The sequence below is a fragment of the Gillisella vitis genome, from assembly GCF_001541345.2.
GTDB classification, from domain to species: domain Bacteria; phylum Pseudomonadota; class Alphaproteobacteria; order Rhizobiales; family Rhizobiaceae; genus Allorhizobium; species Allorhizobium vitis.
This window is the reverse complement of the sequence record NZ_LMVL02000006.1, coordinates 1-57,671: the sequence shown is the minus strand read 5'-3', so window position 1 is coordinate 57,671 and position 57,671 is coordinate 1. Positions and strand designations below refer to the sequence as shown.

At 56.8% G+C, this 57,671-nt stretch carries 44 protein-coding genes and 5 pseudogenes (1 of these 49 running past the window's edge); 35 read left to right on the top strand and 14 right to left on the bottom strand.

Annotated elements, in window-relative coordinates:
• Window positions 1-258, bottom strand: the start of a protein-coding gene (locus ASB66_RS19830; RefSeq protein ID WP_060719990.1) for a DUF1403 family protein. Its footprint begins 696 nt before the window's first position; 258 of the gene's 954 nt are visible here — the first part of the coding sequence; its start codon is at window positions 256-258; its stop codon lies beyond the left edge, outside the window.
• A 197-nt stretch (window positions 259-455) separates the two neighbouring features.
• Between ASB66_RS19830 and ASB66_RS19825 the strand changes: the two genes are divergently transcribed.
• Window positions 456-968 (top strand): hypothetical protein, encoded by a 513-nt coding sequence (locus ASB66_RS19825; protein ID WP_060719989.1) that lies wholly within the window; start codon window positions 456-458, stop codon window positions 966-968.
• Between the two features lie 110 nt (window positions 969-1,078).
• Here ASB66_RS19825 and ASB66_RS19820 read toward each other — a convergent pair whose 3' ends face one another.
• Window positions 1,079-3,841, bottom strand: coding sequence for an autotransporter outer membrane beta-barrel domain-containing protein (locus ASB66_RS19820; RefSeq protein ID WP_234613925.1), 2,763 nt, complete (start codon window positions 3,839-3,841; stop codon window positions 1,079-1,081).
• Between the two features lie 377 nt (window positions 3,842-4,218).
• A complete protein-coding gene (locus tag ASB66_RS19815) occupies window positions 4,219-5,289 on the bottom strand; it encodes a DNA topoisomerase IB (RefSeq protein WP_060720105.1) in 1,071 nt (356 codons plus the stop codon).
• A gap of 170 nt (window positions 5,290-5,459) precedes the next feature.
• Here ASB66_RS19815 and ASB66_RS26305 point away from each other — a divergent pair, with 170 nt between their 5' ends.
• From ASB66_RS26305 to repC, 14 genes are all read left to right on the top strand, one after another.
• A complete protein-coding gene (locus ASB66_RS26305; RefSeq protein WP_156545127.1) occupies window positions 5,460-5,609 on the top strand; it encodes a hypothetical protein in 150 nt (49 codons plus the stop codon).
• 24 nt (window positions 5,610-5,633) lie between these two features.
• The gene (locus ASB66_RS19810) at window positions 5,634-7,220 is read left to right on the top strand and encodes an ABC transporter substrate-binding protein (RefSeq protein ID WP_060719987.1); all 1,587 of its coding nucleotides are present in this window, start codon (window positions 5,634-5,636) and stop codon (window positions 7,218-7,220) included.
• 82 nt (window positions 7,221-7,302) lie between these two features.
• Window positions 7,303-8,283, top strand: coding sequence for an ABC transporter permease (locus ASB66_RS19805; protein ID WP_060720104.1), 981 nt, complete (start codon window positions 7,303-7,305; stop codon window positions 8,281-8,283).
• A complete protein-coding gene (locus tag ASB66_RS19800) occupies window positions 8,283-9,200 on the top strand; it encodes an ABC transporter permease (protein ID WP_060719986.1) in 918 nt (305 codons plus the stop codon). The genes ASB66_RS19805 and ASB66_RS19800 overlap by 1 nt, the downstream gene beginning before the upstream one ends.
• Entirely contained in the window at window positions 9,200-11,041 is a 1,842-nt protein-coding gene (locus ASB66_RS19795) for an ABC transporter ATP-binding protein (RefSeq protein WP_060719985.1), read from the top strand. Before ASB66_RS19800 ends, ASB66_RS19795 begins: the two co-directional genes overlap by 1 nt.
• A 55-nt stretch (window positions 11,042-11,096) precedes the next feature.
• Window positions 11,097-11,858, top strand: a complete 762-nt coding sequence (locus tag ASB66_RS19790; protein WP_060719984.1) for a DeoR/GlpR family DNA-binding transcription regulator — start codon at window positions 11,097-11,099, stop codon at window positions 11,856-11,858.
• Window positions 11,851-13,146, top strand: coding sequence for a Zn-dependent hydrolase (locus ASB66_RS19785; RefSeq protein WP_060719983.1), 1,296 nt, complete (start codon window positions 11,851-11,853; stop codon window positions 13,144-13,146). Before ASB66_RS19790 ends, ASB66_RS19785 begins: the two co-directional genes overlap by 8 nt.
• On the top strand, window positions 13,143-14,108 hold the full coding sequence (locus ASB66_RS19780) for a phosphotransferase (protein ID WP_060719982.1): 966 nt from the start codon (window positions 13,143-13,145) through the stop codon (window positions 14,106-14,108). Before ASB66_RS19785 ends, ASB66_RS19780 begins: the two co-directional genes overlap by 4 nt.
• Window positions 14,109-14,123: 15 nt before the next feature.
• Window positions 14,124-15,059 (top strand): choline/ethanolamine kinase family protein, encoded by a 936-nt coding sequence (locus ASB66_RS19775; protein ID WP_060719981.1) that lies wholly within the window; start codon window positions 14,124-14,126, stop codon window positions 15,057-15,059.
• Between the two features lie 303 nt (window positions 15,060-15,362).
• Entirely contained in the window at window positions 15,363-16,520 is a 1,158-nt protein-coding gene (locus ASB66_RS19770) for an efflux RND transporter periplasmic adaptor subunit (RefSeq protein ID WP_081089192.1), read from the top strand.
• The gene (locus tag ASB66_RS19765) at window positions 16,517-19,648 is read left to right on the top strand and encodes an efflux RND transporter permease subunit (protein ID WP_081089191.1); all 3,132 of its coding nucleotides are present in this window, start codon (window positions 16,517-16,519) and stop codon (window positions 19,646-19,648) included. The genes ASB66_RS19770 and ASB66_RS19765 overlap by 4 nt, the downstream gene beginning before the upstream one ends.
• An 802-nt stretch (window positions 19,649-20,450) precedes the next feature.
• On the top strand, window positions 20,451-21,665 hold the full coding sequence (repA, locus tag ASB66_RS19755) for a plasmid partitioning protein RepA (protein WP_060720102.1): 1,215 nt from the start codon (window positions 20,451-20,453) through the stop codon (window positions 21,663-21,665).
• Window positions 21,662-22,684, top strand: a complete 1,023-nt coding sequence (gene repB, locus ASB66_RS19750; protein ID WP_060719979.1) for a plasmid partitioning protein RepB — start codon at window positions 21,662-21,664, stop codon at window positions 22,682-22,684. Before repA ends, repB begins: the two co-directional genes overlap by 4 nt.
• A 153-nt stretch (window positions 22,685-22,837) precedes the next feature.
• Window positions 22,838-24,052 carry a plasmid replication protein RepC gene (gene repC / locus ASB66_RS19745; protein WP_060720101.1) on the top strand — a complete coding sequence of 405 codons (1,215 nt, stop codon included), beginning with the start codon at window positions 22,838-22,840 and terminating at the stop codon, window positions 24,050-24,052.
• A gap of 72 nt (window positions 24,053-24,124) precedes the next feature.
• Here repC and ASB66_RS19740 read toward each other — a convergent pair whose 3' ends face one another.
• On the bottom strand, window positions 24,125-24,310 hold the full coding sequence (locus ASB66_RS19740) for a hypothetical protein (RefSeq protein ID WP_060719978.1): 186 nt from the start codon (window positions 24,308-24,310) through the stop codon (window positions 24,125-24,127).
• A 58-nt stretch (window positions 24,311-24,368) separates the two neighbouring features.
• Complete coding sequence (locus ASB66_RS19735) at window positions 24,369-25,622, bottom strand: flavin-containing monooxygenase (protein ID WP_060720100.1); 1,254 nt, start codon at window positions 25,620-25,622, stop codon at window positions 24,369-24,371.
• A gap of 558 nt (window positions 25,623-26,180) precedes the next feature.
• Here ASB66_RS19735 and ASB66_RS19730 point away from each other — a divergent pair.
• Complete coding sequence (locus ASB66_RS19730) at window positions 26,181-27,887, top strand: tetratricopeptide repeat-containing diguanylate cyclase (protein ID WP_060719977.1); 1,707 nt, start codon at window positions 26,181-26,183, stop codon at window positions 27,885-27,887.
• A gap of 440 nt (window positions 27,888-28,327) precedes the next feature.
• Here ASB66_RS19730 and ASB66_RS19725 read toward each other — a convergent pair whose 3' ends face one another.
• Complete coding sequence (locus ASB66_RS19725) at window positions 28,328-29,497, bottom strand: site-specific integrase (protein ID WP_081089189.1); 1,170 nt, start codon at window positions 29,495-29,497, stop codon at window positions 28,328-28,330.
• 393 nt (window positions 29,498-29,890) lie between these two features.
• On the opposite strand from ASB66_RS19725, the gene ASB66_RS19720 reads away from it, so the two are divergent.
• From ASB66_RS19720 to ASB66_RS19705, 4 genes are all read left to right on the top strand, one after another.
• On the top strand, window positions 29,891-31,270 hold the full coding sequence (locus ASB66_RS19720; protein ID WP_234613932.1) for a Mu transposase C-terminal domain-containing protein: 1,380 nt from the start codon (window positions 29,891-29,893) through the stop codon (window positions 31,268-31,270).
• On the top strand, window positions 31,267-32,202 hold the full coding sequence (locus tag ASB66_RS19715) for a TniB family NTP-binding protein (protein ID WP_197714915.1): 936 nt from the start codon (window positions 31,267-31,269) through the stop codon (window positions 32,200-32,202). The genes ASB66_RS19720 and ASB66_RS19715 overlap by 4 nt, the downstream gene beginning before the upstream one ends.
• Window positions 32,202-33,425 (top strand): TniQ family protein, encoded by a 1,224-nt coding sequence (locus tag ASB66_RS19710; RefSeq protein WP_060719974.1) that lies wholly within the window; start codon window positions 32,202-32,204, stop codon window positions 33,423-33,425. Before ASB66_RS19715 ends, ASB66_RS19710 begins: the two co-directional genes overlap by 1 nt.
• A 434-nt stretch (window positions 33,426-33,859) precedes the next feature.
• On the top strand, window positions 33,860-34,813 hold the full coding sequence (locus tag ASB66_RS19705; protein ID WP_070167282.1) for a DUF1403 family protein: 954 nt from the start codon (window positions 33,860-33,862) through the stop codon (window positions 34,811-34,813).
• A 56-nt stretch (window positions 34,814-34,869) separates the two neighbouring features.
• Here ASB66_RS19705 and ASB66_RS27160 read toward each other — a convergent pair.
• Window positions 34,870-35,037: pseudogene (locus ASB66_RS27160) on the bottom strand (TetR/AcrR family transcriptional regulator); the annotation flags it as partial.
• A gap of 82 nt (window positions 35,038-35,119) precedes the next feature.
• Between ASB66_RS27160 and ASB66_RS19695 the strand changes: the two are divergent.
• Window positions 35,120-35,608, top strand: coding sequence for a redoxin domain-containing protein (locus ASB66_RS19695; protein WP_060720098.1), 489 nt, complete (start codon window positions 35,120-35,122; stop codon window positions 35,606-35,608).
• A 77-nt stretch (window positions 35,609-35,685) separates the two neighbouring features.
• On the opposite strand, the gene ASB66_RS19690 is transcribed toward ASB66_RS19695, so the two are convergent.
• Complete coding sequence (locus ASB66_RS19690; RefSeq protein ID WP_060719972.1) at window positions 35,686-36,612, bottom strand: LysR family transcriptional regulator; 927 nt, start codon at window positions 36,610-36,612, stop codon at window positions 35,686-35,688.
• Window positions 36,613-36,782: 170 nt separating this feature from the next.
• On the opposite strand from ASB66_RS19690, the gene ASB66_RS19685 reads away from it, so the two are divergent.
• The 5 genes from ASB66_RS19685 to ASB66_RS19665 all read left to right on the top strand — a co-directional run bounded on the left by ASB66_RS19685 (window position 36,783) and on the right by ASB66_RS19665 (window position 41,115).
• Window positions 36,783-37,475, top strand: a complete 693-nt coding sequence (locus tag ASB66_RS19685; RefSeq protein WP_060720097.1) for a type 1 glutamine amidotransferase domain-containing protein — start codon at window positions 36,783-36,785, stop codon at window positions 37,473-37,475.
• A gap of 130 nt (window positions 37,476-37,605) precedes the next feature.
• A complete protein-coding gene (locus tag ASB66_RS19680) occupies window positions 37,606-38,889 on the top strand; it encodes an MFS transporter (protein ID WP_234613934.1) in 1,284 nt (427 codons plus the stop codon).
• 102 nt (window positions 38,890-38,991) lie between these two features.
• Window positions 38,992-39,732: an SDR family oxidoreductase gene (locus ASB66_RS19675; RefSeq protein ID WP_060719971.1), complete on the top strand. Its 741-nt coding sequence runs from the start codon at window positions 38,992-38,994 to the stop codon at window positions 39,730-39,732.
• An 80-nt stretch (window positions 39,733-39,812) separates the two neighbouring features.
• Complete coding sequence (locus ASB66_RS19670) at window positions 39,813-40,565, top strand: alpha/beta fold hydrolase (protein ID WP_234613936.1); 753 nt, start codon at window positions 39,813-39,815, stop codon at window positions 40,563-40,565.
• 118 nt (window positions 40,566-40,683) lie between these two features.
• Window positions 40,684-41,115: a GlcG/HbpS family heme-binding protein gene (locus ASB66_RS19665; RefSeq protein ID WP_060720095.1), complete on the top strand. Its 432-nt coding sequence runs from the start codon at window positions 40,684-40,686 to the stop codon at window positions 41,113-41,115.
• 123 nt (window positions 41,116-41,238) lie between these two features.
• On the opposite strand, the gene ASB66_RS19660 is transcribed toward ASB66_RS19665, so the two are convergent.
• The gene (locus tag ASB66_RS19660) at window positions 41,239-42,153 is read right to left on the bottom strand and encodes a LysR family transcriptional regulator (RefSeq protein ID WP_071206088.1); all 915 of its coding nucleotides are present in this window, start codon (window positions 42,151-42,153) and stop codon (window positions 41,239-41,241) included.
• 123 nt (window positions 42,154-42,276) lie between these two features.
• Here ASB66_RS19660 and ASB66_RS19655 point away from each other — a divergent pair, with 123 nt between their 5' ends.
• From ASB66_RS19655 to pyk, 4 genes are read left to right on the top strand one after another with little or no spacing between them, the layout of a single operon-like run.
• Window positions 42,277-43,578 carry an MFS transporter gene (locus ASB66_RS19655; RefSeq protein WP_060719968.1) on the top strand — a complete coding sequence of 434 codons (1,302 nt, stop codon included), beginning with the start codon at window positions 42,277-42,279 and terminating at the stop codon, window positions 43,576-43,578.
• 21 nt (window positions 43,579-43,599) lie between these two features.
• Window positions 43,600-44,694, top strand: a complete 1,095-nt coding sequence (locus ASB66_RS19650; RefSeq protein ID WP_032489007.1) for a tartrate dehydrogenase — start codon at window positions 43,600-43,602, stop codon at window positions 44,692-44,694.
• Window positions 44,691-45,959, top strand: coding sequence for a glycerate kinase type-2 family protein (locus ASB66_RS19645; protein ID WP_060719967.1), 1,269 nt, complete (start codon window positions 44,691-44,693; stop codon window positions 45,957-45,959). Before ASB66_RS19650 ends, ASB66_RS19645 begins: the two co-directional genes overlap by 4 nt.
• A gap of 8 nt (window positions 45,960-45,967) precedes the next feature.
• Complete coding sequence (gene pyk / locus ASB66_RS19640) at window positions 45,968-47,416, top strand: pyruvate kinase (protein ID WP_060720094.1); 1,449 nt, start codon at window positions 45,968-45,970, stop codon at window positions 47,414-47,416.
• Here pyk and ASB66_RS19635 read toward each other — a convergent pair.
• Window positions 47,402-48,145, bottom strand: a complete 744-nt coding sequence (locus tag ASB66_RS19635) for a GntR family transcriptional regulator (RefSeq protein WP_060719966.1) — start codon at window positions 48,143-48,145, stop codon at window positions 47,402-47,404. The genes pyk and ASB66_RS19635 overlap by 15 nt on opposite strands.
• 148 nt (window positions 48,146-48,293) lie before the next feature.
• Between ASB66_RS19635 and ASB66_RS19630 the strand changes: the two genes are divergently transcribed.
• The 4 genes from ASB66_RS19630 to ASB66_RS19615 all read left to right on the top strand — a co-directional run bounded on the left by ASB66_RS19630 (window position 48,294) and on the right by ASB66_RS19615 (window position 52,480).
• Complete coding sequence (locus ASB66_RS19630) at window positions 48,294-49,262, top strand: tripartite tricarboxylate transporter substrate binding protein BugD (protein ID WP_060719965.1); 969 nt, start codon at window positions 48,294-48,296, stop codon at window positions 49,260-49,262.
• A gap of 115 nt (window positions 49,263-49,377) precedes the next feature.
• Window positions 49,378-50,454, top strand: coding sequence for a tartrate dehydrogenase (locus ASB66_RS19625; RefSeq protein WP_070167284.1), 1,077 nt, complete (start codon window positions 49,378-49,380; stop codon window positions 50,452-50,454).
• Window positions 50,455-50,493: 39 nt separating this feature from the next.
• Complete coding sequence (locus tag ASB66_RS19620; RefSeq protein ID WP_046802342.1) at window positions 50,494-50,961, top strand: tripartite tricarboxylate transporter TctB family protein; 468 nt, start codon at window positions 50,494-50,496, stop codon at window positions 50,959-50,961.
• Between the two features lie 13 nt (window positions 50,962-50,974).
• On the top strand, window positions 50,975-52,480 hold the full coding sequence (locus ASB66_RS19615) for a tripartite tricarboxylate transporter permease (protein WP_060720093.1): 1,506 nt from the start codon (window positions 50,975-50,977) through the stop codon (window positions 52,478-52,480).
• A gap of 230 nt (window positions 52,481-52,710) precedes the next feature.
• Here ASB66_RS19615 and ASB66_RS19610 read toward each other — a convergent pair.
• From ASB66_RS19610 to ASB66_RS19595, 4 genes and pseudogenes are all read right to left on the bottom strand, one after another.
• Window positions 52,711-53,184: pseudogene (locus ASB66_RS19610) on the bottom strand (LysR substrate-binding domain-containing protein); the annotation flags it as partial.
• Between the two features lie 56 nt (window positions 53,185-53,240).
• Window positions 53,241-55,025, bottom strand: a pseudogene (locus ASB66_RS19605) (Tn3 family transposase); the annotation flags it as partial.
• A 21-nt stretch (window positions 55,026-55,046) separates the two neighbouring features.
• Entirely contained in the window at window positions 55,047-55,880 is an 834-nt protein-coding gene (locus ASB66_RS19600; RefSeq protein WP_060720092.1) for an IS5 family transposase, read from the bottom strand.
• Between the two features lie 78 nt (window positions 55,881-55,958).
• Window positions 55,959-57,152, bottom strand: a pseudogene (locus ASB66_RS19595) (DUF4158 domain-containing protein); the annotation flags it as partial.
• A gap of 258 nt (window positions 57,153-57,410) precedes the next feature.
• Here ASB66_RS19595 and ASB66_RS26300 point away from each other — a divergent pair.
• Window positions 57,411-57,671 (top strand): annotated as a pseudogene (locus ASB66_RS26300) (DEAD/DEAH box helicase); the annotation flags it as partial.

Genomic DNA, 57,671 nt, shown 5'->3' with positions numbered 1-57,671 from the left:
GTCACGCAACGCGTGTTCGTCCTCGCTGCGGCCATACATTCTGGCGGCGATGGCAGCCGACTTCAGGGCAAGGCGGTCGCGCCAGCAGCCGAGCCAAGGCGGATCGCCCCGTATCAGATCGTCAAGCGATTTCAGAGCGATACCGGCAGAGAACGCCGCGTCGGATTCGGGAATGTCGCGATCACGCAAGAAGGCCCAGCCTGGAATACGAGGTGACCAGCTCGAGGGCGGCTCTGAGGTGGGGGTGCGCGAATCCATGTGAAAGAGGATAGATCAGGGGCGCGGTTTAATCCAGAGAGATTGCCATAACCGCACATTCTTTCGTGCTGGTTCCAACTCGATAATCAACATTCGGAACTTCTTGCCCGGCTAAAGGGTTGTGGGGATGTAACAATCCTCACCTCAATATGCAGAACATCCAGGTAATGGAGTTCCCCTGTCTGAAAGACACGATCATGAACAAGGTTCTTGCAAGCGCGATTACCGTGACGATGACATGGATGATGACTGCGGTCGGTGCTTACGCCGACGAGTCCGCTTTCTTGAAAACACTGGCGGGAAGCTGGAGCGGCAAAGGAACGGTCAAGGTGCGCACGAATGCACCCACGATCAACGTCACCTGCAGATTCAAATCAAACACAACGGCTCAATCGCTGGCATTGAATGGACGCTGTACGAGCCTCGTTGTGTTTTCTCGCGCCATCAGCGCCGATTTGAAGATCAACGGCGTGACCTATAGCGGCTCTTACGTGGGTGCGGGTACGGGCGTCGCGGGCCTGAACGGCAAACGCGGTGGAGATGCCATAAACCTTGCAATCAATTGGGCGAAAGAGGTCAATGGTGATCGACGCGCGCAGATGACAATCGAAAAAGTTGGAGCTTCCGGCATGCGCCTGACGACTGTGGATACCGATCCGGCTACAGGGAAGTCGATCGTTACCAGTCGGATCGACCTGCGTCGGGGCTGACCACTTCATCACGGAAGCGGGGTCATTCTGAAACGAAAAAGCTCGCTAATTCGGCGCGAAAATCAACAACGGCCCTTGCAACGCGCCAAGCGTTTCGTGGTAATACGGGTTTAAAAACTCCCTGCCAGATTGACCTGCGCTGCGCTTGACCGCAGACCTTTGCCAAACTCGCCGGAATAACTGAACGTCAGGCGGGCCGACTTCGAAAGCCTGGTGGAAATCCCGAACTTCGCCAGCAGAGCATCCTTTGGCATTTCCACGCCTTCGACGACAAATGGTGTGCCGCCAGCAAATGCAAGATTGGAATACGGCGCCACGTCGCCTTCGATATGCCGCCAGCCCAGCATGCCGGAGACGGCAACAGGGAAATTGTCTTCCGGCCACCTCCAAGACCAGCGCAGGCCGATCGTGGAGATTGCAATCTCGTCACTGCTTTTTGCTGCCAACAGGCTCGCATCGCCGCCATTTTCGCGGAAAGCATCAGTCTTGAGATTGACATAGGCTAAGTTGCCGAAGGGCTGGAGCTTGATCGTATCAAGTTCATGCGTCCAAGAGAGATCTGCGAAAACCTGGCTGGTGACACTGGCATAGTCAGCGGTGAGCTGGCTGGAAATCGTTCCAAAGGAGATATCGCGCAGGGTTGATGCGTCGTTATGGGAAAAGATGGCGCCGCCAATAACGTTCAAGGCGCCAATATCACCCGTAGCATAGAGACCTGCGTGATAGGACTCGGTCTTCCCCTGCTCGAACGAGTCATGACTGTAACCCACCAAGCCGCCGAGACGCCACGGGTCGGAGACCGACGCATCCACTCCCATGACGACGCCTGCGGTGCGGGTATCGATTCCGGCTGCATTTCCATTCCCTGACCAACTGTTGGACGATAGAAAGCTGTTGCTCCAGACCGTCACATCCTCCTTGCGCTGATCAAGATCCAAGGCCATTTCGTCAAGCACCGCGTCGCGTGCAAAACGGCTCTCCCACAGCAGCGCGGTTTTGAGCGAGGCATGAACTTCACCGCTCAATTGCGAGAAGGCGCTGTTCGCAGTGGAGGAGTTCAGTGATAGGACCGCATCGTAAATCGAGTTTCCTGTCCCCAAGGCTTCAACGGCAACAGCGGTTGCCTGGCCGTTTGCGGTATCCGCGACATCTTCGAATGCTACACTATTGCGGTCGAGCTGCATGTCTATCGTGGTGACACCATAGGTCAACGTTGGCGTCAGGAAAGCGAAATCACTTGAAACGCTGTCGAAGGTGCCAGTGATGCGGCTTGCAGTCAGGATGGTATAGGTGGTTGTCAGCCCGTAATTGCCACCTGCCGCTCTAATTTCAAGCGTTCCCCCTTGGATGGAGACCGTGCCTGTCGCATCCACCCGGTCAGAGGCACCGTTGGCATTGATGTCGATCTGGTAGATCGACCCTGTGCGAAAGGTCACATCACCATCGACGGTGAGCGTTCCTATGTCTCGCCCAGGGGAAAGTATACCGCCTGCGTTGACGAAAAGCTCGCCAATGGTCCCGTTGCCTGAAAGAAGTCCGCCCTCATCGATGACGACTGCTCCGGCGACGGTTCCATCGTTGATCAGCGAACCGCTTGCAATCGTGGCCGTTCCATCAATCGTGCCGGTATTGGAAAAGATGCCGCCAGTGTTGACGAGCGCGGCGATTGTTCCGTCGTTCGAGGCGCTGCCAGAATTGGTAACCGTGCCTGCCACAGCGCCATTGTTGTTGATGAATTCGCCCGCCGCCTCATTATCGACATCAGCCAATGTGGCATTGTTGACAACACGACCTCCGCTGACCGTCGTTGTACCCGTAACGGTACCGCCAGAATTGTTCGTGAAAGTACCGTCATCGTTTTGAAGCGCCGCGACGGTCCCCGCATTGGTCACCGTGCCAGAGTTTTTTATAGTGCCAGCGGTTGCTCCAGAGTTGTTGACGAATAGTGCGGCGACAGCAACGTCCGCATCGGTGATGACGAAGTTGTTGGTGACGGTTCCGCCTGTGATTGTTGATTTGCCGGTAATCGTACCGCCTGCATTGTTGGTAAAATTTCCAGCCGTATTGGTCAGGCTCTCGATGGTCCCGGCATTCGACGAATTGCCTGCATTGACGACGACACCGGCGGTGGCACCGCTGGCATTGGTGAATGTTGCACCTGCTGCAACATCGACGTTGTGAAGCGTGGCGTTGTTCGTCACGCTGCCACCGGTAATAGTGCTATCCCCCGTAACCACCCCGCCGACATCATTGGTGAATGTACCGGCATCGTTCTGTAGCGAGGCAATGGTTCCCGCATTGACGACGGTGCCTGAATTCCTGACTGCGCCGGCTGTTGCACCGGTGTTGTTGACGAATGCCGCCGCCGCCGCGACATCGGCTTCGGTAACGACGAAATTGTTGGTGACGGTTCCACCCGAAACCGTCGTCTTTCCCGAAATTGTCCCGCCGGCATTATTGGTAAAATTTCCGGCGGTATTGGTCAGGCTTCCGATCGTTCCGGCGTTGGATGCCGTCCCGGCATTGGTAACTTCGCCCGCGGTCGCGCCGCTATTATTGACGAAGGTCCCGCCTGTGGAGATATTGACCTCGTCAACAGTGCCATTGTTGGACAGCGCGGTCCCTGTCTCTACCATGGCACCACTGAGCTCACCGTTTACGGTGACGTTGCCGTTGTTGAGCGTCAACTGGCCATTGAGGTTGCCATTGATGGAAAGGCTACCGCCATCAAGGCTGACGTTCGAGTTCATCACCCCGCCCGCATTGACGCTAACGCTGCCTGAGGTGATCGTGGTGCCGTTCGTGGCGGTCAATGCACCTGTGTCGGTGATGGTGACGTTTCCTCCATCAACGTCCAGACGATTGACTGTCACCTCGTTGGTGACTTGTGGAGAGCCTGTATCGACATGCGCATCATCGCTAGCCCCTGGCGCCGAGGGGATCCAGTTCGATGCATTGCTAAATTCGTTGTCAGCGTTTCCGGACCATGCCGATTGCGCGAAGCAATGCGTGGGCAACACAGTGGAGGCCAGTGCTGTGAACACACATAATCGGTGACGGAATGCTGGCAGCAATGGTTTCATCTCGATCGGCCAACGTTAGCGGACGCCCGTATACATCTACGGGACGGTTAACGATTGTTATCCGAGCTTGGTTAATGAAATCCTCCATTTTCCATCGGGAGATCATCTTCGATGATTTGGAGTGATCGGTCACGATGCACAACCGATCTGACGTAAGCAGCGTTAGGCTAGCCCTTGGATATCGTTTGTTTCTTCAGCCATTTTAGCACTTGGATCTCGCCTTCGTCCATCCATTGAAGAAGGCGTTCACTCGTGGTTTTCAACTTAAGGACATCACGAAGCGTACCCGTTTGGAAGTCTTCGAACACGGCGGGATGTATGTAGGAAGACCGACAGACAGATCGTGTATTGACCAGCTTCGCAGCGACTGCGTCAATCGCTTCATTGAGTTGGCGGGCCAGTTCGCGTTTCGTCGTAGCGGGCTCGGCAGAAGCCAGTGCCTCCACTGCCATGCACGTTGCGCCCCACGTCCTGAACTGGCGTGAACTAAAATCGTCACCTGTCATCTCTCGGATATAGGCATTCACATCATGCGAGGAGATCGGTCTGCATCCGCCTTGATCGCAAACGTATTGAAAAAGATGCTGCCCTGGAAGTTCCTGTAGTTTTCGCAGGACATTGGCGATCCGCCGGTCACTATGGGCAAGGTTCCATTCCTTGCCGGATTTGCCTTTGAACCGAAACTTAACGCTGGCGCCTTCGACCCGCACGTGACGACTGCGCAACGTGGTCAGGCCGAACGACTTGTTCGCCTCTGCATAGGCAGCGTTTCCGATCCTGATATAGAGGTTATCGAGCATCCATACGACGGTTGCCAACGCCTTGTCGAGGTTAAGGCCACGCGAACGAAGATCGATGTCGACCCTCTCGCGCAGGTCTGGAAGTCGGGACGCGAAATCGGCCAACCGTTCGAACTTGGCTTTACCTCGTTCGGCGTGCCAGTCTTTATGATATCGATATTGCCGACGCCCTCTCGCATCCGTGCCGATTGCCTGAAGGTGTGAGAACGGATTGGTCGAGATGACGACGTCTGTATAGGCGGGCGGTATTGCCAGCGAATTTAGACGAGCAATCTCATCAGCCTGGGTAATTCGCCGCCCGTCTGGCCGGTAATAGAGGAAGCCTCTGGCACCCATCTTCCGGGTTATCCCGGTCTCCAATCCTGCAACATAAACGAGCCCGGACGTAAGCTCGGCTTCGGTCGCGTTTCTATCGATTTCGGTGGTGATCTGGTTCATTCCCGAAATAACTATGGAACGGCCTGCGGGTTCCATGATCAGGCTGACGCAGACAGCGATCGGCATTTCAATTGCCGGGATGACGCCAACTGGCCGAACGGCGGCGGGTTCTTGTAAGCAGCTTTTGACACGTCACGCCATAGCTCTCTACCTGCGAGGGCGGCCTATATTTGAGCACGCATTTTGCTTCAAGCCCGAAATTTGAACAAAAACCACAAAAACCACATAGAGAATTGTCGCAAACGCCATCTGAATCGGTGATGTGGTTGCGTGGCACGCAAATTGCTTTGACTGATTTGACCGTTTTGGCGGTTCTGTGAGTTTCTATAAGAAAAGGGGAACCTATGAGTTCAGAGATCAATCGCCGTCGCTTCCTGCAAGGAACCGTCGGGGCGGCCGCTGCCGCAGGCTTTATGCAGATGAACCCCGACTTCTTCATTTCCTCCGCCTTTGCCCAGTCGGGCAAGGTCATGACGTTTCTCTCTGCCGAAAATATCACCGGCAACTGGGACCCGACGGCCCACACGACGCTCTCGCAGAAAAATATCGAGGGGTTCGTCATGGGCTTTCTGACGCGCTCGCCAATGAAGCTCGATAATCCCGGTGAGGTGGTCTACGAACTGGCAACCGACATCAAACTGCTGGATGCACATCGGTTGCAGATCAAGCTGCGACAGGGCATCACGTTCCATGATGGCAAGCCTTTCAAGGCCGAAGATGTCAAGGCCACTTTTGAATATGGCTCCAGGGCCGATCGTCCGGCCCAATGGTATCCAGGGCCGACCGAAACCCTCACGATTGAGACACCGGACGATTACACCGTCATCATCGACACGTCCAAGGGTGGTTATCCGGCCCATCTCTTCATCTTCCTCGCCTCTTTCCTTCCCATCATGTCGGCAAGAGACGTTGCAGGCGGTCCAGGTGGTGTTCTCTCTCAACGCTTGAATGGCACGGGACCGTTCAAATTCGTTGAGCAGCGCGGCAATGACACGGTAATGGCCGCTTTCGATGGCTATTTCAAAGGCAAGCCAGGCATTCCCGGCATCAACTTTACCTTCACTGGCGATTCCACCACGCGTATGCTGTCGCTGATGAATGGTCAGGCTTCGATTGTCGAGCGTCTGGAGCCAGAACAGGTGGCGACGCTGAAAGGCAATCCGCAAATCGCCATCAACGAGGTTGTTTCGGTTGAAAACAAATATCTTTGGTTCCGGTGCTCCAAGCCGCCTTTCAACGATCCGCGGGTGCGGCTGGCAGCTTGCCACGCCATCGACCGTGACATGATCCTCGAAGTGCTCGGATCGGCAGGTCATGCGTCGTCCAACTTCGTGTCGCCAGTCAAGTTCGGCTATGTCGATCTGGAAAATTATCCGAAATACGATCCAGAAAAGTGCCAGGCACTGCTTGCTGAAGCAGGCTTTCCAAACGGCAAGGGCTTGCCACCGCTCGAATATATTACCTCGGTTGGGTTCTATCCCAAGACCAAGGAATATGGCGAGGTGCTGACAGGCATGCTGAACGAACAGGGCTTCCCCGTCAGCCTGACCGTGCTGGAGCCTGCGGCATGGAACGAACAATTGTACGATCGCCCAGGCGGCGGACCCGGCCATATGGTCGATTGCGGCTGGTCAACGGCATCACCGGAGCCCGATCTTGTTCTGCGAACGCACTTCCATTCAAGCTCCAAGCGCATTTGCGGCATTGTCGACAAGGACATTGATGCAAGCCTCGACAAGGAGCGCAATGCTGCAACCCTGGAAGAGCGCAAGAAAGTTCTGCAATCCGAAACGATGCCTTTGATCGCTTCGAAAATGCCGGCCCTATCGCTGTTCACCTCTGTCATGATCCACGCCATGCAAAAGGAGTTCAAGGAAGGCCTCTACATTTATCCAGACGGGTCCATGGACGCTTCAAAGCCCGCTGCATGATGCTGCATCGGACGTAAGACTGGCCGCACGCCGGAGATTTCAGCGTGCGGCGACCATCAGGACCGAAGCGGAGTGCATGCCGATGTTCGCATTGAATTTCCTCGTCAGACGGCTGTTTCAAGGTGCGATTATTATTTTTCTGGTGTCTTTGCTGATCTTCACCCTGCTTCGGGTGGTGCCAGGCGATCCCGTGCGCATGATGGCGGGCGGCATGGCCCCTGAAGCCCTGATCGAGAAAATCGCCAAGGATATGGGATTGCGTGATCCGATCCTCGTTCAGTTCGGGCGCTATATGTCTGGCGTGGTGCAGGGTGATCTTGGCGAATCCTTTGTGCGCCCCGCCAATGGCGCGGCAACAGGCGGCTCGAGTTTCAACGATACAACGCGCGGCGAGCGCGCCAAGGTTTTCACTCTGATTTTTGGTGCCTTGCCCATGACCTTGCAACTTGCAGCGGTCACGCTTGTCATCGCCCTGATATTTTCCAGTATTGTCGGCGTGGCCGGAGGGTTGGCACCGGGGCGATGGCCGGACAAGCTGGCCTTCTATATCTCCTCGATCTTCATATCCCTGCCGAATTTCTGGCTCGGAATCGTGCTTGCCTTGCTGTTTTCGGTCAAGCTCGGCTGGCTTCCGGCCATCGGCTATCAGGGTTTTGCCTATACGATCCTGCCCGCCATCGTCCTGGCTGTCGAACTTGCGCCGGTGTTGATCCGCACGCTGGTCAGTTCCGTCTCCGCCCAGATGATGGAGCCTTACGTGTCGGTTGGGCGGGTTCGCGGCCTGAGCAACAGCCGCATCATTGCCAATCATGCGCTGCGCAATGCGTCCGTGCCGCTGCTCAATCTGCTGGGCGTGCAATTTTCCAGCCTGCTCGGCGGCGTGATCATCGTTGAATATATCTTCGATTACCCCGGCCTTGGCCTGCTGACCATCAACGCCGTGCTGCAACGGGATTTTCCGCTGATCCAGGGCATTGCCATCGTTACCAGCGCCATCTTCGTGCTGATCAACATCCTCGTTGATCTTGTTGCCACCACCATTGATCCGAGGCTCGAATACTGATGACCTTCACCAGCCCAGCCCCTTCGGCCATCATGGCACCTGCCCTGTCCCGATCGATCCCCCGACGGATCTATGACAAGGCCTCTTCCACACCGGGTTTTCGCATTGGCGTTGCCATCTTTCTGCTGCTGGCTCTCGCAGCGGCACTCTATCCCGAACTGAGCGGTCTCGACCCGACAAAAATGAACGTGCGTGCCCGGCTGCTTCCCCCCCTGTTCATTGGTGAGACCTGGAGTTTTGCCCATCCACTTGGCACCGATCAGATTGGTCGTGACATGCTGGTCCGCTCACTGGTGGGCTTGCGCTATTCGTTTCTGATTGGCGTATCCTCTGTCGTGGTGATGCTGATTATCGGTTGCGCGCTTGGCACGCTTGCCGGCTATTTTGGCGGACGCACCGATGCAATCATCATGCGCCTGACCGATGCGCAACTATCGATCCCGATGATCATTCTGGCCATCTCGGTTCTGGGCGTATCGCGTCCGACCATTCCGGCGATCATTCTTGTACTAGGGCTATCCAATTGGCCGGTCTATGCCCGCATCATGCGTAGCATTGTGATGACGGAGCGACAGGGGGAATATGTCCGTGCCTCAAAGCTCGGTGGCTCCACAGACCTGCGCATTATCCTGACGCTGCTCGTGCCGCTACTGCTGCCGCCCGTGCTGTTCATCTCGGTGCTGGATGTGGCGCGGATGATGATTTTCGAATCCATTCTGGGCTTTCTTGGCCTTGGTGTTCAGCCACCGACGCCGACCTTTGGCAATATCATCGCGGATGGACGCAAATATCTGCTCAACGCCTGGTGGATTGCCACCATGCCCGGAATTTTCCTCGGCCTGATGCTCACCAGTATCAATCTGGTTGGCGCATCGCTGGAACGGGCAAGAAACACCATTCACGGAGGCGCTGAATAATGACACCCCCGCTTCTTGAACTCAAAGATCTAGTGGTCACGGCTGGCCACGCCGAACAGCGCCGGATTCTTGACGGCATATCGTTCAAATTACAGCCCCGCGAGATCGTTGGCGTTGTTGGTGCCAGCGGTGCGGGCAAAACGGTATTGTCAAAGGCCGTGGTCAACTGGTTGGAGCCGCCGCTGAGCGTGCAGTCGGGACAGGTGCTGTTTGAGGGCACAGATATTTTTGCTATTGGTGCGGCAGAAATGCGCAAATTGCGTCGCCGCGTGGCCTATGTCGGGTCTAACCCAATGGGGGCTCTTGATCCGACCTTGTCGGTTGGTGCTCAGATTGTTGAAAAGCTGCGGGCCGTTGTTCCCGGCACCTCGTATGGGGATGCGGAAAAGCGGGTGATTTCCTTGCTGGAGGCCGTGCGAATTCCCTCAGCACGCAGCCGCTTTGATGATTACCCATCCCAGTTCAGTGGCGGGATGATGCAGCGAGCCCTGATTGTCGATGCGCTGATTACCAATCCGGCGCTGCTGATTGCCGATAACGTCACCCAACCGCTGGATGTGACGGTGGCGGCGCAGGTGATCCGTTTGATGAAAGAGCTGACGGCTGATTTCGATACGGCCGTTTTGTTTGTTTCCTCCTCTCTTCCGGTAGCGCGTGAAGCCTGTTCGCGCATTCTCGTCATGGAGGATGGCCGGATCGTTGAAGAACAGTCGGCAGAAAACCTGATTGCCACACCAATCTATCCCTACACACGCGAACTGGTGGCCCAGACGCCGAAAATCTGGCTTGAAAAAAACGCTGTTGCACGCCTCGACGATGACAGGCCGGTGGTGATCAGCCTGCGTGACGCCTCACAGATCTACAAGGTTCGCAAGAAGACCGGCCTTGGCGGGGTCAACAACGTGCGGGCGGTGCGCAATGTGACGTTTGATATTCGCAGAGGTGACAGTTTCGCCATTGTTGGCGAATCCGGCTGCGGTAAATCCACGCTGATGCGGCTGTTGAGCCGTCTCGAACGTCCAAGCTCCGGTCAGGTTCTGTGCAAAGACAAAGACATTGCCCAGCTGGGCGGCAAGGACCTTTTGGCGTTTCGCAGCACGCTGCAAATGGTGTTGCAGGACCCCTTCGGCTCTCTGCCGCCCCGCACCACCGTTGGCCGCATGCTGGAAGAGCCGCTACGAACCCATGGATGGCGTGACAAGGCAACAATCCGTACGCGCGTGCTGAAGGTGATGGGCGAGGTTGGCCTGCCTGCTGCGCTCTATGAGGAGTTACCACTGGGGCTCAGCGCCGGTCAGCGTCAACGCATCAATGTGGCGCGCGCTCTGGTGCTGGAACCTGAAATTCTGATCATGGATGAAACACTGTCGGCGCTCGATCAGGCCGAGCAGTTCAAATTGCTTGACCTGTTCCAGACGTTGCAGAAGGACTACAACCTCACCTATATTTTCATCTCCCATGATCTGGCCATGGTCCGCAAGGTCTGCAACCGTGTGGCGGTGATGTATCTGGGTGAGGTGTTTGAACTGGCGGAAAACGAGCGGTTGTTTTTCGATCCGGGCCATCCCTATACAAAAGCGCTGCTCAGCGCCATGCCAACGCTGGAAGAGCGGCGCTACCAGCCGCAGGAATGCCTGCTGGAAGGCGAGCCGCCCAGCCCGATCCACATTCCGGACGGATGCAGCTTTAAGTCGCGCTGTCCGCATGCCATGGAAAAATGCAGCACAATCAGTCCAAGTCTGACCGACAGGGGAGAACAGGATTTTGCCGCCTGTCATCTCGTCAATCCGATTTTTGGAACAGTGCCGGACAAAGGATTGCTTGCAGAGGCTAGCCCCTGACGAAAGACAGACTCCATATTGAAACAGGCAGAGAACAGCAGGAAAAAACAAGCCCATGAGTTTTACGGAAAACCGCATCAAACACATTCTGGAGATGCTGAAACTGCATCAAAGAGTGACTGTTGTTGCACTGTCCGAGCAGTTGCAGGTCAGCCATGAATCCATCCGTCGCGATTTGAAGGAATTGGAGATCCGTGGCTATGCGCGTCGGGTCTATGGTGGCGCCGTGATCGACGGACATGACAGCGACCAACCGTTCGGTGAGCGTATCCGGGTCAGCGCCCGGGAAAAAGCCCGCATCGGTGAGGCTGCGGCCTCCATGGTCGAAAACGGCATGAAGATTTTCATCGATACCGGCACCACGACACTGGCCTGCCTGAAACATCTAGAATCCCGCAGGGATGTGACAATCGTCAGCAATTCCATTGCGGTTGCGGCCCATTTTTTCCCCTACCCCGATGCCAGTGTGCGCGTTCTGGGCGGTCGCATGCGACCGGAATATCAGGCGACGTACGGTCACGAGACGGTTGCTGCCCTCAAGGAGCATTTTTTCGACCTGGCGATCATCGCCATCAGTGCCATCCATCTGGAACGGGGCTTTATGGACTTTGGCGAGGATGAAGCCGTCCTGCGCCGCATTGCCCGTGGGCAGGCCAGCCGCTCCATCATCGTGGCGGACAGTTCAAAATTCGGACGGCTTGGCTCTATCCATACCTTTGGCCTGAGCGACATTGACGCCGTGGTGACCAGCGGTGTGCTGCCCAAAGACTTTTCCGATTATTTTTCGCAATCAAACGTGGACATCATCAATGCCTGAAGCGTCTCCAAAATCATCCAAAGCGCCTATTAATACCAAGAGGTTTCAGGCGATGGTCGATACATTGTCTTCCTTCGGCGGCGGTCCGGACGGTTCCATGAACCGGCTTACATTGTCGCAGGAAGATGGCAGGGCGCGCGACTGGCTTGCGTCCTGGTTTGCTGAAAATGGGTTTGTTCAATCCGTGGACGCCATTGGCAATCAGTTTGGTTCAGCACCGCTGGCCGGGGCAAATGCCCCTGTTGTCATGGTTGGTTCTCACATTGACAGCCAGCCGAATGGTGGGCGTTTTGATGGAGCACTGGGTGTCGTTGCGGCCTGCGAGGCCGTTTTGGCGGTGCGCGAACGATTGGCGGCGGAAAATCGTCTTGCGGCCTGCAATTTCCAGGTCGTGAACTGGACAAATGAGGAAGGTGCGCGGTTTCAACCGAGCCTGTTGGGAAGCAGCGTTTTTACCGGTGCGGCCGAACTGGACTGGGCACTTGACAGGGCTGATGGCAACGGCGTCACGGTTCGCCAGTCGCTTCAGGAGATTGGCTATGCGGGCAAGGACAAGGTACCCGTGCCAGACGCCTTGATCGAGCTGCACATTGAAGGTGCAAGCACGCTGTTTAACGCTGAGGAGAAATTCGGGGCCTTCACCCGTTTCTGGGGGGCCACAAAATACCACCTCGCTTTTCTCGGCTGTCAGGCCCACACCGGTCCAACGCCGATGGCGGAGCGCAAGGATGCACTGTTGGGTGCCGCCTATCTGATGGCCGATCTGCGGGCCATGGTGGACGCTTACGGACTTGAACTTCACACCTCTGTTGGCCGTCTGGAGGTTTTTCCCAATTCGCCCAATATCGTTCCGGCGGAAGCCGTGTTGTTCATCGAGTTGCGATCTGCCTCGCCGGAGATTTTGGAGGAGGCCGAACAGAAGCTGAAGGTTGCCGCTGAAACTGCTGCTGCAAAAGCTAAAATCGATTATGAAATACGCTCCATTGACCGGCGCAAGGCAGGCAATTTTGCGTCCGGCCTGGTTTCTCTGGCGGAACAGACGGCCAAAAGCTATGGCGAACCGATGCGTCATCTCGATACGGTCGGCGGCCACGACGCCGTGGCGCTGTCTGCTGTTTGCCCAGCCGTGGTGCTTGCCGTGCGCAGCCAGAACGGCGTCATTCATCACCCCACGGAATACACGACACCGCAAGACCAGGCATTTGGCACGCAGGTTCTGGCCGACATGCTCTATCGCCTTGCCTGCGACGGGCTGGAGGCTGCGCAACACAATGAGGCGGCGCAATGAAACCACTCGGCACACCAGACAATGAAGATGAAGCCCGCGTTGAGCGCGCCTTATCGCGTTTCACCACCCTCCCCTTGCACACCCTGACCTACCGTGTCGCGCTGCCTGCCGTGGCTTCGCCGTCTTATCATGCGGTGGAATCCGTCACATTCGACATCGCGCCTGATGGCACTGAGCCGACATTGTTCCTGAAGGTGGCCGGAGATGAAACGAAAGAGCTGGTGGATGATGCCATCTCTTTTGCGGCGGCAACGCGCCTGCATGATCTCGGGTTTTCACCAAAACCAATTGCCTGCTCCCCCCCCGACAGGGCGATGCTTTGGGAGCGTCTGGGACAAGGCTGGCGGGCGGCGAAAATCGACGACCTCATGCACGAGGCTCCCGTATTGCAGTTGATCAAAATGCAGAAGGCGATTGCCGCAGGCCCATTATTGGGTAGGCCGTGGTCGGTCTTCGAGGGGATCGATGGGCTTTGGGCCATCATGCAAACTCTGCAAGCCCCGCTGCCGGGGGATGCGTCCTGGATGTATGCCTGGACCAGGACACTCCACTCCGCCATTTCTGCTGCTGGTGTTGATTTTTGTGCGGCTCACGGCGATCCGCATTCGTCCAATGTGATGATCGGTGCGTCCGGCCAATTGCAGCTGGTGGACTTCGATATGGCTGGTGACATGGACCCCTATTACCAGCTTGGGGTGCAGATGAATGAGCTTTACCAGTTTGAGAGCCAAATGAAGCCACTTCTTGAAATGCATGATGGGGCCTTTTCCACCAAGGCCTTTGCCCGCTGCCGCCTGTACGCGGCAGCCGATGATTTCTATTGGGCCTTGCGCAGCATGCTTCTGGAAATGCGCTCTCCCCGACGCAGCGTCGAGTTTCTGAAATATGCCGAATGGCGTTTCCTGCGGTGCAGAATGCTGTTGGGTCGTCCCGGATTTGAGGAACTGGTCAGGTCGATTTGAAACAGGAGTAGGATCATGAACGAAATTGGTATGGCGACCACCGATGCCGAGCACGCCGTGGAGGCTGCACTCACTCAAGTCGCAGGCTGGCAAGGCCGTAAACTGCGCTATCGAGCCGTTCTCGGCGGTATCAGCAACACCAATTTTCGCATTGAGGTGGAAGGAGATTCCCTCTCCTATTTCCTGAAAATTCCTGGCCGTGGTACGGAAATGTTTATTGACCGCAAGGCGGCGGCGGCGGCCAGCAAACAGGCCGAAACCATCGGCATTGGGCCGCGCACATTTGATTATCTCGCCCATTTGGACATTGAAATTGCAGAATTCATCGAAGGTCGCAGACCATCCACCCATCGTGACTTTGCCGACCCGCAGATCCGCCACAAAGCTGTTTCCCTCTATCGTGATTTTCACGCGGCGCCAGAACTGCCGCTGACCAAAACCGTCTTTGACATGATCGACGAGCACTATGCGCAAGTGGAAGAGTTGGGCGGCTATTGGCCCGTTGATCACACATGGCTGCAAGGGCAGTATAGACAGGCACGCATGGCTCTTGAGGCGTCCGGCCTCGATCTCGTTGCCTGTTTCAATGATCCGATGCCCGGCAACTTCCTGATTGGCGAGAACAAATCGATCAAGCTCATCGATTTCGAATATGCCTCCAACAATGAGCGCCTCTATGATCTGGCGATCTGGAGTGGGGAAATGTTCTTTTCGGAAGCAATCGATCGGGAAATCATCGAGGATTACTTCGGCTACTATGATACCGGCTATCATGCCCGCTTCATCGTGCTGAAGGCCTTGGCTGACATAAAGTGGAGCACCTGGGCCATGGTGCAGAACCGGATTTCAACGCTCGATTTCGATTTCTATAAATATGGAATCTGGAAACATATGCGCGCGCGCTCCATTATAAACGACCCTCGCTGGCCGCACTTTCTAAAATCCCTGTAAGAATTGATTTTCGCTTTTGGATCATCGTTGGTTAGGCGCGACATTATCTTCTGTACCCAGCAAAAAAATACGCACCTGAACTTTAATCGGGTCGCTCGCGTCAACCCAGAGGTTCCGCGGGATGTATCCGGGTGGTCGCATCAGTTGTTTTGGCGTCCAGAGATTCAGTTTCAAATGGTAAGATAAAACTTACCATCTCGTGCTAAAAATCGCTGATCCCAGGTGCTGTCACTAATCTTTCATTTGTAACGGAACCGACATTGTGGTGTTGCGTTTCTGCGCAACGCCGACGGAGAAGTTCTTATGAAGATGGGCTCATTTTGCGCTGTATTACAAGATAGACTCTCTACCTCTACCGTTCTTGTCGCCCTCACCCTTGGTATATCCATCTGTCCCGTACAAGCTGCGGATGATGCTATCATTCCTGTCACGGCTATAACGGCGAAGATGGAGACGATGCACCGTGTCATCAATGGGATCGGCACGATCGAACCTCTTCAGTCCGTTATCGTCAGACCACGCATCGAAGGCCAGGTGGTCGAGATACCCTTCGCAGAAGGGGAGATAGTCGACAAAGGCAGTGTTTTGCTGAAGCTGGATAATCGCGAGCTCGTCTCTAACCTCGTGTCGGCAAAGGCGAAAAAGGCACAGGACGAAGCGCAGTTGCGAAGCGCCAAATTGGATGCGGAGCGATATGCGTCCCTTGCGGAAAAAGGAGTGGCCTCTCTCTCCGTGATGGAGCAAAAGAATGCTGCTAATCAGCAATATACCGCAGCCGTCCAGTATGATGATGCCATGATCAGGAATGCTGAAACGCAGCTCAGTTTCGCGACGATCCTAGCTCCCTTTACTGGACGTACAGGCTTCAAGCAGGTCGATATCGGCAGCATTGTCAGTACAACATCCACAAATGGTATCGTGACGGTGACGCAGATGGACCCGATAGGCGTGTCTTTTGTTGCGCCTGGTGATAGATTTGCCGAAATCCGTGATGCGTTAAAAGACGGGATCGCAGATGTGGAATTGGAAACCACGGATGGTACGAGAAAACTTTCAACGGGCAAGCTGACCATCATTGATAATGCCGTCGATTCCTCAAACGGCTCTATTCACCTGCGTGCGACATTCGACAACAAGACCGGGGCGCTTTGGCCGGGTCTGCCGGTGGCGACACGATTGACTGTTGAAGTGCGAAAGGGCGTGGTGGTGCCGGACAAGGCGCTGGCGCGTGGCCGTGACGGTCTCTATGCCTTCGTTGTTGGCGCGGATCACAAAGTCAGCAAACGCAGCGTGAAAACGGCCTTTGTTACGGATGCGATGGCTTTGGTCACCGATGGTATCAACGCCGGTGATCAGGTCGTCATGGATGGACAATCCCGCATCGCTGACAAGGTGACGGTGGCGGTCACGCCGTGGACCGGATCGCCAATCGGCGAGCTTTCCGGCGAGGTCTCCCAATGACATTGGCTGGTAGTGTTAAAAGCGAACAGCCAAGAAAATCCAGCTTCTTTGACTTTTTTATCGATCACCCGGTCGCTACCGGACTGATTATGGTCGGGATATTCCTGATTGGCGCCATCTGCTATCCTTTTATGCCGGTATCGGCACTGCCGCAGATCGATTTTCCTACGGTGCAAATCGCGGCAAGCCTGCCTGGGGCCTCTCCGGATACCATGGCGGCAAGTGTTGCCCAGCCTATCGAACAGGCCTTGTCCCGGGTCAGTGGCATCGCGGAAATGACCTCGACCAGCTCGCTCGGGACAACATCGATCACGGTTCAATTCTCTCTCGATGAGAACATCCAGACGGCAGCGAGCGATGTGCAAACAGCAATCAGCGAGGCCTCAGGGCAATTGCCTAAAGACATGTCTTCGCTGCCAACAGTCCATAAGGTCAATCCGGCAGATGCCCCGATCATGCAGCTTTCGGCAAGCTCAGACAGCCTGACATTGCCCGAACTCGACGAATATATCGAGCGCAATGTGGCGTCGAAGATCGGCCAGGTCTCCGGTGTCGCTTACGTGAATATTGGCGGCAAACAAAAGCCTGCAATCCGTATCGCGGTCGATCCAGGTCGCTTGGCACAGTCTGATGTGACGCTTGAAGACGTGCGCACCGCGATCGGTAATCTCAGCTTGAGTGCGCCCAAGGGCAATATCGACGATCCAACCCGTAGTTTTCCAATTTACACAAACGATCAGATTTCAAGCAGTGCGGAATGGAACGATGCCGTCATTGCTTATCGCAATGGCGGGCCGGTCCGCATCCGGGATATTGGTCAGGCTGTCGATGGCGCAGAAGACGCCAAAATGGCCCATTGGACCAACAATACGCGGGGCATAGCGCTGGACGTGTTTCGTCAACCGGGAGCCAATGTCATTGCCGTAGTCGATGCGGTCAAATCACAGCTCCCTGCCCTTCAAGCCTCTTTGCCACGATCCATCAAGCTGGAATTGGTGACGGACAGAACCACGACCATTCGCGCCTCCGTCGATGACGTGCAGTTCACCTTGATGCTCACCGTTGGCCTTGTGGTTCTGGTGATTTTTCTGTTTCTGCGCAGTGTGAGCACTACCATTATTCCTGTGCTCACTCTGCCTATTGCGCTGGTTGGTTCGCTAGCACCTATGTGGGTGCTGGGCTTCAGTCTCGACAATTTATCGCTCATGGCACTGGTTGTTGCTGTCGGCTTTGTCGTGGACGACGCCATTGTCATGCTTGAAAACATTGCCCGCCACATTGAGGATGGCATGCCGCCTGTGGATGCAGCGCGCAAAGGCGCTGGCGAAATCGGCTTCACGATCATTTCCATCAGTTTGTCGCTGATTGCCGTGCTTATTCCGATCCTGTTGCTCGGCGGCATTGTTGGGCGATTGTTTCGAGAGTTTGCAGTTACGCTGACCATTGCCATTGCCATCTCGGCCTTTGTATCACTGACATTGACACCCATGCTGGCCTCACGCTTCATACGAGCGACGCCTCCCCAGCGGCGCGGACGCTTCTATCGTGCTGGGGAGGCATTTTTTAATTGGCTTCTCTCGCTTTATGCCCGCAGCCTGACGCCGGTTATTCGCCATCGTTACATGACACTTGCGGTTTTCATCGGCACGATTGTTGCGACCGGTTATCTGTTTGTAATTGCACCGAAGGGTTTTTTTCCTGAGCAGGATACCGGCTTTATCGCGGGCTTATCTCAAGCATCTCCCGACATCTCGTTCAGTGAAATGGCGAAGCTCCAGGAACGTGTCAGTGCTATTATTCTGAAAGATCCTGCCGTCTACAGCGTGTTTATGGACATTGGTGGTGGTAATGGCGGCAATGCTCTCAATCAGGGACATGTCAACATCACGCTGAAACCGCTTTCGGAGCGCGGCGTGAGCGCAAAGCAGGTCATCGATCGGCTTGGTGAAGCTTTGAATGTTCAGCAGGGCATAAAGCTGTTCATGCAGTCAGCGCAGGATATCAATATTGGTGCACGGCCTGCCAAAACCCAGTACCAATACACGCTTCAAGATGGCAATATTGCAGAACTGGCGACTTGGTCCACGAAAATCACTAGTCGGTTGCAGGGATTGCCGCAATTGCGGGATGTTGGTAACGACCAGCAGGCCGAGGCGCCAAACCTGTCCATTCATATTGATCGTGCTGCCGCCACCCTTTACGGGGTGATGCCATCGACCATCGATGAAACCCTTTATGACGCCTTTGGGCAGCGTCAGGTCGCCTCTTATTCCACACAGAGCGATACGTTCCACGTTGTTCTGGAAGTGTTGCCAAACCTGCAGCGGGATATCGCCACACTGGATCGCCTGTCGTTGAGAGCTAATAATGGAACGCTGATCCCGCTTTCCGTGGTTGCCAAATGGACGACCAATGGCGTCTCACCAGTGTCCATTTCCCATCAAGGGCAATCACCAGCGGTGACCGTATCTTTCAATCTTGCCCCGAATGTTGCGCTTGGTGAGGCGACAGCCGCAATCGAAAATGCGGTGGCCACCATGCACCCGCCAGCATCGTTGCAGGCGAGTTTTTCGGGCAGCGCCAAGGCTTTTCAGGAATCACTGGCAACCGTGCCGTTCTTGATCCTTGCATCGCTTGTCGTGGTCTACATCATCCTCGGCGTTCTCTACGAAAGCCTTATCCATCCGCTGACAATCCTTTCAACCCTGCCCTCGGCTGGGCTCGGCGCGCTTCTGGCGTTGCAAGTGGCGGGATTCGATTTTGGGCTTGTGGCGATGATCGGGGTTATTCTGCTGATCGGGATCGTCAAGAAAAACGGTATCATGCTGGTTGATTTTGCGATTAACGCCGAGAAGAACGAAGGGTTGAGCAGCGAAGAGGCGATTGTCAAAGCAGCGCATATGCGGTTTCGTCCGATCCTCATGACCACTATGGCGGCCCTTTTGGGCGGCCTTCCCCTTGCAATTGGTCACGGCTCCGGATCGGAACTGCGCCAACCGTTAGGTTACGCCATAGTTGGTGGTCTGCTGGTCAGCCAGTTACTCACCCTTTATACGACGCCGGTGATTTACTTGCTGCTCGATCAGTTGCGTCAGCGAAAAAAACAGAGACTAAGTGTGTCGGTTTAACAGGAAATGGTCGTGTCGTAATTCTTTGGCGATGAACCTATACTAGGTCTTTTATGCTGGCATTTAAGAGTCGGATCGAGGGCGGAATATTCAAAGTCTTTTGTCGACCACAAGCGATCGATATGCTCCGCTTGGCAGCCGAGTGGAGGTCGCATTTTCAGCGAGTTTTCATTAGCGCCAGTCGTGCTGACGAGGAGATGATCCACGCTGTCTTGCACACGGCCCATATGTGCATCGCGGTTAAGGAGCCAATTCTCATTTCTACACTTCCCTCGATATTTGACAGAGCCGCCGTCCTATCGGTCGGTTGCGGTGACAGGTAGCCCCTCCTCTCCCCTTTTGACCGGCATCAGAGACGCTTTTCCTGAAATTACCGCGTAATACGAAGAGTCATTGAATATGACTCATCGTATTCCGTTTGCGAATATCTCAAACCACTGATGCATTTGAGATATTCGCAATCCCTTCAAGGCGAGGATGCGTCAGCATCTTCGAGCCTTGGTATAACTCGTGTGGGATTCGGCGCGGCGTGGCGATGCAAAACCTTGCTACGCCTGTGCAAAACAACGTTTCGATCCTGCAAATCTGCATTTTGTTAAAGCTGGTGCTAGGGTCGAGAATCTGTCTAAATATCAGATAACTATTGTGAAATAGGTAGGAAAGTTCAATGTGGCAAGGTCGCGTTAACCTTTTGCTAACCTAAAACTCCTTGCTCGAAAATCCGAATCGGCGCTAATGATTAATGGCGAAGTTTTACTGGTTTCGCGAAAATTAGCGCCGATAGCAAAAAATGGGTTTTGACATGGCGAAGATCGCCCCGAAAACTGAGGCCGTGATTGAGGGGTTGACTGCCTTGATGGAGCGTCACGCCGACGCGCTTTCCAGCCAGTTGCAAGCACATCATTTGAAAGTTTTCCCGCCGACCTCCGAAAAGGGGATTAGGACCTTCGGCCCCTCTGAAGCGTCTAAGTTGCTTGGCGTTGGGGAGTCTTATCTAAGGCAGATTGCTTCAGAAATGCCAGAGTTGAATGTCAGCATGAGCCCTGGGGGCCGGCGCATTTTCTCGATTGAAGATATCCACGTGATCCGCAAGCATATGGACCAGATCGGTCGTGGAAACCGTCGCTACCTTCCGCATCGTCGAGACGGCGAGCAGCTTCAAGTCATTTCGGTCATGAATTTCAAAGGTGGCTCGGGCAAAACGACCACCGCCGCGCATTTGGCTCAATATCTCGCAATGCGCGGCTACCGAGTGCTTGCTATCGATCTCGATCCTCAGGCAAGCTTGTCTGCGCTCTTTGGCAGCCAACCGGAGACGGACGTCGGTCCAAACGAGACCCTCTATGGCGCCATCAGATATGATGATGAGCAAGTGCCAATCGAACAGGTCGTTCGAGGAACGTATATTCCTGACCTTCATCTCATTCCCGGCAATCTCGAACTTATGGAATTTGAGCATGACACGCCCCGCGCCTTGATGAAGCGCAAGGAAGGTGACACGCTCTTCTATGGTCGCATCAGTCAAGCGATTGAAGACATTGCAGATAATTATGATGTCGTCGTCATCGATTGCCCTCCGCAACTCGGTTACCTCACGCTGTCAGCTTTGACGGCCGCGACATCCATCCTTGTTACGGTTCATCCCCAGATGCTCGATGTGATGTCAATGAACCAGTTTCTGGCAATGACATCGAACTTGCTGAGAGAAATTGAGAGCGCCGGTGCGGAGTTCAAGTTCAATTGGATGCGCTACCTTATCACCCGTTTCGAACCGAGCGATGGCCCCCAAAACCAGATGGTGGGCTATCTCCGGTCTATTTTTGGGGAAAACGTCCTTAATTTTCCAATGCTCAAAACGACGGCTGTCTCGGACGCGGGCCTGACAAACCAGACCCTTTTTGAAGTGGAACGCGGTCAATTTACACGATCAACCTATGATCGCGCCTTGGAGGCTATGAACGCCGTCAACGATGAGATTGAATCTCTGATCAAAAAAGCATGGGGTAGAACCACATGAGCCGGAAGCACATCCTTGGCGTCTCGACGGACGCCCAAGACGTTAAGCCGTCTGACAATCGTGCAGGGAAAACGCGGTCAATGCCGCTTCTCGGGGTCGCCAGAAAAGAACGCGACCCGGCAACAAAGCTGACTGCGAATATTGGAAACGCACTGCGTGAACAGAATGATCGCCTAAGCCGCGCCGAAGAGATAGAGCGGCGTCTTGCTGAAGGCCAAGCGGTTGTCGAATTGGATGTTTCGACCGTAGAGCCATCCTTCGTGCAGGACCGTATGCCTGGTGATATTGACGGACTTCTCGAATCGATTCGCGACCAAGGCCAGCAGGTCCCAATCCTCGTGCGCCCTCACCCGGATATGCCGGGCCGCTATCAGGTCGGCTTCGGTCACCGTCGGCTCCAGGCCGTTTCAGAATTAGGTCTTCCGGTCAAAGCGGTTGTTCGCGAGCTGACCGACGAACAATTGGTCATTGCACAAGGCCAGGAGAACAACGAACGTCAGGATCTCACCTTTATTGAGAAAGCACGTTTCGCCCATCGCTTGAATAAGCAATTTTCACGCGAGATCGTTATTGCCGCTATGTCGATCGACAAGAGTAACCTGTCGAAGATGCTTCTGCTTGTCGACACCCTCCCCCCGGAGTTGATCGATGCAATCGGCCCCGCACCAGGCGTCGGCCGACCAAGTTGGCAGCAACTCACGGAGTTTATCGAAAAGGCCCCCTCACCCTCGGACGTCTCAAAATATGCGCTATCGAATGAAGTGCAAGCGCTGCCATCTGCGGAGCGATTCAAGGCGGTGTTGGCCAGCCTTAAGCCTCGACGGGTCTCTCGAGGGCTTCCGGAAATTATGTCGACCCCTGATGGGGATAGATTGGCTCAGGTTTCGCAAAGCAAATCCAAATTGGAAATCACGATAGACAGGAAGGCGACGCCTGATTTCGCGGCCTTCGTCATTGATCACTTGCCTGCGCTTTATCAGGCGCACCGAGCACAGACCCAGAAGAAACAAGGAGAGTAGTCCGCAAAAGAAAAGAGCTCCCCCAACGTCGCCGTCGTGGAAGCCCTTCTGTCTCTCTAGCAAGAACAGAATCGCATTTCCTCGAATCCTCGTCAAGAGTTTTTGCGCCATTTGGTGAGTGATTTTCTTTTGCCTGCTGAAAGGTGAAAGATGATGGAGACTGGAAATGTGACGACGCCCTTTGGGCGGCGGGGTATGACGCTTGCGCTGGTGCGCCGGCAAGTCGCCACAAGCGACATTAAGCCGGGCAAACGTGCGGATAAATGGAAAATATTCAGGGATGCCTCAGCTGCAATGGAATTGCTTGGTATACAATCCAACAGCCTTGCGGTTCTCGATGCGTTATTGAGTTTTTACCCAGAGAATGAACTACGGCAGGATGCGCAACTTGTTGTTTTCCCCTCGAATACTCAACTTGCTCTTCGAGCGCACGGGTTGGCTGGAGCGACATTACGCCGGCATATCGCTGTGCTTGTAGATGCAGGGCTGATCGTTCGCAAAGATAGCGCCAATGGGAAACGCTACGCGCGCAAGGATAACGCCGGTCAGATCGAGCAGGCATTTGGCTTCGATTTGTCACCACTGCTCGCACGCTCAGAAGAACTTGCGATGATGGCGCAACAAGTGATGGCGGATCGTGCCGCCTTTAGGAAAGCCAAGGAAAGCCTTACCATTTGCCGTCGAGACGTTCGCAAACTGATCACGGCGGCTATCGAGGAGGGCGCTCAAGGCGACTGGCATGAGATCGAATGCGCGTATGTATCGCTTGTTGGCAAAGTATCTAGAACACCACCCCTTTCGGAAGTTACTGCCGTTTTAGATGAGATGAACAACCTGAAGAGTGATATTATTAAGCGATTGGAAAATCAGGTAAAATCAGAAAAAAATAGCAGCAATGCTGCTCAATTTGAGCGGCACATACAGAATTCAAATACCAAATACGTTAATGAACTTGAACCTCGCTCTGAAAAAGAGCAAGAGGCAACCAGGGCGCAAAACAGTTCGCCTCAACCTGTGCCGATAAAGTCATTTCCGCTTGGAATGATTTTGAAGGCCTGCCCTTCGGTTAGCGATTACGGTCCGGGTGGAAAAATAGAAAATTGGCGTGACTTAATGACTGCCGCAGTTGTGGTTCGATCTATGTTGGGAGTAAGTCCGGACGCCTATCAGGAAGCCTGCGAAATTATGGGTCAAGAGAATGCAGCTACCGCTGTCGCATGTATTTTAGAGCGTGCAAACTTTATCAACTCAGCTGGGGGCTATTTGCGTGATCTAACCCGCCGATCAAAACAAGGAGAGTTCTCCCTTGGGCCTATGATGATGGCTTTGTTAAGGGCCAATGGCCAAGTGGGCATGAAGGCGGGATAAAGCGCTGAGAAAATTTCGTCAAGACGATGGATTGGGATCGAAACGCGTGTAATTGAGGGCCTGATTCGGTGGTCAGCTGACCACCGACATAAGTAATTGAAAGACCAACGTTTTTTCCACGCGGTTTGAAACCACGATTTTGGATGATTCCTGACGCGGAAAATGCGAATTGCCATGAAAATCATCGTCGTGAGCAGGATATTGAGCCGTTGACTTGCTCATAACAATTGAGAAAGAGCCCAGATTTTCTGGCGGCATCTCCAATCTGGTCCCGTCCACACCTCAGTTCGGGAGCGGCTAAAAAATCGTACTAACATCAGGCCTGCGGCCTGTAAGCCAGGTAGTTATCCTGAATGATGATGTGGTCGGCTAAGTGTCTGGCATCATGCCAGACACCCCAGATGAAACTGGAGCCGCGACCGGAAAGTCCGGGAAGACCCAGGAAATAGAGGCCTTTCTCACATGAGACACCTTGATGATGTCTAGGGCGCCCTGCTTCATCGAAAGCATTCACCTTCAACCAGCTATAGTCGGACCTGAAGCCGGTAGCCCAGATGATCGTGGAGACGCCGGCGTTAATAAGATCCAGTTCGCGGATAGGATTAATAATACAATCTGTTGTCGGACCAAGGATGCGAGCCTCTGGCTCTTCAGGAAGGTTGAGACCGTTGCATGCAACAAAAGCATCCGCTTCGTCGAGCAGCGATAGATAGTTCTGGTCGCCACACTCAAGATTGTCGGCAAGATCTTGAGCGAAGGATAATTTGCCGTCCTTAAAGCTTTCGGTCATGCCCACCAGCACCATGCCCTGTGCTGCTAGACGACGGAAGTCGATCGTTTCTCCGCCTCGTGCGCCACTGACAGCGACCGTAACATGCCTGCTTAGCTGCAATTCCTGTACCTGTGCATCCCATTTGCCGAGAACGCCGAGCCACCAAGCGCAGTCGCGGCCGCGATAGCTGCGCGGAGGACGATCATGCGGCCCAACAGAAAGATAGGTCTTGCAGCCCGCACGCATTAATTCCTCGGCAATCTGCACTCCTGAAGAGCCCGCGCCAATCACGAGAACAGCCCCCTCCCCGAGTTGATCAGGGTTGCGGTATTCGCTGGAATGCATTTGGTTGATATCTGCCGTCGGTGGAACGATTGGCGGAATGTTCGGCAACTGAAACGGACCGGTCGCCACCACCACGTTTAGAGCTTCGATCACACCGTTAGACATCTCGACACGGAAGCCTGGACGACCTTTCAATCGCTCGACTTGAGTCACCTCGGTTCCACAGCGGATCGGTGCGTTATACTTCTTCGCATAGGCTTCAAAGTAGTCGGCAACGCCTTCTTTGGGGATAAACGCATCGGCATTGCCAGGAAAAGTCATGTTTGGAAAACGATCGTGCCAAGCTGGCCCATTAGTGACCAGGGAATCCCAACGCATCGAACGCCAACGCTCGGCTATCCTTCCTCTTTCAAGAACGAGATGTGCTACTTTGTTCCTAGTGAGATGCTCACTCATGGCGATACCAGCCTGTCCGCCGCCAACGACGAGTGTATGTATTTTTTCGACAGTCATTGCTTCGTCCTTGTTATATTTGAAGTGCGCGTGCTGGCGCCTTGAGCGGTTTTTCTCGCTCGTCGGGCGTCCAGTTAAGGTAGGCATCTCTGGCTTCGGCTGATGCTGCTGAAGACCGTCTCCATTTCTTTTTTGTATGTTTTTTTATGCGCGACCATGTGGCCAATGCCGACTATGTACAACTCCCTGATAATCATGGGCCAAAATCTCAATCGCGTTCGGAGAGTTTAGGTTGGTATGAGACACTTAAAAAACAGAGGAAATTTTGGTGAGATCAACAATGCAATAAGAGACGAGGGGAGGGGAAATGGTTCATCTAAAATTTGGACACATTCACTCAACGCTGGGCAACGAATATTCAACTTTGGCAGTGTGGTTCGCTCACTTAGGATAAGTCTGTACGCTCGAGAGCGGTAGGTGCTTACATATGTTTGAAACGGCCTGTCGCAAGGAACTTAAGAAACAGCCTTACGAAAGATAATGGCTTTAGGACTCCCTTAAATGGATTTTTGCTAAATTTACCCGGTATGCTGTCTAGGCGTTGCGCAAGATGAGCCGATGATATTGAATAACCAGTTTGGCAATCGTAAAAATAGCTTTGATTTGGACGCTGCGGCCGTGCTGGATGAAGCTTGGAACCTCGCATGTACAGGTCGTTCCATTCGCGCGTTCTCCTTAGCAAATTCAGTTCTGACTTCTGCAGAACAGCGAGGAGATCAAGGTCTTGTAGCGCGCGGTTCTCAGCAATGTGCGTGGTATTGCTTTCAACTTGGCGAGACAGAGACGGGGCTAGTATACGCGGAGAAAGCTCTTTCTCTTTGGAAGCAGCTTGAAGAGCCGGCGCTTGAGGCGGAAGCAATTAGTATTGCTGCTTGGCTGCATCTGGAACTCGGTAATTTAGAGCAGGCTGTCGAGTTCGCCGCAGAAGCAATGAACATTGCCGACCAGAGCCGTAATCTCAGATGTCGGTCTCTGGCCATAAATGTTATTGGCGTGATATTCTGGATGACGCGCCAACCATCCCTTGCGGTTGATTATTGCGCTCGTGCCGTAGAGCTTGCCCGAGAGGCACACGATCTTACATTCGAATGTTGGTGGTTGATTAATCTCGGTGGCGCGCATGCAGAGGATGCTTATCTCGTTCAGGAAGCCGATAATCAAAAATTCGAAACGTCGATTAGCAGCGCAATAGATGTTACGAAACAAGCACTCAGCCTCGCTCAATTACTTAAAGACGCCTGGGCCGAGAGGTTGTGTATCGCAAACTTAGCAGAATATTTTAATGCGGTTGAGAATTTTTCCGCCGCAGAAATGTTATTGGAGCGGTACCGTGACATTCCGGGCGACGATTATGTCCGCGGGGAGGGGCATTATCTGGTTACACTGGGAAGCACGCTCGTTTCGTTAAAGCGCTATGAAGAGGCCTTGGTTCCACTTGAGCAGGCCCACTTGCTTGCCGGGGAAAATTTCAATCTTGAGACTTTAATGCATGCCTGTCTGTCTCTGTCAAAAGCTCATGAGTATCTTGAAGCATTCGAGTTTGCGCTCGATTTTCATAAAAAATATCACAAGCTCCATCAGCAGTTCACTGCGGAGCGGATCCAGCAAAATGCCCGTATGGCGGAGATCCGTTATGAAACGAAAAAACTCAAAGCAATGCTTGATACAGAGGCAGAGCGCTCTGCAGAAATTGCCCGGTCATTAGAGGCCCTTCAGCAGCAAACCAATGTCCTGACTGAAGCGGCGAATACGGACCCGTTGACAGGACTTTCCAATCGGCGGCATTTGGAGACGATAATATCTGACGTTAATACTCAAGGCGCGAGTTATGCGCTGGCGATCCTTGATGTCGATTACTTCAAGACAATCAATGATACGTTCTCCCATATCATTGGTGATCGTGTCCTTGTGCAAATCGGGGCACTGGTCAAAATTGTTGTTCGTGAAACAGATCTCGCAGTTCGCTTTGGTGGCGAAGAGTTCGTTATACTTATGACGGACCTAACACTCGCCCACGCGGAAAGGGTTTCCGAAAGACTGCGAATGACAATTACCAACTTTGACTGGTCCGAAATTGCTGATGGGCTGAATGTGTCCGTCAGTATCGGAGTTGCAATGTCAGACGATGCAGTCGACGCCGAAGCGGTTTTGCAACTGGCGGATCGGCGCCTTTATTGGGCAAAGCAGACCGGTAGAAATAGAGTTGTTTGTTTTCTGCCGTCTGGAAATAGGTTTGAACAAACGACCAGCGCGATTACGGATTGAGGAAGCGATCCGATTCTGCTGACTGTCCCATAGCCTCTCGACGTTGCATTTCTCTTACCATGAATCTCTGCTTCCGCCGGAGTGAAGATGCGTACGGAATGCCGTGCAAAACGCGCCATAGCGCATTCGATTTTAATGTCATCAATAACCGAAACCGCTAATCCGATGTCATGCAAGGCTAAAAGGTCGGGGTGTGGCGCGGAAAGGGATTTCGACGCAACGAGCGCGATAAACCATTATGATCTTCGGTAGTGATGGGACTAAGCCGAGGTGCATTTTGACAGGTAGCAGAATTGGACCAGCAGTCGCAATTGCATGCAAAATCCTGGTGAAACAACCGGTCTGAATGGGGTTCGTGGCCGAAAAATCCAATTTTCAGGTGCCAAACATTGTGATCACCAATTCACGGGATGCGAGTTTTCTGGTTCAAACAAACAAAATCAAAGCCCCGCCGCTTTTGTCAAATTGACCCTGAAGCGATCCCTTCGGCGTTGATACCTGCGGGTCATCTCGGCTGAGGCATGACCGAGTTGCTTCTGGATATAGCGTTCATCGACTTCGGCGGAGGAGGCGAGACCAGCGCGCAGCGAATGGCCGGAGAATTTGAAGGCACGTTCAATTTCGCTGAGATCGCCACGAACCCCGGCAGCCATGGCGGTCCGCTTGACGAGCCGTGCCACTTCCTTGTCGTTCAAGCGCTCTGGCCCAACCGACTTGCCTTGTCCGGTGACGCGGCGGAAGAGGGGGCCATGGGCAAGCCTGGCGAAGGTGATCCAGCTCTCCAGAGCAACCACCGGGCAGGTGGCGTCCGATGAGCCACGGCCGATCTCGACTTCGCGCCAGCCGGTCTTGCCGCGCAGGGTGACGAGCATGCCCTTGTCAAATATTTCGATCCAGCCGCGCCCGTCTTCGGTTTGGTCAGCCTTGATGTCAAGACCAACAATCTCGGACCGCCTCAGGCCACCGGCATAACCGATCAGCAGCATGGCCCGATCGCGTAAACCTCTCAGCGTTCCCCGATCGAGTGTCTCGATCATGGCGATGATGTCCTCGGCCACCACCGCTTCCTTCTGCACAGGTGGACGCCCGTGGCTGTTGCGAATGCCGGCCATAACCGTGGCGATATGCCGATCCTTGCGATCAAGTATCAGCCCGCGCTGCGCATAGTTCCAAGACAATGACGACAGGCGCCGTTCGATCGTCGAGACAGCGTTTGCCTTGGCGCCACGCGCCGGTGTGCCGACGGCATCGCCTGAGGCACAGGTGGTAATATAGAGACCAACGGTCTGCGGGTCCGGGGGGAGGGGAGCCAAACTCAACTGCCGGCACCAGGCGGAAAAATGCTTCCAATCGGAGGCATAGGCTTTTCGCGTATTGGCAGAACTTGCCGCCGCCACATAGTCGCGGGCGCGGTCCGCCAGGCTGGCAAGATGCGTTGGCGTTTGGTTCTCGGCAACGGGAGAGAGCAGGGGAGGGGCCTGCATCGACGTGCCTGCGTCCGACACCTGCGGCGCGCAAACATCACCCTCAGCCGCCGTGCTGAGAGACGGCGCAGAGCTCTCCTGGAGGTGAATTTCGCTGTTTTGCTCGATGATCTGGGTGTCATTCATGGTTCATAGGCGGACGGTAAGTTTCTGATGTGGAACGAATCATATTCGCAGTTGATGACCGGATTTTAGCCGAACCGGCGTATTTTTCGCGATAATTCGGCGGACGAACTTTTCAGCGGAGGCGCTGTGGTTCCTGGGGCTAACAGACACATTATGGAAGACGCTGTCTGGGACGAGGCAGTACGAAGAGAGGCTGTGCTTCGCAGGCTGCTTGCCATTGGTCGGCCCAGTCGTTCCGACTTCCATAGAGCTTGCCGCGAGCTTGGAATCAGACGAACGCGACTGTATGAGTTGATCACAGCCTATCGGGAAAATCCGGTCACAAGTTCGCTGCTCCCGAATCCAGCAGGCACGAGGCGAGGGAGCCGCCGCCTGCCGGATGAGACCGAGGTTGTGATTGCACAAGCTGTACGGGATTTCTACGCGACACGTCAGAAAACCAGCATCAATCGGCTGCATAAGGAGATCTGCGGCCTCTGCCGGTTGCGTGGCGTGCGAGCGCCGTCCTGGCAGGCGGTAAAAGCCCGAATTGCTGCGATGGATCCGGCCGAACTCACCAAGGCACGGGAAGGTTCTAAGGCCGCACGCGATCGCTTCCGACCCGTCCCTGGAGAATATACCGCTGAGTGCGCATTCGACGTCGTCCAGATCGATCATACCATGGTCGATGTTATCGTCGTTGACCGTCAGTATCGACGACCACTGCAGAGGCCGTGGCTGACGCTTGCCATCGACGTTGCAAGCCGCATGGTCGCAGGCTTCTATCTGACGCTGGAGGCGCCCTCGACAGTGTCGGTTGCTCTCGCAATCCAGCACGTCGTGCAACCAAAAGAGCCATGGCTTGTCGGACTGGGGATCGATGCGAAGTGGCCCATCTCGGGGTTCCCCGACGCGATCCATCTCGACAATGCCAAGGAATTCCGATCGGTCGCATTGCGGCGAGGTGCCGAAGAATATGGTATTGAACTCATCCATCGCCCGATCGCCACGCCGCATTACGGAGGCCATATCGAACGGCTGATCGGCACCATGATGGGCGCTATCCATCTTCTACCCGGCACGACATTCAGCGATATCGATGAGCGCGGCAGCTATGACTCAGCGGCAAATGCGACGATGACCTTGGACGAACTGCAGCGTTGGATGGCGCTTGAGATCGTGCGCTATCATACGGATCGACATGGAGCTTTGGGGATTCCGCCCCTGGCGGCGTGGCATGAGGCTACGGCTCGGCGACTTCGGCCTGTGCGCCAGCCTCATGACCTCGCTGGTTTTATGATCGATTTCCTCCCCAGCGTCGATCGACTGGTGCGGCGTGACGGAATTCGTCTGTTCGGTCTGCGCTACTGGGACGACGTGCTCAGCATCTGGGCTGGTCGGCTCGACCGGCCGTTACGCATTTCCTACGATCCTCGTGATCTCTCGCAGATTTTCGTAAGGGCTCCAGATGGTACGCGCTGGCCGATCCGTTTCGCTGATCTGCGGCGGCCGCCGATAACGCTGGGCGAGCACCGCCGTGCCCGAACCGCCCTGAGAGAACGCGGTCTTGCCCTAGTAGACGAGCAACTGATCTTTGAGGCGATCGAGACCCAGCGCGCATTGGTTGATGATGCCGCCCGGCGCACGAAGGCAGCGCGGCAACTTGTAGAGAAGCGGGACCGCGCGCTCGACGCTACCAAACCCAACCGATCGGCCGCTCCACCTGAAACTGAGGACGACCGACCAATCGATTGGAGCAAAGTGCCCATTTTTTCCGTCGAGGAGTGGTCGTGAGCGGGGAGGGTGCATACGAGCATCTTGACGAGCGCTATCGGCGCTATGCGGCACTGCCTGAGGAAGAACGCATCGCCTGGATCAACGCCGATCGCTGGATAGGCTTCGATCAGGCGGAAGGTGTACTTGTGCGTCTGAACGCTTTGTTGGCTTATCCGCCACGTGACCGCATGCCTTGCCTGCTGATCTATGGCGACACCGGTATGGGCAAGACCAAGATCGTCCGCAAGTTCGAGCGGGCGCATCCGGCTACATTCTGCCAGTCAACAGGGGTCACCAAAAGGCCGGTCGTGGTGGCGCAGGTGCCCTCTGAGCCGGTTGAGCGCGATCTTTATCGGGAATTGCTGGCCAGCTTGCAGGCTCCAGCGCTCGTTGGCGGGACGCTTGCCCGCGAGAAAGACGTCTGCCGCTCACTGCTGCGAACCGTCGGGGCCAGGATGATTATCCTCGATGAGGTGAACGGCATGCTGGCTGGCACCTATCGGCAGCAACGGATTTTCCTCAATGCCTTGCGGTTTCTTGCAAACGACCTGAGAGTGCCGCTTGTCTGCGCCGGGACCGATCTTGCGCGCCAGGCCTTGCTCACAGACGCGCAACTGGCCGAACGTTTCGAGGCGTTTCATCTCAAGCCCTGGAAGAACGATCATGCCTTTGCACGGCTCCTGAAGAGCCTTGCAGGAATCCTACCATTGCGCGGTTCGTCCGATCTGGAAAGTCAGGCGGTACGTGAACGGATTCACATACTCACCAGCGGCGTCACGTCCCGAATCTTCCGACTGATCGAGACAGCAGCCGAAGAGGCTATCCGGTCGGGCAGGGAGCAGCTGGACCTGACGAGCTTCGGGGACCATCTCGTGCTGCCGCTCGTGTCGATGACGCAAGCGGCCGGCAGACGGGCAGTTCGCGGGATGACGCAGCTGGCGGGCCGATAATGGCAGGGCGTCTGCCAGTCGCACCGCGACCCTATCGCGACGAATTGCTGTCTTCATGGCTGGTGCGGGTGGCGTGTCGCTATGGTCTCACCGCACGAGAACTGGTCGGCCATTTCGCCGACGACGGCAATAGCGTGTCGTCACCCCCGCCAATCGACGATTGGGCGCCCGCACAGCATCAGACAAGGGCGTGGGCGCAGGCATGTGGTATCGATCCCGAACGTCTGGAGCGTCTGGCTTTGCGCAAGCGCTATCCGGTGCGTCCTCCGTCATGGTTCACGAGGCGCGGACCGGATGGGGGCCACTTGGTGATGCCTGGACCGCCGCCTGTTTGCCTCGACTGCTTCACTGCCGATCGGGTGGCGGGTCGAAATGCCTATCTGCGGGCCAGCTGGATGCTCGGCGAGTGCTGTATCTGTCCTGATCACGGTCAACTGCTTTGTGACCGCTGCATTTCTTGTCATCAGCTGCTGTCTGTAACATTTCGCCTACGCGACGGCTGCGCGCGGCCGGTCTGCAGTCGTTGCGCATGCCTGCTCGACGACGGGGGAGGGGAGGGTGGTCCGCCAAGAGACCGTGCGCTGATCCAGGCGGCTTTGGCAACCCAGCGGCTTGTGGCGGCAAGTATCGATCAAAATGATCCCGGTCGAAAACAGGTGGAGAAGGCGCTTGCGATCCTTTGGGCGCCTCTCGATCATCCCGCCGCTGCACGACCCGTTCTGGCGCTGTGGTTCGGCAAAGCCGGGTGGCGCTGCCCTTATGAAGTCAGGCATGCAGTGGGTGCCGACACGCCACTTGGGCGGATCCCGGTGCGCTGGCGCTTCGTCACGCTGCTGGCCTTGAACGATATCTTTGGCGTTGATCCGAATGTGGATGATGCAATTCCGGAGGCCGCAAGCCGCCTGGTCAGGAGGGCCACGGCAATGACAAGCAGTTCCGCTCCTAGATCGTTGCGCCATGAGGCCTCCAATCAGGCAGGGAGACGCTCATCGGAAGACTACGACCGTTTGGCCCGCAATATCTTGGCGCATCCGGACTGGATTGCAGCTGAGCGTCTGCCAGCGAGAAAACGGCAACGTCTTCGCGCGCGGCTGGTCGATGCAGCACTTGCTCGCAATTCGAGCAGCGAGGCCGGCTTTCTACTCAATCGCGACCCGGCGGGCAAATTATCGAGTCACGTGGAAGGCCGTGGAGCGCGTTTCGAGGGTGAGAATGAGCCGTGAATCGTCACGTTGAGAAAATCGCTGTACGGACTCCTATGGCCGAAACTGCGAGGCGCGCGTCTGGACAGCCTGTTGGCTGCGGAAAATTGACCACAAACCGTCCTGACGTGGAATTTGCAAGCGAACGGCATGCGCGAGATTTCGTCCGCTCCGCACGAATTTGATACTGGGCGTCGGGAGAGCCGAAGCCATCTCAGATCCGGTCCGGTGTTTGAGCACGAATGAAGTCCGCTTAATAAGCGTGAATTCTCGTCGCTCTGACGCGCAAAACAGGCTGTCCGTCGATGAAAATTGAACGACATTGGGCCATTTCTTTATAATGAACATTATGTCCGATAATGCAAGATTATCGGACGTATTTCTACAACGACAGGGCGTGCGGTTCAAGTCGATAATGCTAGCATAAACTGCGCACCTGATTTACACTTCGGCGCATGGATTCACTCCTGCCCTCCGCTCCAAATACCCCTGCTTGGTCGCCCCGCCTACCGGCGTGGGCGCTTTCGCGCGGTCGCGAAATCAACGAGTCCGACGCTGCCTTCGCCGCTGGTATCGCCCTGAAATCACTGAACGATATGGTCCGCGCCGAACCGAAATGGATCGGTTGCTGGCGTGATCGCCTAGCCCTCAAATCGGCCACTGTTGCCGCCAGAATGATTGGGCGCGACGAAAAAGAAAGCGCCATCCGGGACGCCGTTTTGTTGACCGCCGCCGGTGACGATCCCGGCCCGGCCGGAAAGCTGTTTCTGGCGACACGATTGCTGACGCGTCGATCCGGGACAATCACCACACCCTTCGTTAAGGAGCTCTCCACGCTTTTGGGAATTCGTTGGGACGACGGTCTTGCCGAGATCCCGAATCTGATCGATTCTGCAAGGCAGTCCGGGCGAGCAGCGCCTTTCGTCGCGGCGGACCTTATAGCGGCACTTTGCGCTGCCCGCCCGGATGCCGAGGTGCTGGCGCTGGGGCTCGCCGATCTCATCTTAGCGTACAAGCTTAATTGGCCGAAACCTGTGCCGCTGCTGCTCCCTGAGCGTTTTGGTCCGGCGTTCCGCACGATCGGCGGCCGCGGTCGCGTTAGGCCGGGCGAACCGGCTTATCCAAAAGCGATCTGCCTGGCGCTGGTCGATGGCGTAGACGCCGCACTTCGATCCGCCGTCGAGATAGACCGCTGCGCCGCACGACTGCTGGCCGTTGCGCCGAAGCTGCGCACCAAGAGAGCTGAGCCCGTTATCCGCAGACTCCTGAAGGAGGACGCGGTGCCTGCGTCGGCCCCCGGTAGCACACTATCTCGCTGGGCGGCCAATCGTCTGTTCGAACGGCTCGAAGGTTTTGAGGCGGTGCGCGAACTGTCCGGCCGATCGTCCTTCCGGATCTTTGGGTTGTGACCATGGCAGGATCCAGCACCGTTCGCAGCAAACGGCGGCCCGACATCCTTGTCCGAAAAATAATGATAGAGTTGCGACTTGCTGGTGCGACTGGCTTCCATGACTTCATCCAGGCTCATTCCAGCAGCACCTTTGGCATAGACGATCTCGGCGGCAGCCTCGATGATCCGTTGTCTTGTCGTCTCTCCCCGGACCGTAAATCCGGATTTTCCGTTTTTTCGCATGGTGATCTCCAAAATTGGACTAGACAGTCCAGTATCCTTCTATCAAGACTGGACCGTTCAGTCCATAAAGGAAGTCATCTTCATGCCAATGCTTCAGAACGACCAGACCTTTCCAGACATCGAAATTCCCGCCGTCGGTGGCGGCGTCATCCATCTTCCAAGCGATCTTGGCGGGTCATACGGCGTCGTGCTCATCTACCGTGGACATTGGTGCCCTTTCTGCAATGAGCAAGTGGCGGCTTTTGTCGCGGCAAGCGACGCGCTTCAGAAAGAGGGCATCAAGGTCGTGGCGTTTTCCGTCGATGACGAAGCCGAGACGAAAGACTTCATTGCAAAGCACGCTATCCCCTTCAAGATGGGGCATTCGGCAGATCTTGAAGCAATCGTTGCGGCTGTCGGCGCCTATCAGAACAACGCCCCGGCACGCGGCCGCTTTCTCGAAAACACCGGCTTCGTGCTCGCGCCCGACGGCAGCGTCGTCAATGCCGTCTATTCCAGCCGGGCGATCGGCCGGCTCGTTCCCAGCGACGTCATTCGCCTCGTCGCCTTCATGAAGTCATTGAAAAAATAAGAAGTGGGCTGGGCCAGATCATTCTCCGCTACCTGGCCCGTGCGCCGATGGTGTCAGGTTTCCACGGGAGTGCCGGGTCACTCACCCCGATGATCGCCATGTCCGGCGAGTAGGTCTCGTGCCACTTCACTGATCAGCGATCGCAGCCACCTGTGCGCCGGGTCATGGCGATATCGGACATGCCATGCCATCTCGACAGGGAAGGTCCCTAGATCGACGGGGGCCGGAAGGATCTTAAGGCGAGGATCCTTGGCAAGACGATTGCAAATCAGGCGCGGCAGTGTGGCGCAATAGTCCGTGACGGCGATCATTTCCGGCACTGCCAGAAAATGCGTCACCGACACGGCAACGTCGCGCTTGAGGCCCTTCTGGTCCAGCGCCTGGAAAAGCCCGGCCCGCATCCGGCCCGGCGGAAGCACGTTGACATGCTTCAGACTTTCGAACTGCTTTTTTGAGATGCTGTCCCGGATGTCCGGATGGTCGGCGCGCACGACGCACGCCAGTCCATCGTCCATCAGGTGCTGCACCACCATATTGTCCGGCGGATCGACGATGCGACCCAGCACCATGTCGGTCGTTCCGGACATTGCGCCGGTCTCGATCAGATCGTTGCCGAACGGGGTAAGGCGAAGCTTGATCCCGGCGGCCCGCTCGCGCAGCTGCGAAACAATTTCGGGCATCAGTACGAACTCGACGTAGCCGTTTGGAGCTAGGGTAAACAACCGTGTTGCCTCGGCCGGATCGAACTCCTGCTGGCCGAGGATCACGTCGTCCATACTTGCGAGCGCAGCACCGATCACCGGCGCCAGTTCCTCGGCCATTTGGGTCGGCCTCATGCCGTAACGCTCGCGGATGAACAGCGGATCGCGCAGCGTGTCGCGCAGGCGGTTCAAGGCATTGGACAGGGCTGGCTGGGTGATGCGGAGCCTTTCGGCAGCGCGGGTCACACTGCGTTCTTCCATCAGCGCAATGAAGACAGGCAGCAGGTTCAGGTCATATTTCATCCCGTTATATTGCAGAGAGTATATCTGAAATCAAAGAAATAAATTTCCGGAATGAGGTCTCGGCAGGCATGATCATCGTGTCGAAAGAGCAGCGATCGAAGGAAGATCGCAGCCAACACGAAACACCCGCGGCAGCTCTTGCCCAGTCAATTTTCGGAAGGATCCGCACAATGAAAATTCTCATGGTTCTCACCTCACATGACGAACTCGGCAACACCGGCCGCAAGACCGGTTTCTGGCTCGAAGAGTTCGCAGCTCCCTATTACGCCTTCCTCGAAGCCGGTGCCGAGATCACCGTCGCTTCGCCCAAGGGCGGCCAGCCGCCACTCGATCCCAAGAGCGACGAACCCGGATTCCAGACCGAGCAGACCCGTCGCTTTCATGCCGATCCCCAGGCGCAGGCCGTACTGAGCACCACCGTCACGCTCGACAGCGTTTCCAAGGATGACTACGACGCCATCTTCTATCCGGGCGGCCACGGCCCGCTCTGGGATCTGGCCGAAGACAAGGATTCGATTGCTCTCATCGAGGCAACCTATCGTGCCGGCAAGCCGGTCGCCTTCGTCTGCCACGCTCCGGGCGTCCTGCGTCACGTCAAGGCGGCCGATGGCGCACCGCTTGTCCGCGGCAAGAAGGTGACCGGTTTCAAGAACACGGAAGAGGACGGCGTGGGCCTTACCGACGTGGTGCCGTTCCTGGTCGAGGACATGCTGAAAGAGAATGGTGGCGTCTATACCAGCGGCGATGACTGGGGCTCCTACGCCGTTCAGGATGGCCTGCTGATCACCGGCCAGAATCCGGGCTCGTCCGTCGAGACGGCCGGCATTTTGCTCGCCACCCTCAAGGCTGCCAAGGCCGCCTGATCGCGGCGGATCATCCTCAAGCTCAAGCTTGAGTCACCTGCCATCTTGGTTCGGGGACAGACCTTGTCGTCTGTCGGGAACCGGGGCCGTCCCCGGACCAAGCTGCATCCCTTTGCCCTGGAGAATAGCGATGACGCACATGCTTCCTGCCCCATCATTCGTCCGCAATCATGTCATGACCAGGGAACCGGCAGTTGTGGAGACAGATGCTCACAGCGACCAGGAGAAGCTCGCGCCACTATCTTTCGCCGCGACCGTTGCCGTGATTGTGCTGGTGGCGATCGACCTGCGGCCGGAAATCGTGTCGATAGGACCGTTGCTGCCGCATATCCGTGAGGAATTCGGCATCTCCAATACACAGGCTTCGTTATTGACGGCCATCCCGGCGATGTTGATGGGTTTGCTGGCTTTCCCGACACCCTGGCTTGCCCGGCGGTTCGGTCGCGACCGGGTGATCCTGATCGCCCTCGTCGTCCTGATGACCGCGACGGCAGGCCGAGCCTTTGCCGGGTCGATCGGCGTGCTGTTGTCCGCCACCGTCGGGGTCGGCGCCGGCATAGCGGTTACCGGTGCACTGATCCCCGGTTTCGCCAAGAAGAGCTTTCCGAAACGCGCCGCAATCCTGATGGGCATTTATGCCATGTCGCTGGGACTAGGCAGCACGTTTGCGGCAGGTCTGGCACAACCGCTTGCCGATGCCGGCGGAGGCTGGAGGTTCGGTTCGGGCATTTTTGCGCTGCCCTGCCTGACGGCGATTGCAGCCTGGCTGTTGGTCGCCCGCGCCGAACGCGGCTCGGACGTTCCGGTGGCCGCAGCGCCAGCACCGGCGCGCCGCGGACTGCCTGTGCGCAACCCCAAGGCATGGCTGATCGCGCTCTATTTTTCGGCCAACAACATCCTGTTTTTCGGCTTCGTGTCGTGGACGGCACCAATGTTTCGGGAATACGGCATGAGTGCCACCACGGCCGGCCTGCTGCTTGCCAGCTTCACCGCCGCCTTCATGGTGTCGAACCCGCTTGCAGGCCTTATCAGCCGAAACGAGGACCGGCGCGGGGTGATTGCCCTGTTTGCGGGATTGGCTCTGGTCGGATCGGCTGCGGTTGCGATATCGCCCAGTCTGCTCCCGTTCCTGTTCATCCCCGTTATTGCCTTCGGCGTGGGCGGTTCTTTCACGCTTGGCATGATCCTGCCGCTCGACAACGCAGCTGATGCACACGAGGCCAATGCCTGGTCGGCATTCGTGATGGGCATCGGATACTTCACCGGTGCACTCGGCCCGCTGCTTCTGGGCCTGCTTCGCGACGTCACCGGTGGCTTCGCCATTCCGCTCTGGATCCTCGCGGCCGTTGCACTGCTGATGCTCGCCTTGTCGCCGTTCCTGCAACCGTCCGGCCTGCGCAGCGCGCGCGACTAGACCCCGCACATTCCACCGGCATTACCCAAGCTTTCCAGGGACGGCCAGCAGGCCGGCCGCCGGACAACCGCGAACTCCATTCACCAACTCGAGGACAAGATCATGACCACAGGTATCGCAGACAAAGTCGTTCTCATCACCGGCGGCAGCACCGGCATCGGTGCAGAGGTCGCCCGGACGCTCGCCGCAAAGGGTGCAAAGGTCGCCATTGCCGCCCGGCGTGAAGAAAAGCTGGAGGCGGTCCGCGCCGAGATTGCAGGGCAGGGTGGTAACATCCGTGCCTATGGCATGGACGTAACTGACAAGCACCAGGTCAAGGCCACCGTCGAAGCCGTGGTTCGGGATCTCGGACGGCTCGATGTCATCATCAACAATGCGGGGATCATGCCAATCCGGCCGATGGCCGAGATCAATACGGACGAGTGGGACGCGATGATCGACGTCAATCTCAAGGGGACGCTTTATGGAATTGCGGCCGCCCTGCCGCTGTTTCTCGCGCAGCAAAGCGGCCACATCATCAACCTGAGCTCCGTCGCCGGCATCAAGGTCTTCGCACCGGGCGGCACCGTCTATTCCGGTACCAAATTTGCGGTCAGTGCCATTTCGGAGGGGCTGCGCATGGAGGTCGGCGGGGCCGTCCGTGTCACGTCGATCGAGCCCGGCGCCGTGGAAAGCGAGCTGAAACTCGGCACGACGGGGACCGCGCGGGACACCGTGCATGACTTCTATGAACAGGCGATACCAGCCTCATCCGTGGCCCGGGCAATTGCCTTCGCGATCGAGCAGCCCGACGACGTCGACATCAATGAAATCGTCATCCGTCCCACGGTCCAGGCGTTCTGAACCTTTTCATACGGGCGGCAACTCTTGCCCGCCTGCTTTTCCAATAAGACACCACAAGGATTATCGGAATGTCTAGAATCATGAAATCTCTCGCAGGCGCAACGTTTCTGGCCTCGATCGCTCTCTCAACCGGAGCTGCCGCCGCTGCGGACAGCAAGGTCAGGAATGTTGTTCTCGTCCATGGCGCCTTTGCCGATGGCTCGGGCTGGAGGGCGGTTGCCGATCTGCTCGCCAAGGACGGCTACAAGGTCAGCATCGTCCAGCAGCCTGAAACAACGCTGGAAGCCGATGTGCAGGCGACACAACGAGTCCTAGACCAGCAGGATGGTCCCGTCGTGCTCGTCGGCCACAGCTACGGTGGCCAGATCATTACCGAGGCCGGCAGTGATCCGAAGGTCAGGTCGCTGATCTATGTTTCGGCATTGATGCCCGAGATCGGCGACAGTTTACTGTCTCTCGTCAAGTCGAAGCCTTTGCCGAACGAGGATGTAAAGGCCACCAAGGATGGATATCTCTACCTCGATCCGGCGAAATTTGCCGCCGATTTCGCCGCCGACCTGCCGAAGGAAATCTCGGCCACGATGGCGATCTCGCAGGTGTTCGTTTCCGAAAAGGCCTTTTCCACGCCGGTGACTAGGGCTCCTTGGCATGACAAGCCGACATTCGCGATCGTCTCGACGCAGGACAAGGCGCTCAATCCGGATCTCGAACGCTGGATGTACAAGCGTGCCGGTGCTGAGGTGACCGAAATCGAGGCGAGCCATGCGGTCTACATCTCGCAGCCGCAGGCCGTCGTGCGCGTCATCGAAAAAGCTGCAGAAAGTGGAAAGTAGGCGGCGGGAGAACCCGCATCGGGCTCGCAAGATATTTGCGTGCCCGATGCTTCAACGAAAATCGAATGCCGCCTTTGAAGCGGCCAATCCAGGCACGCAACGGATGCGAGACGCAATCATGACAACCAAATTCGAAAACCTCACTCTTGTCGATGCAATGCGGGCCATTCAGGCCGCCGTCGCGAAAGCCGACGCATTCAGGGTTCCCTGTTCGGTCGCAGTTGTTGATGCCGGAGGCCATTTGCTTGGCTTTGCCAGGCAGGATGACGCCATGCCCGGATCGGCTGAGCTGGCGATCAACAAGGCTTATACCGCACGCATCTTCAATAACTCGACAGAGGCGCTTGGGAGGATCGCCCAGCCGGGAGCAGAGCTTTACGGCATTCAGCAGAGTCACGCGGGCAGAGTAGTCATGTTCGGTGGCGGCCTTCCAATCTGCATCGGTGGCGTCGTTGTCGGCGCAATTGGTGTAAGTGGCGGATCGGTGGCCCAGGATGTGGAGATCGCTGAGACGGGCACAAGCCTCTTTGTCGACAGGGCAACTAGATGAACAAGGTGGCGGTTGCCCTCTCCATCGCGCTGGTTCGAATTGGTTCAAGAGCGAAGAGGAACCAGAGGTTGGCGCCCGCCTCTCTATCGGGTGCAGACAGACGGTATGAAGAGGCGGGCGAGCCTACGCCTGCTCGGCATATCGGTCGATATTTGTGTCGAGAAGTTCCAGCAACTGGTCGCGTCCGGGATCACGAACAGCTTTTGCCCAGGCTGCGGCAAGAGGCAGTTTCCGGAGTGAAATGCCGCCAACCGTCATGAGGGGAACGAAAGTCACCCCGGATACCGCGAGTTTCGCGGTCCAGCGGGGGACGATGGCAGATCCGATTCCTGCCGCAACGAGGTTGATAATCGTTTGTTTCTCGTCAGCAATTTGGGCTATGCGCGGGTGTAGTCCGGCGTCCTCGAAAAGTTTCATGGTCAGGTCATAGCTGTGGGGGCGAGAGCGACGCTCTGGCACGATGAGGGGCTCGTCGCGCAGTTCATCGACGGAGATCCGCTCGCGGTTCGCGAGCGGGTGCGTGACAGGCAGTGCAATAACGGGTGTTTCCTGCGTGAGGGTGCGAACGACCAGATTCCGGTTCAGTCCGTCTCGAGGTCGAATAAAGACGATATCCAGACGCCCGGCAATCAGTTTTGGAATGAGACGTATCGACTTGTCTTCGACAAGTTGCGTGATGATCCCGGGGAATCGCTCCCGAAAATCATGCAGCAGCGGCGGTATAAGACCTGCTGCAGCGCTGTCTATCGCACCTATGCGGAGCACGGTCGTCTGCTGAGTTTTCCTTGATCGAAACTCTTCCGCAAGTGTCTGGAGACGATGGAGAAGGGGCCTCACCTCCTCCAGCAGGGCGACTCCATCTTCGGTCAGGGCGACACTTCGGGTTGTCCGGGACATGAGGCGAGTGCCGAGGGACTCCTCCAACAGTCTTAAATGCCGTCCCAGCGATGCCGGTAGCATTCCCATTTTCTGTGCAGCCCTACCGAAATGCAGTTCTTCGGCCGCAGCGACGAAGCATTTTAGTTGTTCCAGTTCCATGACATGCCTTTATATCATTTAATTATATAATTAAAGCATTGTGGATTGGGAGGAAAGTACGAATTAACGTCTTTCCCGAAGGCGCAGGAGGTGCGCCCAACGGATCATTGGGAGGAGTTCGCTATGAACAGCGACCTGGAGACGCGCGTTCTGCGCAAAATCACTCTGCGCATCGTGCCATTTATCATGCTGCTTTATTTTGTAGCGTTCCTGGACCGGGTGAATATCGGTTTCGCCGCACTGACCATGAACGAGGACCTTGGATTTTCCTCGACTGTCTTCGGTATCGGAGCAGGCATCTTCTTCGTCGGCTACTTCCTGTTCGAAGTTCCGTCCAACCTCATTCTCAACAAAGTCGGTGCGCGCATCTGGATTGCCCGCGTCATGATCACCTGGGGGATCGTGTCCGGCCTCATGGCGTTCGTACAGGGAACAACAAGTTTCTATGCGTTACGCTTCCTTCTCGGCGTTGCCGAGGCGGGCTTTTTCCCGGGGATTATCCTTTACCTGAGCTTCTGGTTTCCGGCTCGCCGACGTGCGGCAGTGACAGCGATTTTCATGGCCGCAGCCCCGCTTTCGACCGTCCTCGGTTCGCCGATCTCCGGAGCGCTCATGGAGATGCATGGTTTCCTCGGTCTTGCCGGCTGGCAGTGGATGTTCCTGATTGAAGCCGCTCCTGCGGTCATCCTCGGCGTCGTCGTCCTCTTTTACCTCACCGACCGTCCGGAAAAAGCCAAGTGGCTCTCGGAAGATGAGCGCAACTGGCTTGTGAAGACGATGAACGCTGAGCAGGCCGCAAAGGGCAAGGCCAGCCACAGCATTCTTGCAGGGCTCGCTGACATTCGGGTTATCGCGCTCGCCCTTGTCTATTTCGGTACGTCCGCCGGCCTTTACACCCTCGGCATCTGGGCGCCGCAGATCATCAAGGAGTTCGGCCTATCGTCCCTTCAGGTCGGCTTCATCAACGCAGTACCGGGCATTTTCGCAGTTGCTGCAATGGTTCTCTGGGCGCGTCATTCCGACAAGACCGGTGAACGGACCTGGCATGTCGTCGGCGCTTGTCTGCTTGCCGCCGTCGGGCTTGCATTTGCCACGGGTGCGACAAGCGTCTTCACCGTCCTTATTGCGCTGACGCTGGTTAACATCGGGATTAGCTGCTCGAAGCCGCCGCTTTGGAGCATGCCCACGCTCTTCCTGTCAGGACCAGCGGCCGCAGCCGGTATCGCTACCATCAACTCGATCGGCAACCTGGGCGGCTTCGTCGGCCCCTCGATGATCGGCTGGATCAAGGACACTACGGGCAGCTTTGCGGGCGGGCTCTACTTCGTCGCCGGTCTGCTGGTCGTATCCGCTATCGTGACGCTCGTGTTGTCGCGTACCGCACCGGAAAACGGGGGCAAAGTCGCCCCGGTCCAACATCGTTAAATCTCAAAGTGGAGAAAAGACATGCGTGAATACAAGATTGCAGCGATCCCTGCGGATGGGATTGGTCCTGAGGTTATAGCTGCGGGTCTTCAGGTTTTGGAGGCGCTGGAACAGCGCAGCGGTGACTTCAAGATCCATACCGAAACCTTCGACTGGGGTTCGGACTATTACAAGAAGCACGGCGTGATGATGCCGGCCGACGGGTTGGACAAGCTGAAGAAGTTCGATGCAATCTTCTTCGGTGCGGTCGGCGCCCCTGACGTTCCCGACCATATCACGCTCTGGGGCCTGCGCCTGCCGATCTGCCAGGGGTTCGACCAATACGCCAATGTGCGCCCGACGAAGATCCTGCCCGGCATCACGCCACCCTTGCGCAATTGCGGTCCAGGCGATCTCGACTGGGTCATCGTGCGGGAGAATTCCGAAGGCGAGTATTCCGGCCATGGCGGCCGCGCCCATAGGGGCCTTCCGGAAGAGGTCGGCACGGAAGTGGCGATCTTCACCCGCGTCGGCGTGACCCGCATTATGCGCTACGCCTTCAAGCTGGCCCAGGCGCGCCCGCGCAAACTGCTGACTGTCGTCACCAAGTCGAACGCCCAGCGCCATGGCATGGTGATGTGGGACGAGATCGCGGCCGAAGTGGCGACGGAGTTCCCGGATGTCACCTGGGACAAGATGCTGGTCGATGCGATGACGGTGCGCATGACGCTGAAGCCGGAGACGTTGGATACGATCGTGGCGACCAATCTGCATGCCGACATCCTGTCGGATCTGGCTGGTGCTCTCGCTGGCAGCCTCGGGGTTGCGCCGACGGCCAACATCGACCCGGAGCGCCGTTTCCCATCAATGTTTGAGCCGATCCACGGATCTGCCTTCGACATTACCGGCAAGGGTATCGCCAACCCGATCGCCACTTTCTGGACTGCCGCGCAGATGCTCGAGCATCTCGGTGAACGCGACGCCGCCGCACGGCTGATGAGCGCCGTCGAGCGCGTGACCGAAGCGGGCATCCTGACCCCCGATGTCGGCGGCACCGCCAACACCCGCCAAGTCACCGAAGCCGTATGCAACGCAATCGCAGGATCGAATATCTTGAAGATGGCCGCTGCAGAATGACCTGGAACGATGTGTCCGCTCGCCAGGTGCTGCGTCGAATTTTCGACGCAGCCGTTGCCAGCGCGGATCCGAAAATAGCTGTTGTCAACAACCTCCCAGAGCGTCCCAGAGGTCGCTGCGTTGTGGTGGGAGCGGGCAAGGCGTCGGCTGCGATGGCGGCTGCGGTCGACGCCGCCTGGCCCGATGTCGATCTCTCGGGCATCGTGGTCACTCGCTACGGCCACGCCGTTCCGGCGGGACGCATCGAAATCCTGGAGGCCTCCCACCCCGTCCCGGATGAGATGAGCATCAAGGCTGCAGAGAAGATTTTCGCTGCGGTTCAGGGCCTTGGTCCGGACGATCTCGTGGTGGCTCTCATCTCCGGCGGCGGTTCGTCATTGCTTGTATCGCCTACGGGCAAGATGACTTTGACCGACAAAAGGGCGGTCAATCAGGCGCTGCTTGCCAGCGGTGCCACCATCTCCGAGATGAATACCGTCCGCAAGCATCTTTCCGCTATCAAGGGAGGCCATCTGGCCCGCGCAGCACTGCCGGCAAAACTGGTGACACTGATCATCTCCGACGTGCCGGGTGATGATCCATCGGAGATCGCCTCGGGTCCAACGGTCGCGGATCCTACCACTTTGGCAGACGCAGCAGCCATCATCGCCCGCTACGGAATTGACCTGCCCGAGTCTGCGCGCGCAGTGCTTGTGCAAGGCAACGAGACGCCTAAGGCAGGGGAGGTCGCAGGCGAGATTCGGCTGGTTGCTGCCCCCTCGATAGCGCTCGAAGCGGCCGCCGCGGCCGCGCTAGATGCCGGTTTGTGTCCACTTATCCTCGGAGATGCCCTGGAAGGTGAGGCTCGCGAAATGGGGCGTGTCATGGCAGGCATCGCACTCTCCGCCCGCGACAAGGGCCTGCCTGTAGCAGCACCTGCCGTCATCCTGTCCGGTGGTGAGAGTACCGTTTCCCTTGGTGCCATGACCGAGGGGCGCGGTGGGAGAAACACGGAGTTTCTTCTCAGTCTTGCGGTTGCCCTTAAGGGAGCTTCCGGCATCTGGGCCATCGCCGGTGATACTGATGGTATCGACGGTGTCGAGGATGCTGCCGGTGCGCTGGTCGCGCCGGACAGTCTTATCCGAATGCGCGATGCTGGTATCGATCCACGGGCGACCTTGTCTGCCCATGATAGTTACACGGCCTTCAAGGCCATCGGCGACCTGGTGGTCACAGGCCCAACGCTTACGAACGTCAACGACATCCGCGCAATTCTCATAGGTTAGGTTTGGACATGTTCATACGCAACAACCGGCGATCAAAGATCGTCGCGACGGTCGGACCGGCGTCAAGTTCGCCCGACATGCTTCGCTCACTGTTTCTCGCCGGTGTCGATACGTTCCGCCTGAATTTCAGCCATGGTGCCCGGGCCGATCACGCGGAAGTCTATAGGAACATCCGAGCTCTTGAGCAGGAGCATGATGCTGCTATCGCCGTGCTGCAGGATCTTCAGGGTCCGAAGATCCGGATCGGAGTTCTGGCACATGGCAGGCTCGATCTCGCACTTGGATCCACCATCGGATTTATCCTTGGCCGTGAGGGTGGTGAAGGAATGAACGATATTCCGCTACCTCATCGGGAAATCTTCGAGGTGGCGGTGCCCGGAATGGACCTCCTGATCGACGACGGTAGAATAAAAGTCCGGATCATGGAGGTGATGGACGGGCGGCTTGTTTGCGAGGTCCTCAATGGAGGCGCCTTGTCGAACCGCAAGGGTGTCAACGTGCCCGGCGCTGTCCTGGACATTTCCCCGCTCACGGCGAAAGATCGTGAGGACCTGGAATTCGGGCTCGAGCTTGGCGTCGACTGGGTCGCACTTTCTTTCGTTCAGCGGGCACGCGACATGATCGAAGCCCGGTCCCTCGTTGGAGACAGGGCTGGCCTCATTGCCAAGATCGAGAAGCCGTCTGCCCTCGATGACATCGAGGATATTGTCAGGCTTTCGGACAGCGTCATGGTTGCGCGAGGTGATCTCGGCGTGGAGATCCCGCCGGAGGACGTTCCGGGCAAGCAGAAGGAAATCATCCGTGCATGCCGGCTAGCGGCCAAGCCCGTGATTGTCGCCACACAGATGCTCGACTCGATGGTGAGTTCGCCAACGCCGACGCGCGCTGAAGCCTCGGACGTTGCCGGTGCCATCTATGATGGGGCAGATGCCGTCATGCTTTCCGCCGAGACCGCAACAGGCGCCTACCCGGTGGAGGCGGTCGAAATTATGAACCGGATCATCGAGAAGACGGAGAAGCACAAGCACTACCGGCCGATCCTTGAGGCAACGGAACCCGATGTCGCTCAATCACCGCCGCATGCAGTTGCCACTGCAGCAGCCAACGTTGCCGTGGCTCTGGGATCGCCGGTTGTGGTGGCCTATACATCGAGCGGAACAACCGCGGCCAGAATTTCGCGTGCCAGACCGGCATTGCCAATTCTGGCTCTCACTCCGTCCGAACAAGTCGCGCGCCGGCTCAACATGTTCTGGGGGGTTGTCGGCGTGCGATCACAAGATGTCCACACCTATGAGGCGTCGCTGATTCATGCGCAACAGGCGGTGCAGGAAGCAAAGCTGGCAAGTCCCTCCGATCACATTGTCATCGTGGCGGGATTTCCATTTGCGCAACAGGGCAGCACCAACAATCTCCGCGTCGTTCAGATCGCCGCAACCGACAACCTAGAGATTGCGTAGATTGTATCGAGCAATAAGGGGGATCAATGCGTCATGAGCATGTTTGCGGTGCAGCCGTGCGGCGCGGCTCGCCGCATCCCCATCACCCTGCTCGATTGCTTCTATGATTTCCGCATGCTCACCGGCCGAGTGCAGCGGCAAGGGCCGTAGGTTGAGGGTGAACATGCGGGCGCGATGCAATTGATCGGCGACGGTCCCCGCCATCCGCATGAGGCGGCTGTTTCCGCTCTCTACTACGAGAGTCTGATGAAAATCCTCGTCGGCCACAGCCCATCGTGGAAGGTCGTTGTCGGCCAATGCCTCAATCATCCGCTTTGTGGCGGCCTTCAGAAGCTGGATGACGGGCGCGCGTTCCTCCATCGGCAGCCGGGCGAGCCGTGCCGCCGCGGCACCCTCGAGCGCGGTGATGACTTCGTAGATTTCTTCGATGTCCGCGGGAGACAGGGCGCAGATGATGATGCCCTTCTTGGGAAGTATCCGGACCAGTCCGTCTTCCTGCAGTCGCGCCATGGCTTCGTGCACCGGGGTTCGGCTCATGCCGAGCTGACGCGCAATTTCAATTTCTGCGGCTTGGTACCCGGGGGGAAACGCATTGGAGCGTATCGCCTCCTTGATGGCGAGATAGGCGGCAGAAACCCGACCCGAACCGTTGATGTCGGAGTTTGCTGAATTCTGTTCTGTGGCCGGATCGCGTGGCGCGGCTCCGGGAATGTCGATCGTCCTGATCATGAACTGCCTGTCGTTGTTTCAAGGCTCGTTATAGCCGCTCTCCTGGAGCTTGACAAACGGGCGCGCATCAATAAATGTAAGCTTGCATGCAAGATAGCATGGAAAAGGATGTGGAGGCATCCTTCGCGATCTCAGGGAGGAAAGCGCGATGAAAAAGGTACTGTTGTCCCTCACAGGTGTCCTGTTTGCCATGTCCAGCCATATGGTGCTGGCGCAGGAGAACTATCCTGATCGACCCATCACAATCGTGGTGCCTGCAGCGGCAGGTGGACCGAGTGACACCGTGGCGCGCCTGGTGGCGCAGTCGATGTCCACGACCCTTGGCCAGCAGGTGCTGATCGAAAACATGGGCGGCGCTGGCGGCTCGCTTGGTGCCGCAACAGTGGCGCAGGCGGACCCCGATGGCTACCGGTTGCTGCTCTACCATATCGGGGTGGCCACTTTCGCTGCGCTCTACCCGAACCTGACCTACAAGCCGATCGAAGACTTTTCGAGCGTCGGGCTGATTACCGAGGTCCCGATGACGGTCGTCGGCAGGAAGGACTTCGAGCCGAAGACGTTCACCGATCTCCTCTCCTATGTGAAGGCAAACGGGCCTGCCGTCACCTTCGGGACCGCCGGCACGGGTGCCGTTTCCGATCTCTGCGGCAGGTTGCTGCAGGACGCGCTCGGCACCAAGATCACTCTGGTCCCTTACAAGGGCATGGGCCCCGCAATGACCGATCTCATTGGAGGTCGCATCGATCTCGCCTGCGACCAGACGACCAACACCACGACCCAGATCAAGGCCGGTGAGGTTCATCCCTATGCGGTGACAACGAAGGCGCGGATTGGCGTGCTGCCAGATCTTCCGACTGTGGAAGAGAGCGGCCTGCAAGGGTTCGAGCTCAGTGCCTGGCATGCGCTCTGGGCACCCAAGGAAACGCCTGAAGCCATCCGCAGCAAGCTTGCGGAAGCGTTGCGCGCCGCACTCAAGGATCCGGTCGTGATCGAGCGTTTTGCGAGCCTTGGAACCGCACCGGTATCGGAAGATCTGGCGACACCGGCGGCGCTTGACCAGAAGTTCGCGTCTGAAGTCGAGCGACTGACGAAGCTGATCAGCGAAAGCGGCAAGTAACCTCGGTTTGGTCGGCGGCTGAGAATAAGCCGCCGATCCATCATTCGTCATGGCCACGGGCCATGCGTCCGGCGCTTGACCTGAGCGCTAGCCCTTGAACAGGAGCGAACTTCCCATGCGTGAATACAAGATTGCAGCGATCCCTGCGGATGGGATTGGTCCTGAGGTTATAGCTGCGGGTCTTCAGGTTCTGGAGGCGCTGGAACAGCGCAGCGGCGACTTCAAGATCCATACCGAAACCTTCGACTGGGGTTCGGACTATTACAAGAAGCACGGCGTGATGATGCCGGCCGACGGGCTGGACACGCTGAAGAAGTTCGATGCGATCTTCTTCGGTGCGGTCGGCGCCCCTGACGTTCCCGACCATATCACGCTCTGGGGCCTGCGCCTGCCGATCTGCCAGGGGTTCGACCAGTACGCCAATGTGCGCCCGACGAAGATCCTGCCCGGCATCACGCCGCCCTTGCGCAATTGCGGTCCAGGCGATCTCGACTGGGTCATCGTGCGGGAGAATTCCGAAGGCGAGTATTCCGGCCATGGCGGCCGCGCCCATAGGGGCCTTCCGGAAGAGGTCGGCACGGAAGTGGCGATCTTCACCCGCGTCGGCGTGACCCGCATTATGCGCTACGCCTTCAAGCTGGCCCAGGCGCGCCCGCGCAAACTGCTGACTGTCGTCACCAAGTCGAACGCCCAGCGCCATGGCATGGTGATGTGGGACGAGATCGCGGCCGAAGTGGCGACGGAGTTCCCGGATGTCACCTGGGACAAGATGCTGGTCGATGCGATGACGGTGCGCATGACGCTGAAGCCGGAGACGTTGGATACGATCGTGGCGACCAATCTGCATGCCGACATCCTGTCGGATCTGGCTGGTGCTCTCGCTGGCAGCCTCGGGGTTGCGCCGACGGCCAACATCGACCCGGAGCGCCGTTTCCCATCAATGTTTGAGCCGATCCACGGATCTGCCTTCGACATTACCGGCAAGGGTATCGCCAACCCGATCGCCACTTTCTGGACTGCCGCGCAGATGCTCGAGCATCTCGGTGAACGCGACGCCGCCGCACGGCTGATGAGCGCCGTCGAGCGCGTGACCGAAGCGGGCATCCTGACCCCCGATGTCGGCGGCACCGCCAACACCCGCCAAGTCACCGAAGCCGTATGCAACGCAATCGCAGGATCGAATATCATCTGAACGGGAGGACCGTCAGGGGACGCCAGAGGGGAGGAGACCATGGCTACACTCGAAAAGTACACCCGGAAAAACCTGATTGCCGGTGGCATCTTCATCGCCATCGCGGCCTCGTTCGCTGTGCAGGGTCTAAGATATGAGTTCGGGACCGCGACCCAGATGGGCCCGGGCTTTTTCCCGGTGGTGCTCGCTTTCGTATTGGGCGCACTAGGCGTCGTCATCGGCCTTGATGGCTTGCGCAGTGAGCCGGAGCCGACCGATGGTTCCGTGCCCTGGCGCGGGCTCGTCCTTATCTGTCTGGCACTTGCCATCTTTGCGGCCGGAGCCCGCGATCTTGGGCTCGTACCCGTCGTCCTGCTGTGCACGTTCATGACGGCACTCGCGTCTCGCCGAAACTCGCTGGTATCGGCGGCTATGATGGCCGCCGTCATTGCCACTCTTTGCTATCTGGTCTTCAAGGTCGGGCTGGCAGTTGCCATTCCGACATTCGGGCCGGTTTTCGGACTATGAGGTGCTCACCATGATGGATCTGATCTCGAATCTTGCCCTTGGCTTCGAAACGGCTCTCACGCCGATAAACATCGTCTGGTGTTTCGTTGGCGTACTGCTCGGCACGCTCGTTGGCGTATTGCCCGGCATCGGGCCGACAGCGACGATCGCGATGCTTCTGCCGATCACGTTTACATTCTCCCCGGTAACGTCCTTGATCATGCTTTCGGGCATCTACTACGGCGCCCAGTATGGTGGGTCCACAACAGCAATCCTCATCAACCTGCCGGGGGAAAGTTCTTCCGCTGTCACAGCGATCGATGGCTATCAGATGGCCCGAAAGGGTCGTGCCGGCCAAGCATTGGCAACCGCGGCGCTCGGATCCTTCTTCGCAGGCTGCGTGGCAACAATGCTGTTGGCGATCGCGGCTCCGCCGCTTGCCTCCATCGCGCTCGAATTTGGCGCGCCGGAATATTTTGCCCTGATCGTTCTCGGGCTGCTCGTTTCGATCTCACTCGCTCACGGTTCGGTCCTCAAGGCGCTGGGCATGATCGTCATCGGCTTGCTGCTTGGGACGGTGGGCCAGGACATCTATACGGGCGAGGAGCGCTTCACGTTCGGTCGCCTGGAATTGTCGCAGGGGATCAACTTTGTTTCGATTGCTGTTGGAATATTCGGGGTCTCCGAAATCTTCCGCAACCTTCAGAACGAGCACACGCGCGAAATCGGAGTGAAACACGTCACGAACCTTTGGCTGACGAGAGACGATTTCCGGCGGATTATCGGCCCTGTATTGCGGGGAACGGCGCTTGGCTCGCTTCTCGGCGTATTGCCGGGCGGCGGTCACGTATTGGCGTCCTTTGCCAGCTATTCGGTCGAGAAGAACCTGTCGAAAAATCCGGCCGAATTTGGCCATGGCGCGATCGAAGGCGTGGCGGGACCCGAAAGCGCCAACAACGCTGCGGCGCAGACGTCCTTCATTCCGCTGCTTACCCTCGGCATTCCGGCCCATCCAGTCATGGCACTCATTGTTGGCGCCTTTATCCTGCAGGGGATCACGCCGGGGCCGGACGTCATTACCAGCCAGCCGGCGCTGTTCTGGGGCATCATCGCATCGATGTGGATCGGTAACCTGTTGCTGGTGATCCTCAACCTGCCGCTGATCGGGCTGTGGGTGAAGATGCTGACCATTCCCTACCGCATGCTGTTTCCGGCCATCGTCATCTTTGCCTCGATCGGATGTTATTCCATCAACAACAACCCCTTCGACGTCTATGCAATCATCGTCTCGGGCATACTTGGCTACGTGCTGATCCGTGTGGGCTGCGAACCGGCACCCCTTCTGCTGGGATTCGTTCTGGGGCCGCTGCTCGAGGAGCATCTCCGGCGGGCGATGATCATCTCCCGCGGCGACGCGACGGTGTTCGTCACAAACCCGATCGCTGCATCGCTGCTCGGCCTGGGTCTGGTCTGCGTAATCCTGGCGCTCCTACCGTCGATACGTTCCAAGCGCGATCAGGTGTTCGTAGAGGATGACTGATGCCGGACATTTTCATGTCCCCGGGCGCCAGGGCGAGTTTTCAAGTGATGGGGTGTAAGAGCTACCTTCTTTCGCGAACGCCGAATGGTGTGATTATTTTCTATAATAAACTTTCGCCGCCCAGTTGCTGTAGCAGGCTTGCAGATCAAAGGCTTAACCGAAACAACTGGAACCGAAAGTTCGATTCCCGTCAAGGCGAGGCCATCAAACACCCCCTGATCTTTATGGAATCACGCCGCGATATCCGCGACGTTGCTCTCGTTCTTCCCCATCATCGCCTCACGTACTTGCTGCCGCAACCATGCGCAGCCCAGATCGCTGTCCATGTGGAGCGGCCAAACCATTGCCACGGGTGGAAAAGAAAGCGCCAGTGGCACTGGGCTGACCTCAAGTCCCAACAGCGGGCCATAACGAAGTGCAATACGCGATGATACGGTGGCAATGACCGCAGATGAACGCGCCGTTGCCAATATCGACATGAAATCGGGAGCTGCCGCAACGACTTCCAATTCTGCACCTGCATGCTCCAGCGCATCCTTGACGCAGCCATGCAGGCTGTCCGTCTGCGAGATCACCGCATGTTGTGCGGCCATATAGGCATCAAGATCCACCGGATTGGAGAGCTTCAGCAATTGAGGATTGAAACAGCATAATACGCTGGATTGATAAAGCGGTTCGGAATGGTGTCGTGAATCCGGCAGGTAGGGGTCAGAACAAGAGCAGTGCAAAATCGTACGCTAAGGGCGAACGGAATGAGAACTTATGCGACCCGCCGTAGGCCGACTGGCAGACGGAGCGGTCGAAATCCGTTGGGCATCTGATGTTCGGCATCCCAGGTGTAGATGCCTGTAAGGTTGATATGTTCCCAACTCAGCGGCGAGATGTGCTTCAACAGAGTATCAGGAATGTCTCGTCCCGCTCGTTTCAGCTGTGTGACCGCGCGATCAAGATAGACCGTATTCCAGTGCACGATTGCACTGACGACGAGATTGAGCCCTGAGGCGCGGAATGCTTGGCTCTCGAACGACCGGTCGCGGATCTCGCCCCGCTCGTGGAAGAACACAGCCCGTTTCATCTTATGGGCGGCCTCGCCCTTGTTGAGACCGGCTTGGCATCTCCGCCGTAGTGCCGGACTTGAGTACCATTCGATCATGAAGAGCGACCTTTCGATACGGCCGAGCTCGCGGAGCGCCCTCGCAAGATGGCTTTGCTTAGGCGACGCAGACAGCCTCTTGAGTATCGTAGACGGCACCACGGACCGCGTCGTGATCGACGCAGCGAGATGGAGCAGATCGTCCCAATGATCGAGAATCAGACTGGTATTGATCGGAGCCCCGATGTGGTTCGACAGCGCCGGATATGCACCGCTCTTTTCTAGCGTGTGGAACTTCCGGTCTTTGAGGTTGCGCAGTCGCGGTGAGAACCGCTTTCCGATCAAGGCGAAGAGCCCGAAGATATGATCACTCGCGCCGCCTGTGTCGGTAAAGTGTTCATGGATATCGAGGACAGTGTCCTGATCGAATAGCCCATCGAGCACATACGCCGCCTCGCTCTCGGTGGGACTGATGGGCAAAATGCTGAAGTAGCCGTATTGATCTGACAGATGGCTATAGAATTTCGATCCGGGCTCGCTACTGTAATGCAAATTGATGTCGCCGCGCTTTGCAGCCCGGTCGCTCGCACGGAAGAATTGGCCATCGGACGATGACGTCGTGCCATTGCCCCAAAGGCGCGAATGCGGATGCTGGGTGTGGGCATCGGTGATGCACGCTTGAGCCGTGCGGTATGTCTCCGATCGGGCGTGGAATGTGCGCATCCACCCAATCTGGTGAGCGCTAATCCCCTTGGAGGCACCCGCCATTCGTTTGGGGCCAAGGTTCGTAGCATCGGCCAGTACACCAGCGAGCATTGCAGAAACATTTTTTGGGACGTCGCCGGTCCGAACATGCGTGAAGTGATCCGCAAAGCCGGTCCATTCATGCACTTCCCTTAACAGGTCGGGAACCTCGACCAACGGATACATATCGCTGATCTCGGCATTCAGTGCCTCCGCGGCCACAGGGATTTCGCTGGCAGTTGGTGTGATTATCAAGGTTCCGGCTTCAAGACGAACTCCTTCGAGCTTTCCGGATCGTGCCCTGTGCGCCAGACGCTGCAGGTTGAACTCGAGCATCTGACTCGCTTCGGCAAGCCACTGCGCGCCGTCGCTCTGGACCCCCAAACCGAGACGATCTTCTTCCTTCATCGTGATGAATGTTGTTCGCGGCATCAGATGCTCATCAATGGGCCGGAAAGATCGGCTGCCATCGACCCAGATCTCCGCAGATCGAAGCCGGTCTCGCAAAGAAGCGAGCGTTGCGATCTCGTAGAGACGGCGATCGGGTTTTTCCCGTTCGAAGATGAGCCGGCGCTCAGTTTGGCTAAGGTGGGTGAGCGGGACGCGATCAGGGAGTGGCCGCCGCTTTTCGGCATAAAGCCGTTTAAGCAGTCCAATTGCCGCTAAAAGTGGATCGTGGCGACGCGCCGAGCGGAACGTGAATGCCTGAGAGTCGGACTCGAAAAGTCCTCAACGATATCGATACCTTGCGAGCCGTCTGGTTATCAGGCGAATGTGGGCGATCATGATCCATGCCTCGGCTGATGCGATGGAGCGTTCGACGTCCTTGGCCAATCTTCGGCATCTACCGAGCCAGGCGAAGGTCCGCTCGACCACCCAGCGACGCGGTAGAACCTCGAAGCCTTTCGCCTTGTCTGATCGCTTGATGATCTCAATCGTCCAGCGCCCGATCTTCTTCAGCCGTTGCTTCAACTTGTTGCCCGCGTAACCACCATCGGCGAAGACGTGTAGCAACCATGGCCACCTGTGGCGGATGGATTTAAGGAGATCGGGAGCGCCATCGCGATCCTGGATGTCGGCGCTGTGAACCATGAGACCGACCATCAGACCAAGCGTATCGACGATGATATGGCGCTTGCGCCCTTTAGTTTTCTTGCCCGCATCATAGCCTCGTATGCCACCGCTTTCCGTGGTTTTCACGCTCTGGCTATCGATCACACCGGCCGTCGGACTTGCCTCTCTGCCCTCCAGCTCGCGGGCCTCCATCACCAGATGATGGTTGACGCGCGCCCAAAGTCCCAGCGCGCGCCATTCATAGAAATAACGCTGGACGGTCGAACAGGGCGGGAAATCCTTCGGCAGCATGCGCCACTGGCAACCAGTCGTGGCGATGTAAAGCAGAGCGTCGACGACCTCGCGCAAATCAGTGGTGCGGGGGCGGCCCAAGCGGCGGGGCATCGGCAGAAAAGGCTCCATCAAAAGCCATTCCCGATCTGTCATGTCACTTGCGTAGCGTGCCGTTCGCCGGGCATATTGCCGACGGGTGATTTCAGTCCAGGCCATCGTGAACTCCATCGAATCTTTGCAAATCCGAAGGAATCATAACCTGTTGAAATCACCCACTTCTTTTTGAGGCAGCTTCTGAAGGAATGCACCAGTGTATTTGTGGACGGTCGCATATTGCTCGGCTGCTACGGTCAACGACGGCGCCTCGTTGTCGTCGACCATCGACTCCAGTTCAGGTTTCATCCGAAGCAGTCGGTCCCAGCCGACTCTTTGGTCGAGAACAGCCAATGCATTCCGACCATGGTCGTTGGCGGACTGCAGCGCGGAGATGGTATCGAGGAACATGCGCAGCGCTTTGGCGGTGTTCGCTCTGCAGTCCATTTGCCGCTGCTTCTTTCGGTTGTTGGCTTGCGAGAACAACTTACCCATTAGTTTGATGAACATCGTCACCGCATCGTCCGTGAGCTTCTGGCAAAGCTTGATGACTTGAGCCACAATCAGAGCGTGGCGACGGCTGGCATTGAAGTCGTTGGCAAGCCAGGCCGGGGTTGCGTTACCCTCCCGGATCATCTGGTCCCACCGTCCTGCTGATATGCGCGCCTGTAACGTCGGATCGATCTCCAGCCGCCGCAGAAAGGCTATCCGCTCTGTCAGCCCGACCAGATTCGACGCACTTGGTGCTTCTGGCGCTGAGCGTAGCCAATGGAAGCGCGTCTGGCCGATCGACGGGTCCACTTCTAACAGCCGGTCCAATGATCGGAACGTATCGAGCGGGATGTCTTTAATCAGAGTTGTCTCTGCCCAACGGCGAGCTATCGCACGGCCGGCAAGGCCAATCCGTTCGATCGTGTCGATCGCCGGTAGAAGAGCGCCGCGTTCACGAAACGCGGCGACAACTGAACTGACTATCGCAGCACCGTCGTCGGACGTGGTCGACGCATGAATTGCCACCAACAACGCGGCGCGGCGATCTTGTAGCGTCGCGCTTCTCGTATCCAGATACATCATTAGCCGTGCTGTGTGATCCCGACGGGTTTCTTCACGGCGTGCATAGAGCGAAAATGCTTCCGGGGCGGCGCCGATCTGATCAGCAACAAATCTCAGCATGGCGCGTGGCGGAATTTCTTCTGCCCCCAGCACTCGACCCGGGTATCGCATCAGACATAGCTGAATGGCAAAGCCGAGCCGGTTGTGATTACGTCTCCGCAGTTCGATCTCCAGGCGATCCGCCAATGACAACGAATAGTGTCGGATCAGGCTGTCCTCGTCGACTGGTATGTCGATAAGCTTTCGACGATCTTGATCTTTGAGAAGCTTGCGCTTTGCCATTGCCTGACTCCATCCATGACCAATCTGCGCTGAGCGTCGTCGAGTCGGGCCGGACAGCGAAATCAAAACTGGCGCATGTCGATGGCAATCCACAGAGATCGAATGCCTAAAACCCGAGCTATGGCATTGTTCACGCTTCGTTCGGGCTTAGCGTACGATTTCGAACTGCTCTTGTTCTGACCCCACATTGATGAGGAATTGCACCGTGAATCCCTGACGCACGAACAGGTCCAGAAAATCGTTGAGTACAAGAGCACGATGGGCAACATCCTTGGACCTGAGGAATTTGCGCGCTTGAGCAAGAGCAATGTGCTGCAAAACAGTGACTCAGATTTCATCATGCGGGTCGCTGAGAATATGAAGGCACAGCCCGAGGAATGGCGTGGCTTAGCTTACCTCAACTCCGATAATCCCGACCATTGGGATCGATTGCTTTATTTGATCATAAATCTCAGCCCGGCGGGATGGGATGTGAAATTCAGTAAGCTTGTCTCCTTTGTGAAAATTCTCTCGAGAAAC

What these genes read in the sequence shown, in the direction of transcription:
- ASB66_RS19625 (WP_070167284.1), top strand. Translation starts at nt 49,378, where the DNA reads ATGCGTGAATACAAGATTGCAGCGATCCCTGCGGATGGGATTGGTCCT.
- ASB66_RS19725 (WP_081089189.1), bottom strand. Translation starts at nt 29,497, where the DNA reads ATGAATGACACCCAGATCATCGAGCAAAACAGCGAAATTCACCTCCAG.
- ASB66_RS19645 (WP_060719967.1), top strand. Translation starts at nt 44,691, where the DNA reads ATGACCTGGAACGATGTGTCCGCTCGCCAGGTGCTGCGTCGAATTTTC.
- repA (WP_060720102.1), top strand. Translation starts at nt 20,451, where the DNA reads ATGGCGAAGATCGCCCCGAAAACTGAGGCCGTGATTGAGGGGTTGACT.
- ASB66_RS19675 (WP_060719971.1), top strand. Translation starts at nt 38,992, where the DNA reads ATGACCACAGGTATCGCAGACAAAGTCGTTCTCATCACCGGCGGCAGC.
- ASB66_RS19635 (WP_060719966.1), bottom strand. Translation starts at nt 48,145, where the DNA reads ATGATCAGGACGATCGACATTCCCGGAGCCGCGCCACGCGATCCGGCC.
- ASB66_RS19600 (WP_060720092.1), bottom strand. Translation starts at nt 55,880, where the DNA reads ATGGCCTGGACTGAAATCACCCGTCGGCAATATGCCCGGCGAACGGCA.
- ASB66_RS19630 (WP_060719965.1), top strand. Translation starts at nt 48,294, where the DNA reads ATGAAAAAGGTACTGTTGTCCCTCACAGGTGTCCTGTTTGCCATGTCC.
- ASB66_RS19825 (WP_060719989.1), top strand. Translation starts at nt 456, where the DNA reads ATGAACAAGGTTCTTGCAAGCGCGATTACCGTGACGATGACATGGATG.
- ASB66_RS19730 (WP_060719977.1), top strand. Translation starts at nt 26,181, where the DNA reads ATGATATTGAATAACCAGTTTGGCAATCGTAAAAATAGCTTTGATTTG.
- ASB66_RS19670 (WP_234613936.1), top strand. Translation starts at nt 39,813, where the DNA reads ATGAAATCTCTCGCAGGCGCAACGTTTCTGGCCTCGATCGCTCTCTCA.
- pyk (WP_060720094.1), top strand. Translation starts at nt 45,968, where the DNA reads ATGTTCATACGCAACAACCGGCGATCAAAGATCGTCGCGACGGTCGGA.
- ASB66_RS19705 (WP_070167282.1), top strand. Translation starts at nt 33,860, where the DNA reads ATGGATTCACTCCTGCCCTCCGCTCCAAATACCCCTGCTTGGTCGCCC.
- ASB66_RS19735 (WP_060720100.1), bottom strand. Translation starts at nt 25,622, where the DNA reads ATGACTGTCGAAAAAATACATACACTCGTCGTTGGCGGCGGACAGGCT.
- ASB66_RS19710 (WP_060719974.1), top strand. Translation starts at nt 32,202, where the DNA reads ATGGCAGGGCGTCTGCCAGTCGCACCGCGACCCTATCGCGACGAATTG.
- ASB66_RS19680 (WP_234613934.1), top strand. Translation starts at nt 37,606, where the DNA reads ATGACGCACATGCTTCCTGCCCCATCATTCGTCCGCAATCATGTCATG.
- ASB66_RS19795 (WP_060719985.1), top strand. Translation starts at nt 9,200, where the DNA reads ATGACACCCCCGCTTCTTGAACTCAAAGATCTAGTGGTCACGGCTGGC.
- ASB66_RS19620 (WP_046802342.1), top strand. Translation starts at nt 50,494, where the DNA reads ATGGCTACACTCGAAAAGTACACCCGGAAAAACCTGATTGCCGGTGGC.
- ASB66_RS19765 (WP_081089191.1), top strand. Translation starts at nt 16,517, where the DNA reads ATGACATTGGCTGGTAGTGTTAAAAGCGAACAGCCAAGAAAATCCAGC.
- ASB66_RS19780 (WP_060719982.1), top strand. Translation starts at nt 13,143, where the DNA reads ATGAAACCACTCGGCACACCAGACAATGAAGATGAAGCCCGCGTTGAG.
- ASB66_RS19790 (WP_060719984.1), top strand. Translation starts at nt 11,097, where the DNA reads ATGAGTTTTACGGAAAACCGCATCAAACACATTCTGGAGATGCTGAAA.
- ASB66_RS19740 (WP_060719978.1), bottom strand. Translation starts at nt 24,310, where the DNA reads ATGCCGCCAGAAAATCTGGGCTCTTTCTCAATTGTTATGAGCAAGTCA.
- ASB66_RS19815 (WP_060720105.1), bottom strand. Translation starts at nt 5,289, where the DNA reads ATGAACCAGATCACCACCGAAATCGATAGAAACGCGACCGAAGCCGAG.
- ASB66_RS19615 (WP_060720093.1), top strand. Translation starts at nt 50,975, where the DNA reads ATGGATCTGATCTCGAATCTTGCCCTTGGCTTCGAAACGGCTCTCACG.
- ASB66_RS19695 (WP_060720098.1), top strand. Translation starts at nt 35,120, where the DNA reads ATGCCAATGCTTCAGAACGACCAGACCTTTCCAGACATCGAAATTCCC.
- ASB66_RS19800 (WP_060719986.1), top strand. Translation starts at nt 8,283, where the DNA reads ATGACCTTCACCAGCCCAGCCCCTTCGGCCATCATGGCACCTGCCCTG.
- repB (WP_060719979.1), top strand. Translation starts at nt 21,662, where the DNA reads ATGAGCCGGAAGCACATCCTTGGCGTCTCGACGGACGCCCAAGACGTT.
- repC (WP_060720101.1), top strand. Translation starts at nt 22,838, where the DNA reads ATGGAGACTGGAAATGTGACGACGCCCTTTGGGCGGCGGGGTATGACG.
- ASB66_RS19805 (WP_060720104.1), top strand. Translation starts at nt 7,303, where the DNA reads ATGTTCGCATTGAATTTCCTCGTCAGACGGCTGTTTCAAGGTGCGATT.
- ASB66_RS19655 (WP_060719968.1), top strand. Translation starts at nt 42,277, where the DNA reads ATGAACAGCGACCTGGAGACGCGCGTTCTGCGCAAAATCACTCTGCGC.
- ASB66_RS19770 (WP_081089192.1), top strand. Translation starts at nt 15,363, where the DNA reads ATGAAGATGGGCTCATTTTGCGCTGTATTACAAGATAGACTCTCTACC.
- ASB66_RS19650 (WP_032489007.1), top strand. Translation starts at nt 43,600, where the DNA reads ATGCGTGAATACAAGATTGCAGCGATCCCTGCGGATGGGATTGGTCCT.
- ASB66_RS19665 (WP_060720095.1), top strand. Translation starts at nt 40,684, where the DNA reads ATGACAACCAAATTCGAAAACCTCACTCTTGTCGATGCAATGCGGGCC.
- ASB66_RS19810 (WP_060719987.1), top strand. Translation starts at nt 5,634, where the DNA reads ATGAGTTCAGAGATCAATCGCCGTCGCTTCCTGCAAGGAACCGTCGGG.
- ASB66_RS19685 (WP_060720097.1), top strand. Translation starts at nt 36,783, where the DNA reads ATGAAAATTCTCATGGTTCTCACCTCACATGACGAACTCGGCAACACC.
- ASB66_RS19775 (WP_060719981.1), top strand. Translation starts at nt 14,124, where the DNA reads ATGAACGAAATTGGTATGGCGACCACCGATGCCGAGCACGCCGTGGAG.
- ASB66_RS19785 (WP_060719983.1), top strand. Translation starts at nt 11,851, where the DNA reads ATGCCTGAAGCGTCTCCAAAATCATCCAAAGCGCCTATTAATACCAAG.
- ASB66_RS19690 (WP_060719972.1), bottom strand. Translation starts at nt 36,612, where the DNA reads ATGAAATATGACCTGAACCTGCTGCCTGTCTTCATTGCGCTGATGGAA.
- ASB66_RS19660 (WP_071206088.1), bottom strand. Translation starts at nt 42,153, where the DNA reads ATGGAACTGGAACAACTAAAATGCTTCGTCGCTGCGGCCGAAGAACTG.